Origin of the sequence: Cupriavidus consociatus (genome assembly GCF_017814975.1) — a bacterium.
GTDB classification, from domain to species: domain Bacteria; phylum Pseudomonadota; class Gammaproteobacteria; order Burkholderiales; family Burkholderiaceae; genus Cupriavidus; species Cupriavidus consociatus.
The window spans coordinates 1-54892 of record NZ_JAGIQA010000017.1; the positions used below are offsets into that span (position 1 = coordinate 1).

Here is a 54892-nt window from a genome sequence, read left to right on the forward strand (position 1 = left end):
CTTGGCGGCCTCGGCTCATCCCGCCATGATATCCGAGGCGATTAATTATTCAACCTATTTACGGGATGTTGTACTAGCACCCTCTGAGGTACGGTCTGGTGGTGCAGACCCTGTTGTCCGGGGCGCTTAAGATTGGCTGGCGACGCTTACCGTTTGCGCCGCGAAAGTCCATCTTAGTCGGTCACCCGGGACTGTTCAATGCAGAAGGAAGAGCCCCTGCATTATCCTCACATTGCCCTGCCAGCCGGCGCTCGCGCATCGCGGTGCAACATGGAGATGCGGCGGCAATGTCCGACCGGTTGGTCGGTATGCTATTCCCAGCCTGCTATTCCCTGCCGCGCGCGCAGAGCGCCGGCGGCCAGGACTCTTGACAGACCGCAGCTCAGCCATGCATACGACTCCCTCCATTGCCATCGGCAAACGACTCGCGCCGCCGCGCTTCCTGGTGTGTGGCGCCATCCTGATCGTCGCGACCGGCGCGGCCGCGGCGCTCGGCGCGCAGCTGCGCATCGCGCTGCTGATCGGCTTCGATCTTGCCGCACTGGTCTTCCTTGGCGCCGCACTTCCGCTGTTGCGCGCCGATGCCGCCGCGATGCGGCGCACCGCCGAACTCAACGACGCCAACCGGCCAGCCTTGCTGGCCATCACCGTGCTGCTGTCGATGGTCATCCTGGTGGCGATCGGCACGCTGGTGGCTCGCCCCGGGACGCCGCACTGGCCCGGCGTCGCGCTGATCGTCGCTACGCTGGTCCTGTCCTGGCTCTTCGCCAATACTGTCTTCACGCTGCACTATGCGCATCTCTTCTACCTGCAGTCACCCACCGGCGACCGGCGCGGGCTCGAGGTGCCCGGCGTGAGGGAACCCGGTTACTGGGACTTCCTGTATTTCAGTTTCACGCTGGGCATGACCTTCCAGACGTCGGACATCACCATCCACGGCGCGCATATGCGCAGGGTGGTGCTGGCGCACTGCATCGCTGCGTTCCTGTTCAACATGGGGATCCTGGCGTTCACCGTGAACGCCCTCGGCGGCTTGTAGCACGGGTCGGCCGACCTTCATCTGTCTGACATATACGCCCGCCAGAATCCGTGACGTCATTCAAGCCACGGAGTCGTCATGACCCACACAATTGAAGTCCGCGGGCTTTCCAAATCGTTCCGTGCGGACCGCAAGGCGCTTGACGAAGTCACGCTGAGCGTTGCCCCCGGCGAAATGGTTGCACTGCTGGGTGCCTCGGGATCGGGCAAGTCGACGCTGCTGCGCCATATGGCCGGCTTCGTCACCGCCGATGCGGGCGAGATCCTGGTCAACGGCCGCGCGGTCCAGCGCAATGGCCGCCTGGCCCGCAACGTGCGCCAGGTGCGCGGCGAGATCGGCTTCGTCTTCCAGCAGTTCAACCTGGTGGGCCGGTTGCCGGTGATCACCAATGTGCTGGTCGGCATGCTGGCCCGCATCCCGAAATGGCGCAGCCTGTTCCGCATCTTCAAGGCCGATGAACTGCACGCCGGCCTCGATGCACTCGCCCAGGTTGGTATAGACGACTATGCGTTTCAACGCGCGTCGACACTGTCCGGCGGACAGCAGCAGCGCGCGGCGATCGCGCGCACGCTGGTGCAGAACGCGCGCGTGATCCTGGCCGACGAACCGATCGCCTCGCTCGACCCGGAATCGTCGCGCCGCGTGATGTCGCTGCTCACGCAGATCAACCGCACGCGCAAGGTGGCGGTAGTGGTATCGCTGCACCAGGTGGACGTGGCCATGCGCTACTGCCCGCGCGTGGTGGCGCTGCGCCACGGCAAGGTGGTCTACGACGGCCCGTCGGCGGCGCTGACCTCGGCCATGCTGCGCGACCTGTACGGCACCGAGGCCGACGAGCTGCTGCACGACGGCGCAACGGATGCGGACGAACCCGCCGCGGCAATGCCCGCGCCGGCGATGGTCACCATGAACCTGGCGGCGGCCTGAGCACCACCCTTACCTGCAGTCTTCCTCCCAAGCTTTCCCAATCGGAGTCGTCCATGCTTCGCAGAACCTTTGCCGCCGTCATCGCTTCCGGCCTCGTCGCCCTGCCGGCCCTGCCCGCATTTGCCCAGGACGCCAGGAGCCTGAACATCGGCTTTATCTCGACGGAATCGTCGTCGAACCTGAAGGCTGCCTGGCAGCCGCTGATCGACGATCTGAGCAAGACGCTGGGCGTCACGGTCAAGCCGTTCTTTGCCTCGGACTATGCCGGCATCATCGAAGGCATGCGCTTCAACAAAGTCCAGATCGCCTGGTTCGGCAACAAGTCCGCCATGGAAGCAGTGGACCGCGCCAGCGGCGAAGTGTTCGCCTCGGTCATCGACAAGGACGGCAACCCCGGCTACTGGTCGCTGCTGATCGTCAATAAGGACAGCGACCTGAAGAGCGTCGAGGACGTGATCAAGCGCGGCAAGGAGCTGAGCTACGGCGCCGGCGATCCCAATTCGACCTCGGGTACCGCGGTGCCGGGCTACTACCTTTGGACCGCCAACAAGGTCGATCCGAAGACGCTGTTCAAGGCCGTGCGCATCGGCAACCACGAAGCCAACCTGCTGTCGGTGCTGAACAAGCAGGTCGACGTGGCAGTGAACAACACCGAGAACATGGAGCGCTACCGCATCAACACGGGCAAGAACCCCTTTGACCAGGTGCGCGTGCTGTGGAAGTCGCCGCTGATCCCGGCCGATCCGATGGTCTACCGCAAGGACCTGTCGCCCGAGCTGAAGAAGAAGATCCAGACCTTCTTCGTCAACTACGGCAAGGGCGCCGACGCCGCACGCGAGAAGCAGGTGCTGGCCGCGCTGACCTACCAGGGCTTCCGCCCCTCCACCGATGCGCAGCTGGTGCCGATCCGCCAGATCGAGCTGGCCCGCGAGAAAGCCAAGATTGAGACCGACACCACGCTGGCCGCTGCCGACAAGGACAAGCGCCTGGCCGACGTCTCGCGCCGCCTGGCCGAGCTGGACAAGGCCGCCGCGGCCACCGCCGCGCAGTAAGCTGCGCCTGGCACGGGGCCGGCCTGTCGCCGGCCCCGTGCCGTTTCCTCACTCCCTGCTTCAAACCGGATTTGCCCATGACCGCCACTGCCACGCCCGGCCTGCCCCCGCCGTCTCAAAACCCCGACAGGCCGCCGCGCACGTCCCTTGCCACGATGCTGACCTGGGCGGTGGTGCTGGCCTTGCTCGGCCTGTCCTGGCAAGGCGCCGACATGCGCCCGCTGGACCTGCTGCGCGATTCCGACAACATGGCGAAATTCGCCGCCGAATTCTTCCCGCCTGATTTCCGCGACTGGCGTCACTACCTGGACGAGATGCTCGTCACCGTGCAGATCGCGCTGTGGGGTACCGCCATGGCGGTCGCGATGGCGGTGCCGCTGGGGTTGCTGTGCTCGGCCAATATCGTGCCGGCGTGGATCTACCAGCCGGCGCGCCGCGTCATGGACGCCTGCCGGGCCATCAATGAGATGGTGTTCGCGATGCTGTTCATCGTTGCCGTCGGGCTGGGGCCCTTCGCTGGCGTGCTGGCAATCTGGATCCACACTACCGGCGTGCTGGCCAAGCTGTTTGCCGAAGCGGTCGAGGCGATCGACCCGCGGCCGGTTGAAGGCGTGCGCGCCACCGGCGCCGGCCCGGTCGAAGAGATCGTCTACGGCGTGATTCCGCAGGTGCTGCCGCTGTGGCTGTCGTTTGCGCTGTACCGCTTCGAGTCGAACGTGCGCTCGGCATCGGTGGTGGGCATCGTCGGCGCCGGTGGCATCGGCTCCGTGCTGTGGGAAATCATACGAAGCTTCCAGTATGGGCAGACCTGTGCGGTGATGCTCATCATCATTCTGTTTGTGTCGGCCATCGACATTATTTCCGCGCAGATCCGCAAGGTGCTGGTGTGAGCGACATGCTGACGATCGAACGCATCGAAGCCCTCTTCGCCAGCCATGGCACCGAATGGTATGGCGGCGAGTCCATCAGCCAGACCGCCCATGCGCTGCAGTGCGCGCAATTGGCCGAACAGGCCGGCGAGCCCGATGCGCTGGTCGTGGCGGCCCTGCTGCACGACATCGGCCACCTGATGCTGGCCGAAAGCACCACCACCGACATGCGCCACCAGGAGGCCGCCGCCGACGCGCTCGCCGCGCTGTTCGGCGAGGATGTCACCGAGCCCGTGCGGCTGCACGTCGCTGCCAAGCGCTACCTGTGCGCGGTCGACCGCTCCTACTTCGACACACTGTCGCCCGCTTCGGTGCAGAGCCTCGCGTTGCAGGGCGGGCCCTATGAGGCAGCCCGCGCAGAGGCGTTTGCCGCCAGCGCCCATGCCGACGCCGCGGTGCGCCTGCGCGGGTACGACGACCTGGCCAAGGTGGTCGACATGGCCACGCCGCCGCTGGCACACTATCTCGCTATCGCCGCGCGCTGCGCGCGCGCTCCTTTGTGAATGGCATGAACGGATCGCAGGAAACGGCCGAAGCCGTGCTGGCGCTACGCGAGGTGCGTGGTTCCGACGCCGAATTGCGGCACCTGTCGGCGCTGCTTGCCGCCATGGATGATGAGCCGCCGCTGTCGCTGGAAACGATGCGCGAGCGGTATGCGACCATGCGGCGCTATCCGGACTATCGTTGCTACATGATGGTGGATGCTGACGGGATACCGCTTGGTACCTTCAGCCTGCTGGTGTTTCCTGTGATGGTGCACGACGGGCGGCCTGAGGCCATCGTCGAAGCCGTCGTGGTGGCGCCGCACGCGCGCGGCATGGGTGTGGGCAAGGCGATGATGCGGGAGGCCATGCGGCTGGCCCGGGAGGCTGGGGCTGGAAAGCTGGCGCTGTCGTCAAATGCGCGGCGGTTACAGGCGCACCGGTTTTATCGGGGGTTGGGTTTTGTTGAGCATGGGGTTAGTTTTAGTGTTGGGCTTTGAACGCGGCTGTCGCGGCTTGTGACATGCTGTCGGCCGTTGACGCGCGGCTGTCGCGGCTTGTGACATGCTGTCGGCCGTTGACGCGCGGCTGTCGCACTGGTGACATGCTGTCGGCCGTTGACGCGCGGCTGTCGCACTGGTGACATGCTGTCGGCCGTTGAATCGCCTGGTTCCGCCCTCCTGGGCGGGTCACTTTTTGGCCGAGCGCCAAAAAGTAACCAAAAAGCGCGTCGCCTGAGCGGCTGGCTATCAAGTTGGCGGTGTGGGTGGTTCGGGCGGTGGTGATTTCCGTTCGATGTGGCTAGTGGTTCGAAGCTGCTACGCCAGGTGAGTTTGGGATAGTGCTACGTCAACCCACTGTTGGACGATCCCCGTGCAGGGCGTAGGCCGCCTGCCGCTGGCGTCCCCGCTGGATCGCCTTCGGCTGCGCTGCGCGCCGGCAGTATCTGGGATTTAGGGCTCGGGCACGGAGTGCGTCGCTGCGCTCGCTCGGCGCGGCCGTGGATGACGCCGGACCAGAAAACGCTGGCCAGAATGTGGTGGCCAGCTCTGCCACGTTAGGACCGGCGCAGCGCCGGGGAATTGCCTGGCTTTACTTCGTGGAGGCCCCGCCAAGGCCCCCGACCTGAGATGCTGCCGGCGCGCAGCGCAGCCGTAGGCGTCCCTACGTTGCCGCCGGAAGCAGGGGCCACCCACAGCTCTGGGCTCGTTCAATCACCGCTGCGATCCCGAACCACCGTGGCGCACTACGGCGGCAGGCAGTCCTGCTCTGCAACGAAGCGAAGCCCCGTACGAAAGCCGCGGAACACTACGATAAGAGTGGCCGCCCGCAGGGCAGTAAACGTGCTTTTTGGTTACTTTTTGCCGCTCGGGCAAAAGGTGACCCGCCCAGCAGGGCGGAACCAGGCGGTTCAACGGCCGACAGCATGACATCAATACTGAACACAGCGCTTCAACAGCCGACAGCATGTCACCAGCAGCGACAACCGCGGCAAACGCTCGGCTACACGTCCCCCACCCCCACCACCCGCGCCAAAGCATCCGCCGACGCCCGCAACGCCCCACTGTTATCAATCTCCACCAGCATGCAGCCATCCGGAACATCAAACACCTGCCCCGCACGCACCAGCCGCCGCGCGATCGCCTCATCTGACTCACGCCCACGCTGACGCAGGCGCGCCGCCAGCACCTCTGGCTTGACCCGTACATGGATAGCGCAAAGCTTCGGATAGCGCGCCACCGCCTGCGGCAGGTACTCCCGCGACCCATTGACGATCACCGTCAATCCTGCAGCCAGCCACTGCTCGATCTCGACCCCAATCCCATAGTGCAGCCCATGGCTGTGCCAGTTCAGCGCCAGGCATCCAAGCGCCTGGCGGCGCTGGAACTCATCGGGACTAAGGGCCACCGATGCTTCATTGGCGTCGGCCTCGCGCGTGATATAGCGATGCGCCACCACGACGCGATCGCCGGGACCCAACCGCTCGCGCAGCGCGCGCAGCAGCGAATCCTTGCCGCTGCCGGACGGCCCCATTACGTAGAACAGCCCACTGCCGTCAGTCTTGATTCCCGTACTCATGCGTCCAGGTACGCCGCACCGGCGCCATCGTTGATACTGCCATCGAAGCCATAGTGGCGACCGACGATAAAGTCGTCGCCAGCCTGCGGCTGCACGAACACGCTGATGCCGTCGACACGCAGCGGCGCTTCCAGCAGCTTGCCGCTATCCGCCGACAGCCGTGCCAGCGCGGCCGCCTCGCTGACAGCATCGAGCATGCCGGTCAGCGTGATGTGAAAAACAAAGGTCTCGAACACGTACGGATAGCCCCACGCATCGAGCATCTGGCGCTGTGCCGCGCTCAGCTGCTCCGCCCTGCGTCGTGCCAGTTCCGCCGGGGCCGGCGGCGCCCGGAAGCGCTCGAATGCCACCACGCTGGCATCGGCCAGCGCCTGCATCGGCGGTGACGCTTCGGCCAGGCACCATGCGACAAAGCCCCGCAGCGAGCGCAACGCCAGCGGCGCGTCGAACGCTTCGCGGCCACGCGCGAAAGCACGAGCGGCGGCGTCGAGCTGCGCGCCGTCGGCGCTCTCGGCAAGCCGGAACGGCGGCTTCAGCGTGGCATGCAGGCCATAGTGGGCCGGCGCCCGCACCCAATCGGAGGGCGGCGCGGTGGACTCGGACGGCACCGGCACGGCCGCGCCGGTCTCGGCATTGCGGCCAAGCCACTGGTTGCCGAAGGTACGGAACGCCTCGCCCGGCGCAAGGTAGATCGCGTAACGGTGTGCAAGCATGGTCATGCCGCCAGTGTACCGGCATCGGCAAGATCGACCAGCGGCGGCATCGCCGCGGCATGCTTCAGTTCGCCATTGACGATGGTGGCGCAGACGCGCGGCACGCCGGGCTGCCGGTCATCGACGACGATAGCGTCGGCGCGCAGGCCCGCGGAGAGCGCGCCACGGTCGCGAAGCCCGGCAGCGCACGCAGGGTTGCGCGATACGAGCTGCCAGGCACCCTGCAAATCGAGCACGCCCAACTGCGCCAGGCGCAGCGCCGCCTGCAGCGGTGCCGGGTAGTAATAGTCGGAAGCGAGCACCGTGCACAGGCCGGCGGCCACCATCTCGGTCGCATTGGGCGCGCCGGTGTGGCTGGTGCCGCGCACCACGTTGGGTGCGCCGAACACGATGTCATCGCCCAGCTGGCGCGCCAGCGTGGCGGCGTCGATGGTCAGCGGAAACTCGGCGATACGGCAGCCGCGGCGGTGGTAGTGCTGGCGCGTGGCCACGTCCGGGTCGTCATGCGAAGCCACCGGCAGGCCGGCCGCGCGCGCGGCGGCGATCAGGCGCGCCATCGCCTCCGGCACCTCCTGCGCATTGGCACTGGCCGCACGCAGGCGCCGGCGGAAGGTCTCGACGTCGCACTCGGCGCGTTCGGCGTATTGCCGCAGCTTGCCTTCGTCGGCCATGCGGCGCGCCATCATCGGCAGGTGGTCGTTGATGGCGAGCAGGCCGACGCGCCCATCGGCGATCCAGGCCAGCGCGGTATCGACGCCGGCGAGGTGGAACGCCTCGAAGCGCAGATGCACCTTGTGCTCGGCGCCAAGCACGGGGCGCAGCTGCGCGAGCGCTTCGAACATGCGCAGCGCATACGCTTCTCCGCGCAGCCCGCCCTCCCACGACAGGGTCACGCCATGGAACTCGGTGGTGATGCCGTTTGCGAGCAGCTGGCGGTCCACGTCGAGCAGCGCACCCGCGTACGGAAAACTGACGCCCGGGCGCGGCATGACGGCGCGCTCGAAAGCGTCGCCATGGATATCGACGATGCCGGGCAGAACCAGCAGGTCGCCCGCGTCAAGCCATAAGCCGGATGCTGGGGCATGCTGGCCAACAGTGCCATCGCGCCAGCCAAGCGTAGCCGGCCCCAGGCCCGCTGCACCCAGCACGCGGCGCCCCGTGATGCCGCTCAGGTGCGGCGCTTGGGTAGGAAGGATCGTATGCATGGACGGGACGTTAGCGCCGGTACATGACACGCAGATGTCTAGACCAATGCGCGCGACCACCGTGCCACGTCAGTCGCTGTCCGCAACCGTCAGCTGCACCCAATCCCCGGCAAAGCGCGTCACGCTGTACTGCACCGGCGCGCCCTCGATATCGACATTGAGCGCCTCCACCTGCAGCACCGGGCGCGTCTTGGGCTGGTTCAGCAGGCGTGCCACCGGCGCGCTCGGCATCGCGGCGGTAATGCGCGACCACTTGCGGGTGTAGTCCGCGATGCCGAACTGCGCGAGCGCGCGCGACACCGACTGCTGCGCGCGCAACACCTCGTCGATGCCCGGAAAGCGCTTAGGATCGAAATAATGCTCGGCAACGTCGATGGTGCGGGCCTCGGCGCGTCCAAGCATCTGCACGTGCAGCACCGGCGCAGTGCGCGCCAGGCCCAGGTGGCGTGCGATCTCCGGCGCGCGCAGTTCCTGGCAGCCGATGATCTCCGTATGGCCGCGCATGCCCTGCGCCGCCAGGTTTCGCGAAAAGCGCGTGCGCCGCCCGATCGCGTAGTCGATCGCATGCTCCTGCACGAAGGTGCCGCGGCCCTGCTCGATGCGCACCAGTCCGCTCAGCTCCAGCTCGCCCATGGCGCGCCGGATGGTGTGCCGGTTCACGGCAAAGCGTGTCGCCAGCTCCGGCTCCGGCGGCAGCTGTTCGCCGGGCTGGTACAGCTTGTTGCGGATGTCATCCGCCAGCGCCTCGCCGATCTGGCGCCACACGGCCACGCCGGAACCCCGTTCTACTTCCCGATCAGACATCCTGCCCTCTTGTCATCAAGCGTTCATTGGTGCCATGCGATTGTGCCCGAGTTATGCCGGCATGGCAGGGAGCCCGACTAATGCCGGGCAGCGTCACGAAACGTTCATCTGCCTGTGGTCTAGTAGCGGCGTGTTCACGTTGTGACATCTAAACGTATAGACGTATAGGGGTAATGATGCAAAGCGAAACCGCCGGTCCGGCAATGACCGATGCGAACCCGGCCCGCGCTGCGTGGCTGCGGGTGTTGGCGATGGCGCCAGCCGAGGCCCTCGATGCTGCCTATGCCCGGCTGGGCCAGGCAGCGGCCCTGCCCGCGTGGCGGCTGCTGCGCAAGCCGGAGTCCGGCATGGCGATGGTGCGCGCGCGTGCCGGCGGCAGCGGAGCGCAGTTCAACCTCGGCGAAATCACGGTCACGCGCTGCGCGGTCGTGCTGGAAGACGGCGCTGCCGGCGGCACGGTAGGCGTCGCCTATGTGCAGGGCCGCAGCACGCAGCACGCGCAGCAGGCGGCAGTGCTGGACGCGCTGCTGCAGCGCCCGGCCTGGTACCAGCGCGTGCACGAAGCCGTGCTGGCGCCGCTGGCCGATGCCCATGCCGCACGCGCGGCCCGGCAGGCAGCTACCGCCGCGCAGACGCGCGTGGAGTTCTTCACCATGGTCCGGGGAGAGGACTGACATGATTTCCACCAAGACCTCCGCAACCCCGATGCCGTCCGCCGCCACTTCGCTGGTGCCGGGCTTCGACAACCCGGTCGACGACGCCCAGCAGGTGTTCCGCGCCACGCTGCAGGCCTTTGCCCATCCCGGACAAGTCCAGTCACTGCCCGCGACCACCGGCCTGCCCGACGGCCTGTCACCGGCGCTTGCCGCGCTGCTGCTGACGCTGGCCGATCCCGACACCCCGGTGTGGCTGCCCACGGGCGTTCCCGCCGCCGCGCGCGCTTTCCTGCGCTTCCATTGCGGCTGCCCGCTGATCGACGAGCTCGGCGCCGCCACCTTTGTGTGCGTACCCGCCGGCCACGCCATGCCGGCCCTGGCCGAATGCGCGCCGGGCGCGCCCGCCTTCCCGGACCGTTCGGCCACGCTGCTGGTGGAAGTCGCCTCGCTCGACGATGGCGACAGCTTCACGCTGCGCGGCCCCGGTATCGAACACACGCAGGCGCTGCGCGTGGCCGGCTTGCCGGCTGATTTCCGCGGCGCCTGGCGCGCCAACAACGCCGGCTTTCCGCTGGGCGTCGACCTGCTGCTCGCCAGCGGCGACCGGTTCTGCGCACTGACGCGCACCACGCAGATGGAGGCCTGACATGTATGTAGCCGTCAAAGGTGGCGAACGCGCCATCCTGAATTCCTACCAGATGCTCGACGCCTATCGCCGCGGCGACACGGCGCTGCCCGAGCTGACGCTGGCGCAGATCCGCGAGCAGATGCCGCTGGCCGTGTCGCGCGTGATGGCCGAGGGCTCGCTGTACGACCCGCACCTGGCCGCGCTGGCGCTGAAGCAGGCTGCCGGCGACCAGATCGAGGCAGTGTTCCTGCTGCGCGCGTACCGGACCACGCTGGCGCGTTTTGGCTATACCGTGCCGGTCGATACCGGCGCTATGCGCCTGCAGCGCCGGATTTCGTCGACTTTCAAGGACGTCCCCGGCGGACAGGTACTCGGGCCGACCTACGACTACACGCAGCGCCTGCTGGACTTTTCGCTCGAAGCCGGCCGCGATCCCGCACCGCTGCCGCCTTCGGCCGAGCCGCGGCCCGCCAGCATGCCGCGCGTGACCGGCCTGCTGGAAGCGGAACAGCTGGTCGAAGCCGACGAGATCCCCGCCGGCGACCCCGCCCCGCCCGACCTGACGCGCGAGCCGCTGACCTTTCCGGCCAGCCGCGCCGCGCGCCTGCAGAACCTGGCGCGCGCCGATGAAGGCTTCCTGCTGTCGATGGGCTATTCGACGCAGCGCGGCTATGGCAACTCGCACCCGTTCGCGGCGGAAATCCGCTTTGGCAGCGCCGAGGTCGAGGTGTTCGTCGAAGAACTCGGCTTCGCCGTGACGATTGGCGAAATCGAGCTGACCGAATGCCAGATGGTCAGCCAGTTCACCGGCAACGCCGACGAAGCACCGCGATTCACGCGTGGCTACGGCCTGGTATTCGGCTACAACGAGCGCAAGGCGATGTCGATGGCTCTGACCGACCGCGCCATGCGCGCCGCCGAACTGGGCGAGGCCGCCGACGCCCCGGCCAACGATATCGAATTCATGCTGTACCACAGCGACAACGTCGAGGCCTCCGGCTTCGTGCAGCACCTGAAGCTGCCGCACTACGTGGACTTCCAGGCCAACCTGGAATTGCTGCGCCGCCTGCGCGGCGAACAGGAAGGCACGAGCGCCGCCGCGCCAGCCCAGTCCACGCAACCCACACAACCCGAATCGCATCCGCAGCCCCAGCCGCAAGAGGAGACGCTGGCATGACCGCCGCGAACGCATCCCCCACCTCCCCCACCACGGGCATCGCCCGCGACGAGCACTACAACTTCGGTTACCTCGACGAATCGACCAAGCGCATGCTGCGCCGCGCCCTGCTCAAGGCCGTGGCGATCCCCGGCTACCAGGTCCCGTTCGGCAGCCGCGAAATGCCGCTGCCCTATGGCTGGGGCACGGGCGGCATCCAGGTCACCGCCGCCATCATCGGCAAGCCCGACATGCTCAAGGTGATCGACCAGGGTTCCGACGACACCACCAACGCCATCAACATCCGCCGCTTCTTCGGCCGCGTGACCGGCGTGCAGACCACCGAGCGCACTGCCGAGGCGTCCATCATCCAGACCCGCCACCGCATTCCGGAAACGCCGCTGCGCGCGGGCCAGACCATGGTGTTCCAGGTGCCGATCCCCGAGCCGCTGCGCTGGCTGGAGCCGAGCGAGACCGAGACCCGCACCATGCATGCGCTGTCCGAGTATGGCGCGATGCACGTGAAGCTCTATGAAGACATCGCCCATCACGGGCATATCGCCACCACCTACGACTATCCCGTGATCGTCAACCAGCGCTACATGATGCGGCCGTCGCCGATTCCCAAGTTCGACAACCCCAAGCTCGACCGCAGCCCCGCGCTGATGCTGTTCGGCGCCGGGCGCGAGAAGCGCGTCTATGCCGTGCCGCCGTACACCTCGGTAAAGAGCCTGGATTTCGCCGACCATCCCTTCACGGTCGAGAAATGGACCAGCTGCTGCGCGCAATGCGGCGCCACCGACAGCTACCTGGACGAGATCATCACCGACGATGCCGGCACGCGCATGTTCGTGTGCTCGGACACCGAGTACTGCGCCGATCGCCAGGCCGGACAAGCGGCCAAGCATGCCGCGGGAGGTGCGCAATGAGCACGACCCCGCTGCTGTCGGTGCGCCACCTGACGCGCACCTGGGACGGTCTGCATGGCTGCCATGACGTCAGCTTCGACCTCTATCCCGGCGAAGTGCTGTGCGTGGTCGGCGAATCCGGCTCGGGCAAGAGCACGCTGCTGCAGGCCTTGTCGATGCAGGCGCCGCCGCAGCGCGGCAGCGTCAGCTACGACATGCGCGAATCCGGCCTGACCGACCTGGCCACGCTGTCGAGCGCACGCATGCGGCTGCTGGCACGCACCGACTGGGGCTTCGTGCGCCAGCATGCCCGCGACGGCCTGCGCATGCAGGTCAGCGCCGGCGCCAATATCGCCGAGCGCCTGATGGCGGTGGGCGAGCGCCACTACGGCAACCTGCGCGAAGTCGCCGGAAGCTGGCTGGAAAAAATGGAGATCGACCTCGCGCGCCTTGACGACGTGCCCGGCACCTTCTCCGGAGGTATGCAGCAGCGCCTGCAGATCGCGCGCAACCTGGTCACGCATCCGCGGCTGATGTTCATGGACGAGCCCACCGCGTCGCTCGATGTCTCGGTGCAGGCGCGCCTGCTCGACCTGCTGCGCCGGCTGGTGTCCGATCTCGGCCTGGCCGCCGTGCTGGTCACGCACGACCTCGCCGTCGCGCGCCTGCTGGCGCACCGTACGCTGGTGATGCAGGGCGGCCGCGTGGTCGAGCAAGGCCTGACCGACCAGATCCTCGACGACCCGCAGCACCCCTACACGCAGCTGCTGGTCTCTTCCATCCTGCAAGGCTGACGACAATGCAAGCAGACAATGCACAGAAGCTGAAGAAGCTGGTTGAGGTGCGCGGCCTCGGCAAGATGTTTACGCTGCACAACCAGGGCGGCATCCGCCTGCCGGTGCTGAACGCGATCGATTTCGACGCCGCGCGCGGCGAATGCCTGGTGCTGTCGGGCCCTTCCGGCACCGGCAAGAGCACGCTGCTGCGCTGCCTCTACGGCAATTACCTGGCCATCGAAGGCAGCATCCGCCTGCGCGACACCAGCGCCGGCGGCGAGCCGTGGGTCGAGCTGAACAGCGCCCCCGAACAGCGCGTGCTGAAGCTGCGCTGCGACGTGATCGGCTATGTCAGCCAGTTCCTGCGCGCGATTCCGCGCGTGTCGGCGCTGGACGTGGTGGCCGATCCGCTGCAACAGCGCGGCACCAGCCATGAAGAAGCGCGCGCGCGCGCCGAGGTGCTGCTGGAGCGGCTCAACCTCCCGCGCCGGCTGTGGGAACTGCCACCAGCAACGTTCTCCGGCGGCGAGCAGCAGCGCGTCAACATCGCCCGCGGCCTGATCGGCGGGCACCCGATCCTGCTACTTGACGAGCCGACCGCCTCGCTCGATGCCGAGAACCGCGCGGTCGTGGTCGAACTGATCCGCGCAGCACTGGCCGACGGCCGCGCGCTGATCGGCATCTTCCATGACGAGGCGGTACGCGATGCCGTGGCCACGCGCCTGCTGCCGCTGCAGCCCGCCACTGCCCTCGCCCCCAACTGCCAGTAACTGTCCAGAACAACGGAGCCGGACATGACCGCAACCTACCTGACGCACGCCACCCTGGTATTGCCCGACAGCGTGCTGCACGACAGCGCGCTGCTGATCGAGGACGGCCATATCGCCGCCATCGAACCGTCTGCCGCGCCTGCAAGCGCCGACGTGCTCGACTTGCGCGGCCACACCGTGATGCCCGGGCTGGTCGACGTGCATTGCGATGCCATCGAGAAAGAGGTGGAACCGCGTGCCAACGTGCTGTTCCCACTGGATTTCGCCGTGGCGCAGGTCGACCGCCGCAACGCCGCGGCCGGCATCACCACGCCGTACCATGCGCTCTCCTTTGCCGGCAACCACTTCGGCGTGCGCAACGTCGACACCGCCGCCACCCTGGTGCGCACCGTGGCCGCGTTCCGCAGCCATAGCCTGGTCGACAACCGCATCCATTGCCGCTACGAAGTGACCGATGCCAGTGCCGTGCCGGTGCTGGAAATGCTGATGGCCGAGGGTGTGGTCGACCTGCTGTCGGTGATGGACCACTCGCCGGGCCAGGGTCAGTTCAAGACGCTGGACGCCTACCTCGCCTACATGATCGGCAACCATGGCATGACCCGGGAGGAAGCCGCCGACGCCGCCGACAAGAAAGCTGCCGCGCTGGACGGCGCGCATGAGCGCGTCAACCGGCTGGTGGCACAGGCGCATCGCCTCGGCATCCCCACGGCCAGTCATGACGACGATTCGCCGCAGCGCATCGCCGCCATGCAGGCGCTGGGCGTGCGCATGAGCGAGTTCCCGATCAACCTGGAAACCGCGCAAGCCGCGTGCGCACAGGCACTGCCGACCATCCTTGGCGCACCCAACGTGCTGCGCGGCAAGAGCCAGAGCGGCTCGATGCGCGCGATCGACGCCATCCACGCCGGCGTCGGCACCATCCTGTGCTCGGACTACCAGCCGTCAACGCTGATCGCCGCGGCCTATGCCGCCGCCCGGCATGCCGAACTGCCGCTGAACGAAGCACTGGCGCTGGTGACGGCAAACCCCGCGGAAGCCTGCCTGCTGCGCGACCGTGGCCGGCTGGCGCCCGGGCTGCGTGCCGACGTGATCGCCGTGGCCAGCGTGGCCGGGCAGCCAATGGTCACCCATACGTGGTCGGGGGGACGGATGGTGTTTGCAGCGGGGTACCGTGGCGGCCAGCCGGGAACTACGGATACATCCCGGCGGCAGGAAATGCATGCGCTGGCCTGACCTCTGCGCTTCGGCAATGCGCTTCATTGCCAACCCACGCATCAGGTTCTCGGGCGTAGATGTCATTCTGAAGAGGCTCTACTAACGCGACATTTGATCGTACCTGGGCAAATTCAGAATCTTCCCGACAGACACGCAGACAGGAGCGCAAAGTGAATTCGTACGGCGGACGCTGATATTTCTCCGCTGCCGCGGGAAATGTAGGACCCTAAGGCAACGTATCCTCAGGCAACACGCTCAACCCCGACGCGCTGGTCGACATGGTCCTGCGCTGGCTCCTGAGCACGCCGTTCTCGTCAAACTCAAGCAGCACTGTCGAAGAGCGGATGGAGCCGCCGGCGAACAGCGGTCCGATGAACGGGATAAAGCTCTCGGGATGCGGCCGGGAACTCGCGAAGGAATAGACCAGGATGGTCGATCCGTTGCTGAGCGTCGTCTGCGAGGTGGGCTGGCCCAGTTGCGCGGTGACGTCGTCGAGCGTGGTGAAATCGAGCAGGAAGTTCTCCAGGTGCTCCTGCCGCACGTTGACGCCCGTCGAAACGCAGCCAGCCAGCATCGCGCTGGCTGCGACAAGGGCGTGAACACGTTTCATGTCGTCACCGCCGTACCGTTGTGCGTGGCGGGGAGCGTGTGCAGGGCCGTGCTGCCAGCGTAGCCCCGCATTGCGTCCGGCATGCCCTTTTCAAGCATAGACGCTCCAGGCGGGGTTGGTCTGTGTCCGGTTGACCCAGCGCCGCGGGTGTCTCCGGCGCCATTCCAGATCCCCTTACTGTCGTACACTAGGCACTGGCGCGGCGCGGGACCTGGCGATTCCATGTTCGTAGTGCCCGCCTTGACTCTGCTCAAGCCTTTATTTGCCGAGCGCTAGCAAACTGTCATCCATGACTTTTCCTACCTCGCCATCCGACACGTCCCGTGCCGCCAATGCTGGTAAAGCCAGCGCCCCGCTGGCCCATCGCCCGCTGCCCTTGCCGCGCGGCCGTCTTGCATGGATCACCGGCATCATCAGCTGGAGCCTGCTGATTGCCAGCACCCTGTTCTGGTGCCTGTTGCTGTTCCCGCTGGCGCTGCTGAAGCTGGTGCTGCCGTTCGCCGCAGTCCGCCGGCGCATCGATCCGGTGCTCAACGGCATTGCCACGGGGTGGATCTCCTGGAATACCGGCTGGTTCGCGCGCATCCAGCAGGCGCCGTGGGATATCCAGGGCAATACCGGGCTGCGCTATGCGGACTGGTACCTGGTCAACTGCAACCATCAGTCGTGGGCCGATATCTTTGTGCTGCAGCGCTCGCTGAACCGCCGCATCCCTTTGCTGAAGTTCTTCCTGAAGCAGCAGCTGATCTATGTGCCGGTGATCGGGCTGGCGTGGTGGGCGCTGGACTTTCCGTTCATGAAGCGCCATGGCAAGACAGAACTGCGCCGCAATCCGGCGCTGCGGCGCCAGGACCAGGAAACGGCACGGCGCGCGTGCGAGAAGTTCTCGCTGGTACCGACCAGCGTGATGGTCTTTGCCGAGGGCACGCGCTTCAGCGAGGCCAAGCGCGCCGCGCAGGCGTCGCCGTATCGTCACCTGCTCAAGCCCAAGGCAGGCGGCCTGGCGGTGGCACTGAATGCAATGGGAACCCGCTTTCGCTCGATGATCGACGTGACCATCGCCTATCCCGACGGCGTGCCCAGCTTCTGGGACCTGGCTTGCGGCCGCGCCGGCATGGTGGTGGTGCGCATGCACCAGTTGGCGGTGCCACCGGCGTTCTGCGAGGCCGACTACGCCACCAACAAGGCGTTCCGCACTGAATTCCACCACTGGCTGGCGCATCAGTGGCAATCCAAGGACGACGAGATCGAGGCCTTGACCACCCGGCGCGCCGACTGACCGCGCGCATCGGCGGTTGCCCTGCTAGCCCGGCAACCGCTCCACCGCCCGCTTGCCCTGGCTGACCGCCGCCGTCACCGACGGGCTGCCGGCATTGTCGCTGTTGGCAATGCTGATGTTGCCGACCCCTGCCAGGTTGGGCCAGGCGGCGTCGGCAGCGACGTTCTCGCCGGCCACGCTGTCCGGCATATAGCTGTAGCCGTGCGCCCAGCGGTTCACCGTGATGCCGCGGATCACCTTGCTGGCGCTGAAGCCGGCCTGCCCCAGCATCCGGTCCAGCTGCGCGCGGATGTCGCGCTCGAGCGCATCGAACGGGGTCCCCAGCAGGAAGGCACGGCCAGCGCGGAAGCGGTCGCGGACGCGCATGCCGCTGTCGGGCACGGTTGGCACATAAAGCATGTGCAGCACCGCCGGGTCGGACGGGCGAGTTCCCGCGGGCGGCTCCAGCCATAGGTCGGTGTACGTCATCGCCGGCGCGTGAATGCGCCGCGCGCGCAGCGCGGCGAACGCCTGCCAGTGATCGAGCGCCACCTTGGTGTAAACCAGCGGAGCCTTGGCCTCGTCGCGCAGCACTGCCTTCTGTGCCGCCGGCAACGACGGCAGCAGGTACGGGATCATCATGTTGTAGCCGGCCAGCACCACATGGCGCGCTTCGACACGGTGCAGGTTGCCGCTCCAGCCGTAGGTCACGCGCGTGATGTTGCCATCAGGCTCGATCGCGATCGCGGTGCTGTTCAGACGCAGGCACACCGGCGCGCCGTCGCGGTCCAGCCGGCTGTAGTCGAAGGCGGCGGCGGCCACGTCGGCCGGGGTGGCAATCGACGCCACGCCGGGAATCAGGCTATGTACCAGCAGCCGCGCCAGCGAGGCGTTGCCGTCCGGGAACCACAGGCGCGAGGCCGGAGACTTGCCCAGCCGGGTATTCGGCGCCGGCGCGGGCATGTTGGCGCCCGCGGGCAGCCCGATCGCGATCGCATCGGCAACCGATATGCCGTCGGCATCGAGCGCATAGGCATCGTTGCTGCGGCTGCGCAGGAAACGCAGCGCCGGCAGCCCGAGGCCGGCCTTGTCGCGCAGGAAGGCAGCGTAGCGCATGGTGCGCAGCGCCGCGGCGCGTGCGGCGCTGTCAAGCCCGGGCAGGTAGTCGGTGGTGCCGGCCGCCAGGCGGGCCAGCGCGGCGCGGTCCGCGGCGGGTAGCGGCGCCTGCTCGAGGAAGCGCTGCAGGCCCGCGGCGTCGGGACCCTGTGGGCGCAGGCCATTGCGCGCATCGGCCAGATCGCCGAACGGATCGCCGCCGATCCACTGGTCGCGGCCAAAATGCTCCGCATCGAAGAACACGGCACGCCCCATGCCCAGCGCGGCATAAGGGTCGGACGGCGGCGCGGCCGGCGCACGCGCGGGATCGAGGCCGATGCCGGCCAGCAGCTCGCGCATGGCAGCGTCGCTGGCAGCGCCGGGCGGCATCTCGGCGCTGCCCCCATAGGTGACCAGCCGCTGGCCGCGGACGGTGAATTCGTTGCGCTTGGCATGACCGCCGAAGTCGTCGTGATTGTCGAGGATCAGGATGCGCCGGGCGGCGCCGAAACGGCGCCGGTAGAACCACGCCGCAGCCAGGCCGCTCAGGCCGCCGCCGACCACGACCAGGTCGAAGGCCTCGCGCGCCAGCACCACGGGATATTTGGCGCCCTCGCGCGCCAGGCCGTGGGCCAGCGTATACGTGCCGGCATGGTTGCCGCGCAGCCCGGTCAGGGCCGGCGGATAGCCGGCGCTTGCCGCCCCGCCCTGCTGCGCATGCAGCCATTGCACCGGTGCCAGCCCGGCGGCAATGGTCAGCGCGGTGCCGTTGAGGAAGTCTCTGCGCGTGATCGTCATTGGATGCTCATCGGAAAGCGGTGCGTGCCGGAGCGCCTGGCTTCAGCGCTGTGCCGCCAGCGCCTTGCGCCGCGTGGCCACGTCGGCTTCGGTCACCGCACCGGCGCGGTTGCCCCAGCCGCGGCGGATGAAAGTCAGCACGCTGGCCAGTTCCTGGTCGTCCAGCGCCCAGCCATAGCCGGGCATGTGGTAGTCGGTGGCGGCGGTACCGACGCGCGCGGTCACGGCGCCGTCGAGCAGCAGGTTGACCAGCGACGCCGGATCGGGATCGGCCACGGTCGGGTTGCCTGCGAGCGGCGGGAACACGCGCGCGAAGCCCTTGCCGTCGGTGCCATGGCACGGCATGCAGTACACCGCGTACTGGCGTGCGCCCGGCAGGTCGAAGCGGCCCTGGTGCAGTTGCTGCGCGGTGGCAGGATCGGGGCGGAACGGCTTGCCCTCGCCGCGCGCGCCAGGCAGCGACTTGAGGTAGGCCGCCACGGCATCGAGGTCGCCCGGACTCATGTATTGCGTGGCGGTGGAAATGACGGTGGACATTGGCCCGAACGAGGTCGCGTGCCCGTTGCGCCCGGTGCGCAGGAACTCGGCTATGTCCGCGCGCGACCATGCTCCCAGGCCGGTGACCTGGTCGCCGGTCAGGTTGGTCGCGGACCAGCCTTCCACGCTGGCGCCTGACAGGAAATGGCGGCTGCGCTCGTCCAGGCCTTTCTCGGCAAACAACCGGCCGCGAGGCGTGTGGCACGCTCCGCAGTGGGCCACCGCCTGCACCAGGTAGGCGCCGCGGTTCCACGCATCGCCGCGCGCAGGCTCGGTGCGAACCGGGTCATCGTCGAGAAACAGCAAGTTCCACACCGATAGCAGCGAGCGCATGCCATACGGAAAGCGCAGCTGCGGCGGCGGGTTGCGCTGCGCCACGGGTGCAACCTCCGTGCGCAGGTAGGCATACAGTGCGGCCACGTCGTCGGCACGCATGCGGGCGTAGGACGGGTATGGCATGGCCGGATACAGGCGCTTGCCGTCGCGCGCCACGCCCTGGCGCAGTGCGCGGTCAAATTCGGCCAACGTGTAGGCGCCGATGCCGGTGGCAGCGTCGGGGGTGATATTGGTCGAGTGGAGCGTGCCGACGGCGGTGCGCATCGGCAACCCGCCGGCAAATGGCTTGCCGCCTTCGCGCGTATGGCATGCGGCGCAGTTGGCGATGCGCGCGAGGTAGCGGCCGCGGTCGACCTGCCGCGCTTCTGTGGCGCCTGCAGCCAGTGCCGGACGCGCAGCCGGGCAGGCAACCAGCAGTGCCAGGGAAAGCCACAGCCAGGGCAGCCATTGCGCGGGCAGCAAAGCGGCGGCGCAATGCCGCCCGGTCGGGCGAGACATGGGGTCGATCAGCTTGTTGTTGTGATGAGAATGTAACGCGATGCCACTGCTCAGGCTATCGTCATCGCCGGCACCGTGCTTGCCGCTGCGGACGCGCTCGACACGGCCCAGTTGGCGGCCAGCACCAGGCAGACAACCAGTCCGGCGGCCACGGCCACGCCGGTCAGGATCAGCGGCACGGGGCGCAGGTTCTCCAGGTCGCGCTGATGTTCCTGGCCCTTGCGCAGGCCAAAGAAGCCCCACAGCACGGTCCGCAGCAGCCTCAACGGATTCATTGTCTCTCCTTGCACGAAAGCCTTTGGCGACGACAAGCGATTATGGCCGCCAGCCGCCAGGCATAACAGCATCAGATACCCGGAAAATTTACGTATCAGTTTCCGGCCTGGGGGCGATAATGGCGCGACGCACCCCGCCCCCGACAGCGCCCCATGAAACGGTACGAAGCCCTCGCCGAAACCCTGGCCGCCGATATCCGCAACGGCAGCCTGCCACCCGGCACCCGCCTGCCATCGATCCGCAAGACCGTGGCGCAATACGGCGTCAGCCCATCCACCGCGTTCCAGGCCTACTACCGGCTGGAAGAGCGCGGCCTGGTGCGGGCGCGCGAGCGTTCGGGCTATTACGTGGCGGGGCCGGCCCGGCGCGACTTGCCGCAGCCGCAGGCGCGGCCTTCACGGCAGGTGTCGACCCAGGTCGACATCTCCAAGCTGGTGTTCGCGGTGCTGGAAGGCGCGCGCGACCGCAAGCTGGTGCAGTTCGGCTCGGCCTTTCCGTCGCCGGAACTGTTCCCCTGGGAGCGGCTCGGCAAGTCGCTGGCGCGCGCCGGCCGTGCGCTTGACCCGTGGCATTCGGTGAACGACCTGCCGCCCGGCAACGCGGCGCTGCGGCGGCAGATCGCGCTGCGCTACCTCGGCGCGGGCGCGCCGCAGCCGGCCGAGGACCTGGTCGTCACCAACGGCGCGCTGGAGGCGCTGAACCTGTGCCTGATGGCCGTGACCCAGCCGGGCGACGTGGTCGCGATCGAGTCGCCGGGCTTCTATGCCGCGCTGCAGGCGCTGGAACGGCTGCGCCTCAAGGCGCTGGAGATCCCGGTCGATCCGGCGGAGGGCATCGACCTGGCCGCGCTCGACAACGCGCTGTCGCGGCACCCGGTCAAGGCCTGCTGGTTCATGACGCAGTTCCAGAATCCGCTCGGCGCCAGCATGTCGGAGGACAAGAAGAAGGCGCTGGTGGCCCTGCTTGCACGTCATCAGGTGCCGCTGATCGAAGACGATGTCTATGGCGAGCTTTATTTCGGCAACCGCTGCCCGCTGCCGGCCAAGGCCTTCGATACGCATGGGTTGGTGATGCATTGCAGTTCGTTCTCGAAGACGCTGTCGCCGGGCTTCCGCATCGGCTGGGTGGCGCCAGGCCGCTTCGGCGAGGCGATCCAGCGGCTCAAGCTGATGACCACGCTGTCGGCCGGCGTGCCCACGCAGGTGGCGCTGGCCGAGTACCTGCAGCACGGCGGCTATGACAAGCACCTGCGCCGCCTGCGCCATGTGCTGGAGATGCAGCAGGGCCAGATGCTCGATGCCATCGGACGGCATTTCCCGGAGGGCGTGCGCGTATCACGGCCGGATGGCGGATATTTCCTGTGGGTCGAGTTCACGCCCGGATTCGATGCGCTGGCGCTGCACCATGCCGCGCTGGAGGCCGGCATCGGACTGGCGCCGGGGCCGATCTTCTCGGCGCGGCAGGGCTACCGGAACTGCATCCGGCTCAACTATGGGCATTTGTGGAACGACGAGGCCGACGCGGCGGTCGCCACGCTCGGCCGGCTGATCGCGCAACTGACGGCCTGAGCGCCCTGAGCGGTCTCAGCGCGCGTCGCGGTGGCGGCGCAGCGCCCATTCCAGCGTCTCGAACGCCGCCTGCACGGCGAGCGCGAGCACCGCGGCCGGGATCGCCCCGGCCAGCAGCAGCGTGGTGTCGTTGAGCGCGAGCCCGGTGGCGATGCGCTCGCCAAAGCCGCCAGCGCCGACGAAAGCCGCGATCGTGGCCGTTCCCACGCTGATGATGGCGGCGGTCTTGACGCCGGCCAGCAGCACCGGCAGCGCCAGAGGCAGCTCCACGTAGCGCAGTACCTGGCCGCCGCGCAGCCCGAGCGCGCGGGCCGCGTCACGCATGCCCGGCGGCACCTGTTCCAGTCCGGTGGCGGTGTTGCGCACGATCGGCAACAACGCATACAGGAATAGCGCCACCAGCGCGGGCCACACACCGATGCGGCCCAGCAGCGGGATCAGCATCGCCAGCAAGGCCAGCGAAGGCACGGTCTGCAGCACGCTGACGGCGCCCAGCACCACCTGGCCGGTGCGCCGGCGGCGCGCGGCAAGGATGCCCAGCGGCACGCCCGCCAGCGTGGCAGCGCCGACGGCGCCGGCCACCAGGCCGACATGGCGCCGCGCCAGCCGGTTGGTGTCGGGACCAAGCAGCGCGCCGAGCAGGCGGCGATCGCTTGCGCCTGCCGCAGCGGCCGAGGACGCCGGCGCTGCGACCGGTTCGTTGCCGGGGTTCGCGCCGTGCGCCAGGAACTCTCGCGCGACCAGATCGAACGGCTTGCGGTCGATCTCCGCCGCGGCGTTCATCGCCACCATGTCGGCCGCGCTGATGCGGCCCGACAAGCGCTGCAGCGCCTGCCACGCCTGCGGGAAGCGCTGCGGCACGTCCAGCCGGTACACCACCACGGCGTCATAGCGCGGGAAATAGCGGCGGTCGTCTTCGAGCACGCGCAGCCGGTACTTGAGAATCTTGGCGTCGGTGGAATAGATGTCGATCGCATCCACCTGCCCCGCTGCCAGTGCCTCATAGGCAACGCCGTGGTCCAGCCCGACCGGCTGCTGCGGCAGGCGATAGCGGCTGGCAAGACCGGGCCATCCGTCCGCCCGGCCGAGGAACTCATGCGACAGGCCCAGCCGCAGCCGCGGCTGCGCGGCCAGGTCGCTGAGCCGGCGCAGGTGGGGCGGCCGGGTGTCGGAGACGGCCAGTGCATAGGTGTTTTCGAAACCGAGCGGGATCGTGGCTCCCAGCCCCAGCGGGGCCAGCGCCCGCTGGATGGCGTCCAGTCCTGCGCCGGGTTGCAGCTTCAGGATCTCGGCGGCGAGCGTGCCGGTGTAGTCCGGATAAAGGTCGATGCTGCCCGCCTTGAGCGCCTCGAACACGATCGCGGTATTGCCCAGCCCTTGCTGGTGCTGAGCGGTGCCCGGCGGGCCGGCGGCCTGCGTCAGCAGTTCGCCAAGGATATAGGACTCGGTAAAGCGCTTGGAGCCGACGCGCAAAGGATCGGCGGCCTGCGCGGGCTGCGCCCCAAAGAGTGCCGTCGCGAGCACCCAAAGCGCCACGCGCCACCGCGTGGTTTTCTCATGGATCTGCCGATCGCCACGGAGCCAGCCAAACACGTCCGTCCTTTTAATGGGCCGGTGTGCGTCCGGCATCTCTACATCATAGCCGCGGCATAGCCTTATCCCGAAATAGTATTTGCCATCTGCATGATGAACACGTCAGAATCCAGATTAGACATACATCGCGAACACCCACCTCCAATGGAAATCCGGCAACTGGAAGCCTTCGCCGCCGTCGTGACCACCGGCAGCGTCACCGCCGCGGGCCGCCTGCTCGGCCGCTCGCAGCCGGCCATCACGCGCCTGATCCAGGAACTGGAGGCCGAACTCGGCTTTGCGCTGTTCACCCGCAGCGGTCCGCGCGTCAGTCCGACGGAACAGGGCTTCCTGCTTTACGACGAGGTCGAGCAGACGCTGGCCGGCATGCAGCAGATCCGCAACCGCGCCGCGGCACTGGCACGCGGCGACGGCCGGCCATTGCGCATCGCCGCCACGCCGGCACTGGCCGCCGGCCTGCTGCCGTCCGCGCTGGCGCTGGCGTTCGAGCGCGGCGTGTGCGCGCCGGAACGCGTGGCCGTGCAAGGCGTATCGCCGGAACAGGTCGTGCATGCCGTGCTGACCGGCGCCGCCGACATCGGGCTGAACAGCCTGCCGCTGGAGCACCGCGGCGTGACCGTGCACTGGATCGGCCAGTCGGCATGCGTGGCGGCGGTGCGCGGCGACGATCCGCTCGCGGCGCAAGCAGCGATTTCATTGCAGGATTGCCGCGCACGCCGCATCGTCACCATGCAGAACCCCTACCGGCTGCGCCGCCGCGTGGACCGGGCGCTGGCCAGTGCGGGCGTGCCTGCGGCCGGCGTGATTGACACCAACACCTCGATCAACGCGCTGACGCTGGTCCGCGCCGGCCTCGGCATTGCGCTGCTGGAGCCCGTGACCGCGCGCGGGCTGCCGCTGACCGACATCGCGGTGCGCCCGATCGACGCGGATATCCCGTTCTACTTCGGCGTCATCACGCCGCAGGCGCGCCCGGCCAGCACCGCCGTGCTGGCCCTGGTGCAGGCGGTGGCCGACGCCGCCGCGGCGCTGCTGCCGGACCTGCTGCTGCGCGACCCGGCCGAGCACGGCGCGCTGCTGCAATCGCTGTACGGCGACAGCGGCGCTGGCACCGACCTGTTTCCAACGGACACCGATCTTCCCAGCCATGACTGACCCCAACACGCCCACCCCCGCCGGCCTGCCCGCCCTCGAGGCGCGCCTGCGCCAGGACCTGTCCTGGCTGGAACTGCCCGCCAAGCCGTGGACCATGCCGCGTACCCATGACGGCCATGATGTGCTCGACGTCGCCGTGATCGGCGGCGGCATGGCCGGCCTGGCGGCCAGCGCCACGCTGGCGCACCTTGGCATCCGCGTGCGCGCCTTTGACCGCGCGCCGGCGGGTTTCGAAGGCCCATGGGCCACCACGGCGCGCATGGAAACGCTGCGTTCGCCCAAGCAGCTGACCGGGCCCGCGCTGGGGCTGGCGGCGCTGACCTTCCGCGCCTGGTTCGAGGCGCAGTTCGGTGAGGCCGCGTGGCAGGCACTGGACAAGATCCCACGCCTGCAATGGATGGACTACCTGCGCTGGTATCGACAGGTGCTTGACCTCGACATCCGCAACGAGCACCGTGTCGAACAGATCGTGCCGCGCGCCGATGGCCTGGTGTCGCTGGCGATGCGATCTCCCGAAGGGCCGCTGACTGTCCTCGCACGCCGCGTGGTGCTGGCGACCGGGCGCGACGGCCTCGGCGGCGCCTACGTACCGCCGTTGGCGGAGGCGCTGCCGCGCCACCTGTGGGCGCACTCGTCCGACGAGATGGATTACGCCAACCTGCGCGGCAAGCGCGTGGGCGTGGTCGGCGCCGGCGCGTCGGCGATGGACAGCGCCGCCACCGCGCTCGAAGCCGGCGCGGCCAGCGTCGAGCTGCTGGTGCGACGCCAGGACATCCCGCGCGTCAACAAGAGCAAGGGCGCCGGCAATCCGGGGCTGACCCACGGCCACTATGGCCTCCCCGATGCCTGGAAATGGCGGCTGCGAAATTACATCAACACCGAGCAGGTGCCGCCGCCGCGCGGCAGCACGCTGCGGGTGTCGCGCCACGCCAATGCGCATTTCAATCTGGGCGCGGCGCTGGAATCGGTCGAAGTGCGTGGCGATGTGCTGCACATCGGCACGCCGCGCGGCACGTACGAACTCGATTTCCTGATCTTCTCGACGGGCTTCCGCATCGACCTGGAAACCCGTGCGGAATTTGCCACCTTCGCCCCGCATATCCGCTACTGGCGCGACCGCTATGTGCCGCCGGCAGGCCAGGAAGACCGCGAGCTGTCCGACTCGCCGGACCTGGGCGAAGCGTTCGAATTCCAGGAAAAGACCCAGGGCGCGTGCCCTGGCCTGTCGCGCATCCACTGCTTCTGCTACCCGGCGGCGCTGTCCCACGGCACCATTTCCGGCGATATCCCGGCGATCAGCGACGGCGCGCGCCGGCTCGGCCAGGGCATCGCCGCGCTGCTGTACCAGGAAGACGTCGAACTGCACTACGCCGCGCTGCAGGCCTTTGCCGAACCCGAGGTCTTCGGCGACGAATGGAGCCCGGCGCTGCCGCCGGCACATCGCGCCGCGCAGGCCTGACCGTAATCACATGAACCGATACCCGAACCAACAGAGTCCGATGACCCAGACCCCCACCCCCGCGGTCGACCTGATCGACCAGCTCACCGGCCTGGCGCCGGGCAGCGCCACGCATGCGCTGCGCCACCAGCGCCACAAGGTCGTGGCTGCCACCCAGGGCAGCCATGACGCCCTGTTCGACCCGGCCCTGCCCGGCCTGTCGCTCGAAGAACGCTTGCTGGTCGCGCTGTACGCGGCGCGCCTGACGCCGTCCGCGGCACTGGCGGCGCACTACCGCGCGCGGCTGGAACAACTTGGCGCCGATGCAGCGCACGTGCGCGCCGCAGCCGAAGGCCAGCTTCAGGACATCACCGAGCCGCGCCTGCGCGCGATGCTGGTATTCACCCGCACACTGATCGAAAAGCCTGTCGAAGGCGACAAGGCCGCGTTGCAGGCGCTGCCCGCAGCGGGACTGAGCACACCCGCCGTGGTCACGCTGGCGCAGCTGATTGCCTTCCTGTCGTACCAGGTTCGGCTGGTAGCCGGCCTGGACGCCTTGAAAGCATTGAACGACACCGCAGGAGCCCAGGCATGAGCGAGATCATCCAATCCCACGGCTTTACCAATGAAGTGCTGGACTGGAAGGCCTGGCTCGATATCGTCGAACTGGACCAGGCCACGCCCGAGCAAATCGCCGTGCTCGAGGAAAGCCATCCCAAGGCCAAGGTGCAGGACTATTACCGCTTCCTGGTGCACCAGCCGGAGATCCTGCGCCAGCGCTCCACTGCCTTCAATGCCATCATGTACGCGCCCGGCGGCATGCCGCGCGCCGAGCGCGAGCTGGCAACCACGGTGGTGTCGCGCATCAATGGCTGCGTGTACTGCGCCTCGGTGCATGCGCAGCGCTTCGAGCAGCTGGCCAAGCGCAACGACGTGATCAGGGAAGTGTTCGAGGATCCGCGCACTGCCGGCACTACCGAGCGGGAAAAGGCGATCGCGCAGTTCTCGATCGCGCTGACGGAGCGGCCGGCGGAGGTGACCGCGGCACAGCTCAAACCGCTGCGCGATGCTGGGGTGACGGATGCGGAGATCCTCGACCTGATCCACTCGGTCGCGATCTTTGCGTGGGCAAACCGGTTGATGTTGAATCTTGGGGAGCCGGTGTTTCCGGATCAGGCTGAGGGCTGAGGCGCTGGCGCCTTGTCGCCGGCATCGTAATGCACCGCCAGCCACACCGTAGGCTGCGCCGCATCGGTCCACGCCACGCGATGCCGGCAATGCGCGGGCAGGTGTAGCCATTCCCCCGGCTGCATCACCCGCAATGCCGGTTCGCCTTCCACTTCCAGCGCAGCACTGCCGCTGACCAGCAGCACCCACTCGGCTTGCGCGCTGTCGTACCAGAACCCTGCCGGACTGGCCTGCCCGTTGGAGACGATCCGCTCGACCGCCAGGCCAGGCCGTGCCAGCAGCGGCTGGGACACTTCCTCCGCCTGGTTCACCGGCACATCGGCCAGCAAGCTTCCATGCTCGAGCGCCATCACCGTCTCCACAGGTTATCGTTGACTCAGTCCGCCGGCCCCGGCGCCAGTACGTCGCGCGCGCCGTTGCGGCCCATCGGCGATACCAGCCCGGCGACTTCCATCTGCTCGATCAGGCGCGCGGCACGGTTGTAGCCAATGCGCAGCTGGCGCTGCACTGCCGAGATCGAGGCGCGCCGGCTGGTCAGCACGAAGGACGCGGCTTCATCGTACAGCGGGTCGGCTTCGCCATCGCCGCCGCCTTCGCCGAACAGGTCTGCGCTGCCGGCTTCGGCCGGGTCGCCGGCCAGGATGGCTTCGTCGTAATCCGGCTCGCCGAACTGCTTCCAGTGCTCCACCACGCGGTGCACTTCCTCGTCGGCGACGAAGGCGCCATGCACGCGCTGCGGGTAGCCGGTGCCCGGCGGCAGGAACAGCATGTCACCCTGGCCGAGCAGGCTCTCGGCGCCCATCTGGTCGAGGATGGTGCGCGAATCGATCTTGGACGAAACCTGGAACGCGACACGCGTCGGGATATTGGCCTTGATCAGCCCGGTGATCACGTCGACCGACGGGCGCTGCGTCGCCAGGATCAGGTGGATGCCGGCGGCGCGGGCCTTCTGGGCCAGGCGCGCGATCAGTTCTTCGATCTTCTTGCCGGCAACCATCATCAGGTCGGCCAGCTCGTCGATCACCACCACGATCATCGGCAGCCGCGACAGCGGCTCGGGCGCATCCGGCGTCAGCGAGAACGGGTTGGGCACCTTGCGCTCCGCAGCCTCGGCGGCGCGGATCTTCTGGTTGTAGCCGGCCAGGTTGCGCACGCCCAGCGCCGACATCAGCTTGTAGCGCTTTTCCATCTCGCCGACGCACCAGTTGAGCGCGTGCGCGGCCTGCTTCATGTCCGTGACCACCGGCGACAGCAGGTGCGGGATGCCCTCATAGACCGAGAGCTCGAGCATCTTGGGGTCGATCATGATCAGGCGCACATCTTCCGGCGTGGCCTTGTACAGCATTGACAAGATCATTGCGTTGACCGCGACTGACTTGCCCGAGCCGGTGGTGCCTGCCACCAGCAGGTGCGGTGCGCGCGCCAGGTCGGTGACCACCGGGTTGCCGGTGATGTCCTTGCCCATCGCCAGCACCAGGCGCGAATGGTGCGCCTGGAACGAGGCGGCCTGGACGATCTCGGACAGCCGGATCATCTGCCGGCGCGCATTGGGCAGCTCCAGGCCCATGCAGGTCTTGCCCGGGATGGTCTCGACCACGCGGATCGAGGTCACGCCGAGCGCGCGGGCCAGGTCCTTCATCAGGCCCACGACCTGTGCGCCGCGCACGCCCATGGCGGGCTCTACCTCGAAGCGCGTGATGACCGGGCCGGCATCGGCGCCGACCACGGCGACGGGCACCTTGAACTCGGCCAGGCGCTGCGCAATCAGTTCACCGGTTTCGCGCAGGCGCTCTTCCGACACCTGTTCGCCGCTGTCGAGCTGATTCTCCAGCAGGTCGGCGGGCGGCAGTCGGTAGTCGACCGGCGGGCGGGGCGCGGGCGGTACGGGAACCGGCGCGGGTGGGGGCGCGGGCTGGCTCGTGGCCAGCGGCACCGTGCGGCCGACTACGGCGGGGAGCACGATGCGGGGCTTGGCCACTGGCGCGGCGATCGCGGGCGGTACCGGCTCGGGTACCACGGTAGCTTCCGCAGGTTCTGCTGCCGCCTCGACCGCAGCCGCGGCCGCCGCTACTTCTTCTTCCGGCTGGATGGCTTCAGTTGACTCGATTGTTTCGACAGTCTCAACCGCTTCAACGACCTGAGGCAACTCAACGGCCTCAGCGGTTTCAACGACTTCAGCGGTTTCAACGACTTCAGCGGTTGCAACGACCTCGGCGGTTGCAACGGCCTTAGCGGCATCAAAGGCCTCAGCGACTTCCGTCTCAACAGCAGGTTCTGCAACGGTTTCGCCAACCAGACCGTTGCCGTCCATCAGCGTTTCCGGGTCCCGGTCGGCGGCAGGGTGGGCCGAATCCGGTGCAGCCTCCCTCCCCTCCTCCATCGCCGTGATAGCGACTGCCTGTGCCACGGCACCGACATCGCGAGTGTCGTCAGATGGCACTGCGCCCGCTGGCTGGCTTTCCAGCTGTGTTTCGTCTGCCTGGATCAGGCGGTCTGCACCGGCCTTCGGCGCAGCATCGATTTGGGCCGCAGCAGCCGTCGCGTCGGCGAGGTCGGCCACCGCCGGCGCTATTGCGGAGAATTCAGGGACTTCGGCGACTTCCTGGACGGACACAGGCTGCTCGCCAGCCTTGCCCGCCAGCGCCTGCAACTCGGCCAACAGGTCCAGCGCTTCCTGCCGGATTGCTGCCAACGTGACGGCGTCGATGTCCGCGGCAATGTCCTTGTCGATAGACGGCGGCAGCGCGGCCAGTTCCTCTGCCGCGTCTACCGGCGCCGCGGTGTCGGGCTCGATCAAAACCGCGTCAGCTGCGACGGGCGTGTCGGCCTCGGCCACCGGCATGTCCGGCATGTCCGGCATGTCCGGCACCACCGGCTCGGCGATGGCAACCGCCGGTTCGATCGCTGCCTGGACAATGCTGGCCGCAGCAGCAGGCGCATCCGCGCAGGCAGGCGCGAGTGCCACCGACGGCGCCGTTGGCGCTGATGCTGCCGCCTTGGCCTGCGACTCCGGCAATGTCGTGATCGACGAGCGCACCAGTGGCTGAGGTTGCCGGAACGGGCTGCTGACCACGGTCGCGCGCGGGGCTTGCGATGGACGGGCAGCCGCCGCTGCCGGTGCCGGTGCCGGTGCCGGTGCCGGTGCCAGTGCCGGTGCCGGTGCCGGTGCCGCAGGCTTGCGCGGCGCCGTCGCCGGCGCGGGCCGTGGCGCCGGCGACGCCTGCGCAACGGCCTGGGCCGCGCCCGCCGCAGCGGAGGTTCCCGCCGCGCGCACGGTCTTGCCTGCCGCCGGCGCATCGGCAGCATGCAGCCAGAGTTCGCCCGGCTGGGGCGGCGATTCACGGGTACGCCGCGGCGGCTGCCAGGCGGGCTGGCGCCGCGCCGAAACCGCTTCGAAACTGCGGTGGCGCTGGGGCGGCGGGCTCCAGCTGCCCTGGGCGCCGGTGGCCGCCTCACGGCGCTCGGCTTCGCGCGGCGCCGGCGGCGTGAAGGTATTGGCAAACGGATTGGTGTAGGCAGGCGCCGGCTCGTCGGCCGGGGCATCAGGGGCCGCCGCGCGGCGCGGCTTGCGAGCGAACAGGCTGCGCCAGGTTTCGCCGAACACCATCGGTGCCGCCAGCGCCAGCACGCCCAGCATCAGCAGCAAGGCACCGGTCCAGCCGAACAGGTTGCCGAACATGCCAGCAAGCGCGCGTCCCGCGGAACCGCCCGCGGTGGACTCCGGGTCGGCCCCGCCGGTGAGCGCCTCAAGGCTGGCGCTGGCACACAGCACGGCCAGCGTTCCGAGCCAGGTACGCAGCGAGCCCGGCCCGGCCAGCCGGCGATCGCCGGCAAGCCAGCGCCCGGCCAGCCGCCAGACCAGCGGCAGCACCCAGAAAGTCGAGAATCCGAACCAGCCCAAACCCATTATCGACATGCCATGTTCAAAACTACGGGCAGCGATTGTAGCGGGTATGACAGCGGGTCATTGAACCGGAAAGCGCAAATATTCGTAACGCAGCGCGTTTCACAGGCTTTTATCGCCGTTTTCGCTGCGTCATGGCGACAGATCGGCTGCGCCGCCCGGCGCGGTCGCCCCACCGCTGGCCGGCGCGCAGATGCCGCGCTACCATGCCCGGATGCGCTCGCCGCGCCCTCCCCTCCCATGCCGATCCGTTACGCTACCCTGCGCATCCTCGTTGTCGAAGACCATCCGTTCCAGCGGCTCGCGGCCGAGGGACTGCTGCGGCAATTGGGGGTGCAGACCGTGGTGTCGGCGCAGAGCGGCATGCAGGCCGCCGAGTTGCTCGGGCGCCAGCCGTTCGATGCCGTGCTGTGCGACATCGAGATGCCCGGCGGCAATGGCCCGGAACTGATCGCCCAATTGCATCGCCGCGGCGAGCAGGCGTTTGCCGCGGCACCGCCGGTCTGGGTCTGGGTGACCGCGCTGGCCGAAGACATCCTGGAATCGAACCGGAGCCTGGCGCATGACGCGGGCATTGCGCGCGTGCTTGCCTTGCGCAAGCCGCTCTCGCGCGATGCCGTGGAAGAGGTACTGGCCGCCGCGCTGGCGCCCGGCCCGGAAGTCGACGCACAGATGCCCCCCTGCTTGCCCGACGATGCCGAGCTGACCGCCGCGGCGCGCTCCGGAGACGGCCTGCTGATGATGCTGCAGCCGCAGCACGATCTTGCCAGCGGCCGGCTGGCAGGCGCCGAAGCGCTGGTGCGCTGGCGCCATCCGGTCCACGGACTGCTGCGGCCTGATGCCTTTATCCCGCGCCTGGAAGCACTGGATGCCGCCGACACGGTGTTTGCATTCGTTGTGCGCCAATGCCTGGCGGCGCAGCAGCAGCTGCAATCCGCTGGCATCGACATCGCGCTGGGCATCAACGCCTCGGCGCAGACCCTGTGCCGGCCGGGCGTGCTGGAACAGCTCGATACGCTGGTAACGGCCAGCGGCGTGTCGCCGCGCGCATTGACGGTGGAACTGACCGAAGGCTATCCCGTGCCCGACACGGTGGCGCTGTCGGTCGCGCTGAACCGGCTGCGGCTGATGGGCTACGGGGTGGCGATCGACGATTTCGGCATCGGCATCGCCACACTCAAGCTGTTGGCGGACCTGCCCTTCACCCAGCTCAAGCTGGATCGCTATTTCGTGGCGCAGATCGACGGCCACGGCCAGCGCGAAGCCATTTGCCGCCACATGATCGCCATGGCGCGCGACCTGGGGCTGGAATGCGTGGCCGAAGGGGTGGAAACGGAATCGCAGCGGGCAGCACTGCGCGCGCTGCGCTGTCCGCTCGGCCAGGGCTACCTGTGGTCGGCGCCCAAGCCCATTGACGCCTTTATCGCCGGGGCGATCGAGCGCGCCCCGCGCCCCGGCTAGCGCAGGTCATTGCCCCGCGCGAAACGGGTACTTGGCAAAGATCTGCCCCACGACCTTGTCGATGCGCTGCTGCGCATCGGCCTTGCCGCCGGTATCCACGCTGCCCACCGCCACGCCTTCCCACACCAGCTTCTTCTCGCGGGCATCGACCAGGTCGATATTGAGCGTGCCTTCGGTGTAGGTATAGACGTCGTTGTAGAAGCCGTAGCCGGGCCAGGGCGCATAGAGGCCGCCCCGATAGCCGTAATAGCCCATCATCGGCGCCGGCGCCGGGCTGACCTGGACCTTTTCCTGCAACCGCGCGTTGAAATTGACCAGCAGGTCCGGCGACTGCTGCGCGTAGCGGTAGCCGCGCGCGGTCATCTCGCGCTGAACCGCACCCTTCAGGTACTGGGTGGTCAGGCTCTCGTATCCCTGCCGGTCGGTACCCAGATGCTCGACGAAGCCGAAGCTGCGGTAGGCGCTGAAGTTGGCCGAGCGGTTGTAGTCGGTCTTGATGTCGGGAGCGCTGGCGCAGCCTGCCACGGTCAGCGCCACCGCTACCAGCGGAAAGGACAGCCGGAAGGATTTCACGTTACGTCTCCAGAGGCCGCAGTCACGCGTCCGCGCGGCAACCTTGCCATCCACGGCACCGGAACGCCACGGTGCCGCGCGGCGCCGAACCCGCCGGAAGCTAGTTGAGCTTTCCGTTGATGCCGCCCACGCTGAACCTGCCGGCGCCCAGCAACGCCACCGCCAGCGCAGCCCCAAGGAACATGCCTTGCAGTTCCAGCGCCCACCCGCCGGTATCGGCCAGCATCCCGAACTGCTTGCTATGCACCAAGAACATCGCGAACAGCATGTTGACGGCGACGACGATCGCCGCCAGCCGGCTCCACAAGCCGATGATCAGCAGGATCGGCGCCACCAGCTCGCCGATATAGACACCATAGGCGACCCAGGCCGGCAACCCCGCATCCGCGACCACCTTCGACACGAAACCGATGCCGGATGCGCCGGTCACCTTGGCGATGCCGTGCATCAGGATCAGTACGCCAAGCACGATGCGCAGCAGCGCCTTGCCCAAATCCTGGGAACCCTGAGAGCCACCCATGGCCATTCTCCTTGCCGAGTTGTTCGGGAACGGTCCGGCTCCCATGCGCCTTTACCCTCACGCGCAGGTGCCGCCCCTGTACCTTAGTGCGAGCCGGCGTGAAGGTAAAGCCGCAATTGTCAGACTTACCGGCGGCGCGCCGATGCCCGCGGCGGCCACCATCCGCGCCGCGTCCGGGCCTCTCGCCGATCGCGCCACACCTACCCTGGCGGGTCGGGCGCTAGACCACCCTGTGCATGGCCGGCTGCCTCGGCTCGACCATGCCGACCTTGCGCGCGCACTCGGGCAGGATCTCGCCCAGGAAATCGAGAAAGCGCCGGGTCGCCGGCGTGACGCCCTTGCGCGACGGGAATACCGCGTGCAGCGTGCCGACCGGCATCTCGTACTGGGGCAGCAGCAGTTCAAGCTGGCCGCTGTCGATGGCATCGCGGCAATACATGCGAGGCAGCATGGCCACGCCCACGCCGGCGATCGCGGCCTCGCGCAGCAGCGCGAATTCATCGGTGACCAGGCGCGGATCGTAGCCAATCTGGATGGTTTCGCCGGGCTTGCAGCGCAGCGTCCAGACATGCTTGCCGTCATGCGGGTGCTGGCCCACGCCAGGCATGCCGTCGAGCGCCTGCGGCGAGCGCGGCCGGCCGATGCTGTCGAGCAGCCCGGGACTCGCCACCAGCATCAACTGGCTCTCGCCGAAGGTGCGCACGGCCAGGCTCGAGTCTTCCATCACCTCGCGCACTCGCAGCGCCAGGTCGAAGCCTTCCGCAATCACGTCGACACGCCGGTTGGTCGCCTCCAGTTCGATCCGCACCGCAGGGTTGGCCCGCATGAAATGCCCGATGGCCGGGGCCAGCAGGATCTGCGCGATCGCCACCGGGCAGCTGACGCGCAACGTGCCGCCGGGTTGCTCGCGCGCCTGCTCGATCACTTCACGCGCGGCCTGGGCCTCGTTGAGCATGGCCCGGCAACGGTCGTAGAACGACTCGCCAAGCGGCGTCACGCGCACCTGCCGCGTAGTCCGACGCAGCAGTTGCACGCCCAGGTCGCGTTCCAGCTGGGCGATGCGCCGGCTCAGGCGCGACTTGGGAACGCCGGTGGCGCGGCTGGCCGCCGAGAAGCTGCCGTGTTCCACCACCTGCGCGAACAGGGACAGGTCGTTGAGGTCTTGCATGACGGTTGGGTGTGGTGTTGCATCGATAGAACAATGATTTGCATTTTGCCTCACTACCGATACCAATAGCCAGCCAGTATCTTTCCTCCATCGCAACCGCCCCTTCGTGGAGAAAGACATGAACATCCTGCAGATCGATTCCAGCGTCCTCGGCGACAACTCCGTTTCCCGCAACCTGACCGCCAGCGTGGTGGCCGATCTGGTCGCGGCCAACCCTGAGGCCAAGGTCACCGTGCGCGACCTGGACCAGGATGCGCCGGCGCACCTGTCGGGCAACCTGCTGCCGGTGCTGGGCGGTCCCAAGGATGGCCTGAACGCCGTGCAGCAAGCCGATCTGGAGCGCACCGAGCAGTTCCTGGCCGAATTTCTCGCCGCCGACGTGCTGGTGCTGGGCGTGCCGCAGTACAACTTCGGCATCCCGAGCCAGCTCAAGGCCTGGATCGATCGCATCGCGCAGGCTGGCCGCACCTTCAAGTACACCGAGAACGGCCCGGTCGGCCTGGCCGGCGGCAAGCGCGTGATCGTGGTGTCGTCGCGCGGCGGCGTGCGCCAGGATGCGAATGCGCTGGACCTGCACGAAGTCACCGTAGACGTGGTGCTGCGCTTCCTCGGCATCACCGATATCACCTACGTGCGCGCCCACGGCCTGGCCATGGGTCCGCAGTTCCGCGAAGCCGGGCTGGCCAACGCCCGCACCGAAATCGCGGCGCTGAACGACGCCACCCCGCTGGCCGCCTGATGCCTGGCTGGAATGGCTGACTGAAGGCTGACTGAAGGCTGACTGAAGGCTGACTGAAGCCAGCGGGCCGCGGCGCGCCGTGTAGGACGGCGCCGGCTCGCCCCGGCAACGGATCGGGTCTATGATGGATCGGGGCGCTACGGCGCCCCGCGTGCCATTGGCGGCACGCTGGCGCAGGCAGCTAGGACGCGCCGGCAGGCCGCCCGCAGTCATCGATCGATCCATTCCGGGAGCCCGCATGACTTCAGCCCTGTTGCCCGCCGCCGCCCTCCATCCCCCGCACGAACCCGCCCTGCTTTCGCAGTATCGCCACGTCCGCGCCAGCACCGAGACGCTGGTGGCCGACCTGTCCGATGCCGATGCCACCGTGCAGTCGATGGACGACGCCAGTCCGGCGAAATGGCACCTGGCGCACACCACCTGGTTCTTCGAGGAATTCGTGCTGGCCGCGCGCATCCCCGACTACGAGCCGGTGGATCCGGACTACCGCTACCTGTTCAACTCCTATTACGAGGCAGTCGGCCCGCGCCATCCGCGCCCGCGGCGCGGCCTGCTGACGCGCCCGTCGCTGGACGAGGTGCTGGCCTACCGCGAGGCCGTGGACGAGTCGATGATGGCGCTGCTCGGCAGCGCCCAGACCGACGCCGAGGCAGCGCTGATCATGCTCGGCCTGCAGCACGAGCAGCAGCACCAGGAACTGTTGCTGACCGACATCCTGCACCTGTTCGCGCAGAATCCGCTGCGGCCGGCCTTTGCGCCGGAATTGCCCGAGCCGGTGATCGCGGACCCGCGCCCGGCGCCCGACTGGATCGGCTTTGACGGCGGCGTGGTCGAGATCGGCCATCGCGGCGACAGCTTTGCCTTTGACTGCGAGGCGCCGCGCCACAAGGTCTACCTGCAGCCGTTCACGCTATGCTCTCACCCGGTCACGAACCGCCAGTGGTTCGAGTTCATCGACGACGGTGGCTACCAGACCGCCGGCCTGTGGCTGTCCGACGGCTGGCGCTGGGTCGGCGAGCAAGGCATCCAGGCGCCGCTGTACTGGGAAGCGCGCGAAGGCACGTGGTGGCAGATGACGCTGCGCGGCATGCATCCGGTCGATCCGGACAGTCCCGTCACGCATATCAGCTTCTACGAGGCCGACGCCTTTGCGCGCTGGGCCGAGCGCCGCCTGCCTACCGAAGCCGAGTGGGAACATGCCGCGCGCAGCCTGCCGGCGACGGGGAATTTTGTCGAAGGCCGCGCGCTGCGGCCGCTGCCGGACCGGCAGAACACGTCGGGCGTGCTGCGCCAGATGTTCGGCGATGTCTGGGAATGGACCGGCAGCGCTTTCCTGCCTTACCCCGGCTTCCGCCCGAACGCGGGCGCGGTGGGCGAGTACAACGGCAAGTTCATGAGCAGCCAGATGGTGTTGCGCGGCGGGTCGTGCGTCACGCCCGAATCGCATATCCGGGCAACTTACCGCAACTTCTTTTATCCGCACCAGCGCTGGCAGTTCACGGGCGTGCGGCTGGCGGACGACGCCTAGACGCTGCGCCGAATGTCGGCGCGGTGTCAGCGCGGCGCCAGCCAGCGCCAGGCCAGCCACGCCAGCAAGCCCCACATCAGCACGATGACCACGGCGGCCGCGCGATTGCGCGGCCGTTGCGCATGGGAGGCCTGCCAGGCCTCGGCGCGGCCGCGGCATTCCTCGCTGACCGCGGCCGGAATCATCCGCAAGGCGAGCCAGATGCCCAGCGGCACCAGCACGACATCGTCGAGGTAGCCCAGCACCGGGATGAAATCGGGAATCAGGTCGATCGGGCTGAAGGCATAGCCGACCACCAGCACCGCCAGCAGCCGTGCGCCCCGCGGCGTGCCGGGGTGGCGGCTGCAGAACCACAGCGTCACCAGGCTGGCCTTGAGCCGCCGTGCCCACTGGCGCAGGCGGCCAGGCGCGGCCGGGGCGGGCTGTGCATCCATGTTGGCCCCTTACCAGCCCTTGGTCTGGGGCGCAGCCGGCGCGGTGGCGGGACGCTGGCCGCCCGGCGTTCCAGTAGGCGCCTTCAGCGGCGGAGCCGGCACGATCGGCGTCTGCGGATACATCTTCTGCCAGCGCGACTTCAGGCCATTGGCGATCTCGGCCTGGTTGTAGCGCTCGGCAAAGTCGATCACGGTCATGCCCTGCTGGTTCTTCAGGCGCATGTCGGCGCCTTCGTCCAGCAGCAGCTTGACGGTCTCGATATGGCCGGCGCGCGCGGCCATCATCAGCGGCGTGGTGCCGTTGGGCGACTCCGCGTCGATATACGCGGCATGGTCGACCAGGTACTTGACCACGTTGTTATGGCCATTGGTGGCGGCGTAGTGCAGCGGGGTCCAGCCCGTCTTGTTGATCTCGGCCTCCATCTCGTCAACCATCAGCTTGACCATGTCGAGCTGGCCCTGCAGCGCCGCCATCATCAGCGGGGTCTCCCCGGCGGGATTGGCCTTGTCGAAATCGATGTCCTTGGCACGGATCAGCACCGTTGCCACCTTGAGCGATTTCTCGCGCAGCGCCAGCACCAGCGCCGGGTTGCCGCGGCTGTCGACGATATTGGGATCGACGCCCTTGGCCAGCAGCTTCTTGACGGTATTGGCGTCGTCGAACTCGACCGCCTTGCGCATGTCGTCGGCCGGCGCGGCCTGCGCCAATGTGGCCGCTGCCAGCACAACGGCGCCGGCAGCGCGGCGGACAAACTTCAGGTCAAACATGAGCATTCCTGTCGATATGCTTGAATAAATTGAAAAAGTTTTCCGTGGTCTGCTCTGCCACCTGCGTCACCGGCACCCCCCTCAGTTGCGCAATGAACTCGCCAACGTGGCGCACCCAGGCCGGCTCGTTGGTCTTGCCGCGGTACGGCACGGGTGCCAGGTAGGGTGAGTCGGTCTCGATCAGCATGCGGTCGAGCGGCACCTTGCGCGCGGTCTCCTGCAGATCTGCGGCGCTCTTGAAGGTGACGATGCCGGAAAACGAGATATGGAAGCCCTGGTCCAGCGCCTGCCGGGCGACGTCCCAGGTCTCGGTAAAGCAGTGCATCACGCCGCCCGCTTCGCCCGCGTTCTCTTCATGCATCAGCCGCAGCGTGTCGTCGGCGGACGAACGGGTATGGATGATCAGCGGCTTGCCGGTCTGGCGCGCGGCACGGATATGGTTGCGGAAGCGTTCACGCTGCCATTCCATGTCGGCGATGCTGCGGCCGTTCAGGCGGTAGTAGTCCAGTCCGGTCTCGCCGGTGCCGACCACGCGCGGGTGCGCCGACAACTCGACCAGACGCTCGACGGATGGGTCCTCCCCCTCTTCATAGTCGGGATGCACGCCGACCGAGGCATACAGGTTGGGATGCTGCTCGGCCAGCGCCAGCACGCGCGGGAAGTCCTCCAGCGTCACCGAGATGCACAGCGCATGCGTGACCTGGTTGACGCGCATGTTTTCCAGCAGTTCGGGCAGGCGCGCGGCCAGCTCGGGGAAATCGATATGACAATGGGAATCGACAAACATGGGAAATCTCTTGTGCTCGGCTCTAAGCTTCGGCCGTTCAGGCCTGCTGCCCGCCATCCACGCGGAGGCCGAGGATGATCAGGTCGCGCTCGACGCCGTCCAGCACCGCCACGCGCGGCAGGTCGCCCCAGCGGGTAAAGCCCATCGCGGCGAACAGGCCCAGGCTGGGGGCATTGTGGCCAAAGATAAAGCCGAGCAGCGTATTCACGCCGACTGCGGGCGCATGGTCGATCGCCTGCTGCAGCAGGTACCGGCCCAGCCCCTGCCCCCGTCGCTCGGCGTCCAGGTAGATCGAGACCTCGGCGGTGCCGCCATAGGCCGGGCGGCCATAGAAATCCGAGAAGCTCATCCATCCGGCCATCCGGCCGTCGGTGTCTTCGCAAACCCATAACGGGCGGCGCCCCGGCTGGTGCGCATCGAACCAGGCCTGGCGCGAGGCCACGGAGACGGGCTCGGTGTCGGCGGTGACCATGCGCGACGGCACGGTGCTGTTATAGATAGCCACGATGCCCGGCAGGTCGCTGGGCTCGGCAATGCGCAGGGAAAAACGGGAAGAATTCATTAACAATCAATAGATTGCGAAACCATCTTCGCAATTTTCATAAGGTTTGCGTAGGGCGCCCGGACTCCAGCAGCTTGCCCAGGATTTCCTCCACCACGCGGCGCAGGTTGCGCCCGTTGTCGTCGTCGGGAAAGTGTACGCCGACGCCGGGGGTCTTCATCGGCGTGCCCGCCGGGGTGATCCAGGCCACCTGGCCCGCGATCTGGTACTTCTGCGGCCGGTCCAGCAAGGACAGCACCAGGAACACCTGCTCGCCCAGCCGGAACGGCCGGTTCGACGGCACGAAAATGCCGCCGCGTGCCAGGAATGGCATATAGGCCGCGTACAGCCCGGCCTGATCCTTGATCGACAACGACAGCACATTGGGACGCGATGCCGCCCCGCTGCCGGTCGGCGCGCCCAGCGGAGGGGGCGGTGGCGCCCCGGTTACCGCAGTGTTCATGGTTGACCCCCTGAATGACGATGCTGCTTGTTGTTATGGCTTTGTGCTGCAACGGCGCTGCTTTATCGGAACAGCTGCCGGTACTCCAGAAATACCGCCTCCATCACCAGCCGAGCCGCCAGCGGATGGTTCTCGCTGCGGCGATGCGCGGTCAGCCGCGTCGCATAGGCCTGCAGCCGGTGCGCGTCGGTGGCCCCGGCGCAGCGCGCCAGCGCGGCGCGCTCCTTCGGGAAGTAGCGCGGCGCGGTGCCGCCGGCGGCATCCAGCCGCAGCTTCAGCAGATCGTACGTCCAGCGCTGCAGGATGCCAAGCACGGCGGGCACGGGCAGCTTCTGCAGTTGTTCGGCGACTGCGGAGGCGTCGAACGCGGCACCCGCTCCCAGCTGGCTGACCAGCAGGCGTTGCAGCGGCTGCTCCTCGGCCTCGGCCGCGTGCAGCGCGGTCAGCGGCGAACCACCGGCCTGCGCCAGCTGGGCCTCGGCATCGGCAACCCCCTGGCCTTGCAGCCACGCGAGCGCGGCCTCCGGCGTGGGGCGTTGCGCCGAGAACTGGCGGCAGCGCGACAGGATGGTCGGCAGGATACGGTCCAGCCGGTCGGTCACCAGCAGGAATACGGTCGAAGGGGGCGGTTCCTCCAGCGTCTTCAGCAGCGCGTTGGCGCCCTCGGTCTGCAACGCATCGAGCGGATACACGACCACCACGCGCAGGCCCGCGCGATGCGTGCCGACGCCAACCGCCTCGATCAGCGCGCGCACCTGCTCCATGCGGATAATCTTGCTCGGCGTCTTTTTCTTGCCGCCCTCGTCGGTATCGGGCTCGCCCGAGGTGTCCAGCGCCTCGGGGCGCACCACGGTGAAATCGGGGTGATTGCCCTGGCTGAACCAGTGGCACGCGGCACACTGGCCGCAGGGCTGGCCGTCGGGCAGCGGCGCCTCGCACAGCAGGCCTTGGGCGAAATGCAGCGCCAGGTCGCGCTTGCCAATGCCTTGCTGGCCATGGATCAGCAAGGCATGCGGAAGCCGTTCGCGCAGGATGCCGAGCCGTTGCCAGTCTTCCTTCTGCCAGGGATAGAGCATGTGAATCAGGGGGTTAGCCGCGGTGTTTGATGCGCCCGCTTAGTCGAATCGGATTTTTACGGACCTGGCAGCGATGCGCAGGCGGGTCGTCATCATGCGCATATAGTGCTGCCAGATCAAAGGGTTGCGATTATCTGCCCGAGTTCTTCCCGAATTGTGTCGATGCTGCGCGTGGCATCGATCACGCGGAAGCGCTCCGGTGCTGCCGCGGCCCGGCGCAGGTATTCGTCGCGGGTGCGCTGGAAGAACGCACGCGATTCGGCTTCGAACTTGTCCGGCGCACGCGCCCCGGCCAGCCGCTCGCTGGCGGTTTCCAACGGCACGTCGAACAGCAGCGTCAGGTCCGGCTGCAGGCCGTCCTGCACCCAGTCTTCCAGCACTTCGAGCCGCTGCGTCGGCAGGCCCCTGCCCCCGCCCTGGTAGGCAAAGGTGGCATCCGTAAAGCGGTCGGAGATCACCCATTCGCCGCGCGCCAGCGCGGGGGCGATGACCTCGGCGATGTGCTCGCGGCGCGCCGCGAACATCAGCAGCGCCTCGGTCTCGAGGTGCATTTTCCGGTGCAGCAGCAACTGGCGCAGGTCTTCGCCCAGCGGCGTGCCGCCCGGCTCGCGGGTGGTGACCACGGCGGAAATGCCTGGGCGCGCGCGCAGCCGCGCCGCCACCCATTCGATATGGGTGCTCTTGCCGGCGCCGTCGATGCCTTCGAAGGTGATGAATTTTCCGCGCATGGAATGCCTATTTGCCGCGCTGGTACTTGTCGACCGCGCGGTTGTGTTCGGGTAGCGAGTTGGAGAAATGGCTGCTGCCGTCGCCGCGGGCGACGAAATACAGCGCATCGGACGGTGCCGGCGCGGTGGCCGCCGCCAGCGAGGCCAGGCCCGGCAGCGCGATCGGCGTGGGCGGCAGGCCGGTGCGGGTGTACGTATTGTACGGGGTGTCAGCCTGCAGGTCGCGCTTGCGCAGGTCGCCGTCGAAGGCCTGGCCCAGCCCGTAGATCACGGTCGGGTCGGTCTGCAGCATCATGTTCTTGCGCAGGCGGTTGATAAACACCGCGGCGATCATCGGGCGTTCCGTGGCCTGCCCGGTTTCTTTCTCCACGATCGATGCCATCACCAGGGCCTCGTACGGGGACTTGTACGGCAGGTCGGGCGCGCGTGCATTCCAGGCTTCGTTGAGGCGGCGCTGCATGGCGCGATAGGCGTGCTTGTACAGGTCGATGTCGCTGCTGCCGCGCGCAAACAGGTAGGTGTCCGGGAAGAACAGCCCCTCCGGCGAAGCCTCTGCGGCGCCGATCGCCTTCATCAGCTCCGCGTCGGACATGTCGCGCGTATCGTGGCGCAGCGCCGGGCTGGCATCGACCGCCGCGCGCATCTTGCGGAATTCCCAGCCCTCGATCACGGTGACCACGTAGTGTGTGACTTCACCGCGCACCAGCTTGCCCAACACCGACAGCGGCGTGGCGCCGGTCTCGAATTCATAGCCGCCGGCCTTTAGGTCTGGCCCGTGGCCGGTCAGGCGCACCAGCAGCGTGAACAGCCGCGGGTCCATGCCGACGCCGCCGCGCTGGATCTGGCGGCCGACGCTGGCCACGCCGGAATTGGGCTTGATCACCACTTCGACCGGCGAACGGTTCAGCGCCAGCGGGTGATTGGCCCACCACGCAAAGCCGCCGGCTGCCGCCAGCGCGAGTACCAGGACCGCCAGGCCCAGGCGAAGGAAAAAACGTTTCATGTATCAGGGTCGGGGCGAGACTGCGGCGCCCCGGCCGAAAATCTCGTAGCCCCATATAATAACCGGCAGCCTCGCACCGACCATGCGCGGCGGCTCCGGCGCCTCTTGCGCGCCCGGCCGCGCGCGCCGCCATCAGTGCCTTTCCAACCCGGTTTGTCCCCGACGATCGCCACGATTTCGCAATGCCAGTGATGAATGCCCACGCCCCGGAACTCGCCGCCAGCCTTGAATCCTTGCAGGCCGGCGGAATCGTCTGTGCCCCCGCCGGGCTCGGATTGATCCGCGTGGCCGGCGACGATGCCGCCAGCTTCCTGCACACCCAGCTCACCAATGCGGTCGAGGACCTGGAGCCGGGCGCCGCGCGCCTGGCAGGCTACTGCTCGCCCAAGGGGCGCCTGCTTGCCTCCTTCCTGATGTGGCGTGATGCCGCAGGCATCGTGCTGCAGCTGTCCGCCGATATCCAGGCCGCGGTGCAGAAGCGGCTGTCGATGTTCGTGCTGCGCTCCAAGGCCAAGCTGGGCGATATCACGCCCGCCAGCGCCATCTTCGGTGTTGCCGGTGCCGGTGCCGCCGACGCATTGGCCGCCGCGAACCTGCCGGCGCCGCAAGCGGACTTTGCCGTGGCCGAGGCCGACGGCATCACCGTGATCCGCCTGCCGGGTGCCGCCGGGCACCCACGCTGGCAACTGGTGCTGCCCGCCGAGCGCGCCGAGGCCGTGCGCGCGGCGCTGGCCGGCAAGCTGCGGGACGCGCCGGCGGTGCTGTGGGACTGGCTGGAAGTGCAGTCCGGCCTGCCCCGCATCGTTGCCGCGACGCAGGAGCAGTTCGTGCCGCAGATGATCAATTTCGAGCTGGTCGGCGGCGTGAATTTCCGCAAGGGCTGCTACCCGGGCCAGGAAATCGTCGCGCGCAGCCAATACCGCGGCACGCTCAAGCGCCGCATGTGGCTGGTGCAGGGCGAAGGCGAGGTGCCGGCGCCCGCGGCGGAGATCTACCGGCCCGAAGACCCCGGCCAGCCATGCGGCATGATCGTCAACGCCGCGCCCGCGCCGCAGGGCGGCTGGGCGGGGCTGGCCGAGCTGAAGATCGATGCCGCCGCCAGCGCGCTGCGGCTGGGCAGCGCCGAAGGCCCGGCGCTGGCGACGGCCACCCTGCCCTACGACGTGCCGCTGGGTGAAGCCGCCCAGGCGGCGGGCTGACTTTCAGAAGCGGGACCTTGCCATGAGCGACCACCTGTTCGTCTATTTCCGCGTGCCCGAGGCCGTTGCCGCCGAAGCGCTGCCGCTCTGGCACCGCTGGATGGAGACGGTTGCCGAGGCGACCGGAATTGGTGGTACGCTGATGCGCAGGCCCGAGACCCGAGCCGGCGTGCAGACCTGGATGGAAAGCTACGCCGACATCCCGCCCGCCTTCGATGTCACGCTGGCCGGCCTGTGGCGCCAGAGCGGGCTGGACCAGTGGGTGGACGGCGAGCGGCAGGCCGAACACTTTATCGACCTGGACGTGCTGTAGCGTCCCGGTAACTGCCGAAACGCGAAGTACGCCGGAATCCCCGCGCCCCCAAGCGCCCCCGGCGGCAAAGGAAGTCGAACGATGTGCCTGATCCTGGTTGCCTGGCAATCCCACCCGGACTATGCCCTGGTCGTCGCCGGCAACCGCGATGAATTCTATGTCCGCCCCGCGGCGGCCGTGCACTGGTGGCAGGATGCGCCGCAGGTGCTGGCCGGACGCGACCTGGCGGAAGTCATCGGCGAGCCCGGCACCTGGATGGGCGTCAACGCCGACGGGCGTTTTGCCGCACTGACCAATTACCGCGCCCCTTCCGAGAAACGCACCGACGCGCGCTCGCGCGGCGAGCTGGTGGCCGGCTTCCTGCGCGGCCATGACGCGCCGTTCGATTATCTCGACGGGCTGGCCGGCCAGGACGGCTGCTACAACGGCTTCAACCTGCTTGCCTGTGACCTGCGCGAACTCTGGTGGTACAGCAACCGCTCGGCCACGCGCCAGCCACAGAAGCTTCGACCGGGCCTGTACGGGTTGTCCAATGCGCTGCTCGACACCCCCTGGCCCAAGGTGCGCAGCCGCGTTGGCGCGCTTGCCGAGGTGCTGGCGGCCGACAGCGGGCGGGCCGGTGCCAGCGCCGAGCCCTACCTGCAGATGCTGGCTGACGAGCGCCAGGCGGCGGATTTCGAGCTGCCCTCCACCGGCGTCGCGCCGGAGTGGGAGAAGCTGCTGTCGTCGGCATTCATCCGCTCGGCGTCATACGGCACCCGCGCCAGCACGGTGCTGCGCGTGCGTCACGATGGACGCTTCGACCTGAGCGAACGCAGCTTCGACGCCACCGGCCGCATCGGCGAGGTGTCCTACCACGGCAAGCTGAACCTGCCGCGCGACACCCGCATCGTGCAGGCGCCGCGGTAACAGCGGCGGCGGACGCTCAGCCCGCCAGCCGCTTGCGCATCTCGATATGGGGGATGCCGGCTTCCTCGAATTCCTCCCCTGACCGGGCAAACCCGGCGCGCAGATAGAACGGCGCGGCGTGGGTCTGGGCATTCAGCACCAGTTCCGGATAGCCCAGTTGCACGGCCTTCTCCATCAGCGCCTGCAGCACCTGCGCGCCGACACCGGTGCCGCGCGCCGCCTTGAGCACGGCCATGCGGCCGATATGGCCGTCGGGTAACAGCCGGCCGGTGGCCACCGGCGTGCCATCCTCGGGCAGCGCCAGCGCGTGCCAGCTGGGCTCGTCCCATTCGTCCCATTCCAGTTCCACCGGCACGTTCTGCTCTTCGACGAACACGGTGTAGCGGATGGCGCGGGCACGTTCGCGCGCTTCGGACCAGGGGCAGATCAGGACGGTGACTGGCATGTGGTTGGTGGTTGAGGTCTGGCTTGAGTATCAACAATCCCGGACGGGCGCCCATGATACGCCAGCCCCGGGCAGGCGGCGAAGCACCAAAGTGGAGCATTGGCAACGGGAAACGCACCACACTAGGGTTTGCCCGGGGTCGGCATCGTCCTGGCAAATTTGTATGATGACCTGATTACCGAATAACCCGGGGAATCCGTATGTTCCAGAAAGTCCCTGCCCGTGCGCTGACCGACAACGTCGCCGAACAACTGCTGGACAAGATCCAGAACGGCGCCTTTGCCCGCGGCGACAAGCTGCCCACCGAGGCGGTGCTGTCCGAAGAGTTCGGCGTCAGCCGCACCGTGGTGCGCGAGGCGATTTCCCGGCTGAAGTACGAAGGCGTGGTCGAGTCGCGCCAGGGCAGCGGCGTGTTCGTGACGCTGCAGGCCGGCATCCGGCCGCTGCGCATCGACTACACCGACACCGGCACGCTGGAATCGGTGCTGCAGATCGTCGAGCTGCGCCGCGCGATCGAGGCCGAGGTGGCCGCGCAGGCCGCCCGCCGCCGCACCGATGCGTCGATGGCCGCCATCGATGCCGCGCTGGCCCGCATCGACGAGGAAGTCGGTCAAGGCGGCGACGGCGTGGCCGCGGACGTGGCCTTCCATCGCGCCATCGCCGGCGCCACCGGCAACCCCTACTTCCTGAAAACGCTGGAATTCCTCAGCCAGTACCTGGAAACGGCCACCCGCGTGACCCGGACCAACGAGGCGCGCCGCGCCGACTTCTCGCGCCAGGTGCGCGAGGAACACCAGGCCATCGTCGCAGCGATCCGCGCCGGCGACCCGCTGGCCGCGCGCAATGCCGCGCAGAACCACATGTACAACGCCGCCCGCCGGCTGGCCCAGCTGGGCGCCGACGAGGATGCCGATGGTAGCGGCGCCGCCGGCGATGAAGCCGCCGGCACGCGGGGCGCGTCGAACTGACGCCGTCCGCACCCTTCAAGCCTTTCCCGTATCAGATTCAGGAGTCCCTCTATGTCCAGGAATATCGGCGTCATCGGCCTTGGTGCCATGGGCTTTGGTGTCGCGCAGTCGCTGCTGCGTGCCGGTTTCAACGTGCACGCCTGCGACCTGCGCCCCGAAGTGCTGCAGCGCTTTGCCGATGCAGGCGGCGTGCCGTGCGCGTCGCCCGCCGAACTGGGCAGCCGCTGCGACGTGGTGCTGACGCTGGTCGTCAACGCGCAGCAGACCGAGGCCGTGCTGTTCGGCGCCAAGGGCGCAGTGGCCGAAATGCAGCCGGGCAAGCTGGTGATTGCCAGCGCCACGGTGCCGCCGGGCTTTGCCGAATCGCTGGGCCGCCGCCTCGCTGAACAGGGCCTGCTGATGCTGGACGCGCCGGTCTCCGGCGGGGCCGCGCGCGCCGCCAGCGGCGAAATGACCATGATGACCTCGGGCCCCGCCGAAGCCTACGCACTGGCCGAGGACGTGCTGGCCGCCATCGCCGGCAAGGTATACCGCCTGGGCGCCGCACATGGCGCGGGCTCGAAGGTCAAGATCATCAACCAGCTGCTGGCCGGCGTGCATATCGCCGCCGCGGCCGAGGCGATGGCGCTCGGCATGCGCGAAGGCGTGGACCCGGACGCGCTCTATGACGTGATCACGCACAGTGCCGGCAACTCGTGGATGTTCGAGAACCGCGTGCCCCATATCCTGAAGGGCGACTACACCCCGCTGTCGGCGGTCGATATCTTCGTCAAGGACCTGGGCATGGTGCTCGACACCGCGCGCACCAGCAAATTCCCGCTGCCGCTGTCGGCCGCCGCGCACCAGATGTTCATGATGGCTTCCACCGCCGGCCATGGCGGCGAGGACGATTCGGCCGTGATCAAGATCTTCCCGGGCATCGAACTGCCGGGCAAGGCCGAATAAGGAGCCCAGACGATGACCGCGCTCCTGGGCTGTATCGCCGACGACTTTACCGGTGCCACCGACCTCGCCAACACGCTGGTGCGCAATGGCATGCGCACCGTGCAGACCATCGGCGTGCCCGAATCCATGGCCGATATCGGCGCGGCCGACGCACTGGTGGTCGCACTGAAATCGCGCACCATTCCCGCCGCCGAGGCCGTGGCGCAGTCGCTGGCCGCGCTGCAATGGCTGCGCGCGCAGGGCTGCCGCCAGTTCGTGTTCAAGTACTGCTCGACCTTCGATTCGACCGATGCCGGCAATATCGGTCCGGTCGCCGAAGCACTGCTGGCCGCGCTGGACAGCGATTTCACCATCGCCTGCCCCGCCTTCCCCGAGAACGGCCGCACCATCTTCCGCGGCCACCTGTTCGTGGGCGACGCGCTGCTGAATGAGTCGGGCATGGAGCACCATCCGCTGACGCCAATGACCGATGCCAGCCTGGTGCGCGTGCTGCAACGCCAGAGCCAGGGCAAGGTCGGCCTGCTGCGCTACGACGCCGTGGCGCGCGGTGCGCAGGCCACGGCCGACCGCATCGCGGCGCTGCGCCACGACGGCGTGCGGCTGGCGATTGCCGATGCGGTATCTGACGCCGACCTGTTCACGCTGGGCGAAGCCTGCGCCGGCCTGCCGCTGATCACCGGCGGCTCCGGCATCGCGCTGGGCCTCCCCGAGAATTTCCGCCGCGCCGGCCTGCTGCCGCAGCGTGGCGATGCCGACGCGGTCCCTGCCGTCGACGGCCCGGGCGTGGTGCTGGCAGGCAGCGCCTCGCGCGCGACCAACGGGCAAGTGGCCCGCTGGCTGGAGCAAGGCCGCCCGGCGCTGCGCATCGACCCGCTGGCGCTGGCGCGCGGCGAAGCCGTGGCCGAAGCCGCGCTGGACTTCGCCGCCTCGCACGACCAGCCGGTGCTGGTCTACGCCACTTCCAGCCCCGACGAAGTCAAGGCCGTGCAGGCCGAACTGGGTGTGGAGCGCGCCGGCCATTTGGTCGAGCAATGCCTCGCCACCGTCGCCGCCGGCCTGCTCGCACGTGGCACGCGCCGCTTTGTCGTTGCCGGAGGCGAGACTTCCGGCGCCGTGGTGCAGGCGCTGAACGTGCGAGCGCTGCGCATTGGCACGCAGATCGCCCCCGGCGTGCCGGCCACGGTCACGCTCGGCGCCACGCCGCTGGCACTGGCGCTCAAGTCGGGCAACTTCGGCGGCCCGGATTTCTTTGACGAGGCGCTGCGCCAGCTGGGAGGCCAGTGATGAGCACCGAAAGCAAGCTGCGCGAAGAGATCTGCCGCATCGGCGCCAGCCTCTACCAGCGCGGCTATACCGTCGGCTCGGCCGGCAATATCAGCGCGCGGCTGGACGATGGCTGGCTGATCACCCCGACCGATGCGTGCCTGGGCATGATGGATCCCGCCGCGGTTGCCAAGGTGGCCACGGACGGCACCTGGGTGTCGGGCGACAAGCCGTCCAAGACGCTCACGCTGCATCGCGCGATCTACGACAACAACCCCGGGGCGCACGCCGTGGTGCACACGCACTCGACGCACCTCGTGGCCCTGACGCTGGCCGGTGTCTGGCAACCGGACGACGTACTGCCGCCGCTCACGCCGTACTACGTGATGAAGGTCGGCCATATCCCGCTGATTCCCTATCACCGGCCCGGCGATCCCGCGGTCGCCGCGCGCGTGGCCACGCTGGCCGCGCAAGTGCGCGGCGTGCTGCTGGAGCGCCTCGGGCCGGTGGTATGGGAGTCCAGCGTCTCGCGCGCCGCGTTCGCGCTGGAAGAACTGGAGGAGACCGCCAAGCTATGGATGATGATGAAGGACACGCCGGGTTTCGCCGCCCGCGCGGCACTGCCCGACGGCGCACTGGCTGAGTTGCGCGACGCCTTCCAGGCGCGCTGGTAGCACTGCCACCCGTTTTTTCCGACTGACCACGGCCATACGGATTCAACCGGCGCGGTTGCCTTGCGGCCACCGTGCGGGGCACGCGCATGCCTGCGCTTTGCGTGGCCGCCACGATTACTAGACCAGACTGACTCTACCCGGAGACCACCGATGCCATCCAACCAACCGGCGGCCAGCGTGCCCGCCTTCGACACCCTGGGCGGCAACGCCCGGCTCGACACCGACACCCAGATCGAGAAACGCGCCTACAACAAGGTGTTCTGGCGCATCATGCCGTTCCTGATGCTGTGCTACGTGGTCGCCTACCTCGACCGCGTCAACGTGGGTTTCGCCAAGCTGCAGATGGGCCAGGACCTGGCCTTTTCCGAGACCGTGTTCGGCCTCGGCGCCGGCCTGTTCTTTATCGGCTACTTCCTGTTCGAGGTGCCCAGCAACCTGCTGATGCACAAGATCGGCGCGCGCATCTGGATCGCGCGCATCATGATCACCTGGGGCATCATCTCGGCGCTGTTCGTGTTCGTGCAGACGCCGACCCAGTTCTACGTGATGCGCTTCCTGCTCGGCCTGGCCGAGGCGGGCTTCTATCCCGGCGTGATCCTGTACCTGACCTACTGGTACCCGGCCAACCGCCGCGCCAAGATGATCGCGCTGTTCATGTCGGGCATCCCGGTCGCCGGCATGTTCGGCAACCCGCTGTCGGGCTGGATCATGGATGCCTTCAATGGCACGCATGGCATGAGCGGCTGGCAATGGATGTTCCTGCTGGAAGCCCTGCCCGCGCTGGTGATCGGCGTGGTGACGATCTTTGTGCTGCGCGATGGCATCGACAAGGCACCGTGGCTCAGCGCCGATGAAAAGCGCGTGCTCAAGCGCAATGTCGAGGAAGACCAGCAGAAGGCAGGCGCCGCCGCCGGTCAGGCCCACGGCCACTCACTGGGCGCTGTGTTCAGCGACCGCCGCGTGTGGTGGATGTGCCTGATCTACTTCTGCTTCGTCACCGGCCAGTATGCGCTGACCTTCTGGATGCCCACGCTGGTCAAGGCCAGCGGCGTCACCGGCAACCTGAAGATCGGCCTGCTGTCGGCAATCCCGTTTATCTGCGCCATCGTCGTCATGAACATCCTCGGCCACAGCGCCGATGCGCGCCAGGAACGCCGCTGGCACCTGATCGTGCCGGCGCTGATGGGTGCGGCGGGCTTTGCCATTGCCGCCTCGTTCACCAACAATACGACCGTGTCCATCGCCGCGCTGTCGCTGGCTGCCGCCGGGGTGCTGACCTGCGCGCCGCTGTTCTGGTCGCTGCCCACCGCATTCCTGTCCGGCATCGCCGCCGCCTCCGGCATCGCCGTCGTGAACTCGGTCGGCAACCTCGCCGGTTTCGTCTCGCCGTACATGGTCGGCGCGCTCAAGGACCTGACGCACAGCACGCAGCTGCCGATGTACGTGCTGTCCGCGATCCTGGTGGTCGGCGCCGTGCTGGTGTGGCTGACGCCGGCTAAACTGGTCAATCGCTGAAATCCGGCCGGCCCGGTCGCGCTGACTGCGACCGGGCCGGCTTCGTCCTACGCCCTGGAGTTCCCATGCCGCGCTTCGCCGCAAATCTCTCGATGATGTACAACGAGCACGCTTTCCTGGATCGCTTCGCCGCCGCCGCGGCGGACGGCTTCCAGGCGGTGGAGTACCTGTTCCCGTACGAGCACCCCGCCGCCGAGCTGCGCGCGCGCCTGGACGCGAACGGTCTCACGCAGGCGCTGTTCAACGCCCCGCCGGGCGACTGGGCAGCCGGTGAGCGCGGGCTGGCGTCGCTGCCGGGACGCGAGGCGGAATTCCGCGACGCCGTCGGTCGCGCGCTGGAATACGCCAGCGTGATCGGCAATGACCGCGTGCACGTGATGGCAGGCCTGGTGCCAGCCGATGCCGACAGCGCGCGCTACCGTGCCACCTACCTGGAAAACGTCGCGTTCGCCGCGAAAGCCGCCGCCGCGCAGGGCGTGACCATCGTGCTGGAGCCGATCAACACGCGCGACATGCCGGGCTATTTCCTGAACCGCCAGGACGACGCGCAGGCGATCTGCAAGGAAGTCGGCGCGGCCAACCTGAAGGTGCAGTTCGATTGCTACCACTGCCAGATTGTCGAAGGCGATATCGCGATGAAGCTCAGGCGCGACATGCCCGGCATCGGCCATATCCAGATTGCCGGCGTGCCCGAGCGCCATGAGCCGGACCTGGGCGAGCTGAACTACCCGTACCTGTTCGACCTGATCGACACGCTCGGCTACCAGGGCTGGATCGGCTGCGAATACCGCCCGCGCGCCGGCACGTCCGAAGGGCTGGGCTGGCTCAAGCCCTACCTCGGCCGCTGATCCAACAACCATTACCGATCTCTTGCCATGAACGTACTGATTACCGGCGGCGCCGGCTTCCTCGGCCTGCAACTCGCCCGCCTGCTGCTGCAACGCGGCACCCTGAACCTGGATGGCCAGGCCATCGCCTTCGACCGCCTGACGCTGCTCGACGTGGTCGCGCCGCAAGGGCTGGACGATGCGCGCGTGCGCGTGGTGACCGGCGACCTGTCCGACCCGGCAGTGCTGCGCCAGGCCATCGACCAGGATACCGGCGCGGTGTTCCACCTCGCCGCCGTCGTGAGCGGCCAGGCCGAGGCGGATTTCGAGCTGGGCATGCGCGTCAACCTTGACGCCTCGCGCGCGTTGCTCGAAACCTGCCGCGAGCTGGGCCACAAGCCGCGCGTGCTGTTCACCAGCTCGGTCGCGGTCTATGGCGGCGAGCTGCCGCCGGTGGTGCAGGACGACACCGCGCTGAATCCGCAATCGTCGTACGGCGTGCAGAAGGCGATCGGCGAACTGCTGCTGTCGGACTACAGCCGCCGCGGCTTCGTCGACGGCCGCGTGCTGCGCCTGCCGACCATCAGCGTGCGCCCGGGCAAGCCCAACGCGGCGGCCTCGTCGTTCGCCAGCGGCATCATCCGCGAGCCGCTGGCGGGCGTGGCGGCAAACTGCCCCGTGGCGCCGGATACGAAGCTGTGGCTGCTGTCGCCGCGCGCGGCGGTGGCGGCGCTGGTCAACGGCATCGAGCTGGCCGGCGAACGACTGGGCAACCGCCGCGTGGTCAACCTGCCGGGACTGTCGGTGACAGCGGCGGGCATGGTCGACGCACTACGCCGCGTGGCCGGCGATGCGGTGGCGGATCGCGTGACGTGGGAACGTGAAGGGCGCGTCGAGAAAATCGTCGGCACGTGGCCGGCGGCGTGGAATGCCGAGCGGGCGCTGTCGCTGGGGTTCGAGAGCGATGCCAGCTTTGATGCGGTGATCCGGGCTTATATGGAGGATGCGGGGGTGGGGAAGTAAGCTGACGCCGCGGCAAACTAGTCGTACGCAGCGGGAGCTTGCCATCACCCCCTGCAATCGCACCCCTCTCCCGCGAAGTGGGAGAGGGGTGGGGGTGAGGGCCGGAGCTTCCACGACGTCAAGCGCGTCGGTATGCCAGCGCCTGCCCTCACCCCCTGCCCCTCTCCCGCGAGCGGGAGAGGGGAGCAAACAAGCGGGATATGAAACCTCGTCGGGGCGGGCTACCCCGCCGGCTTCACCACCTCATACCCCTCGATAATCTCCCGCACCACCCCCGGGATCGCCGCCGACTTCTGCGTCGCCGGATCCGCGCACACATAGACGATTTCACCGGTGATCAGGTGCTCGTCGCCCCGGTACATCTCCACCCGGAACAACATGCTGGACCGCCCCAGCCGTGCCATGCGCCCGCGCAGTTCCAGCTCATCGTCAAAGCGCGCCGATGCGTGATACTCCAGCGTGGACTTGACCACGAAGATATCGACACCGTGCGCGTGCAGCACGTCCTCCGGATAGCGGATCCCGAGCGCACGCCAGTACTCGGTCACGCAGATATCGCAATACGTCAGGTAGTGCGCATTGAAGACGATCGACTGCGGGTCGACTTCGGACCAGCGTACGCGCAGCGGGATGGTATGGCGGAACGCCTCTTTGGCCATTGACGTGGTCTCCTTGGTTGTTTTTCGGCGCGATGCAAAACATCAGGCCGCCGTCCCGCCGGCACAGGGCCGGCAGGCGCGGGCGGCCTGATTGAACGCAACCGGCGCTGGCTTACTGCGGCTTGGCCAGGCCCAGCTTCTCGATGATCGCCTTTTCCTTCTTGACGGTTTCGGCGGCGAACTGCGCGTACTGCTGGCTGTTCATGTAGAACGGCTCCATGTCGAACTTGGCCAGCGATTCGCGGTAGTTGGGCATTTCCATCGCCTTCTTGAAGGCGTCATGCAGCTTCTGCACGATCTTCGGATCCGTGCCCTTGGGCGCGACCAGGCCGAACGGCGAGGTCTGCACGATGCCCATGCCCAGTTCCTTCAGCGTCGGCACATTGGGGAAGCGCGCCGAGCGCTTTTCGCCCCAGGTCGACAGCAGGCGCAGCTTGCCCTGCTCCACGTACGGCGCCCAGGCCGGCGTGTCCGCCACCGACATCACGTGGCCGCCCAGCAGCGCCTGCATCGACTCGGCATTGCCCTTGTATGGGATGTGCGAGAACTGCACGCCCTGCTTCAGCGCCAGCTCTTCCATGGTCAGGTGCAGTGTGGTCATGCTGCCCGGCGAGCCGTAGGTCAGCTTGCCGGGATTGGCCTTGGCGTAGGCGACGTACTCCTGCATGGTCTTGATCGGCGAATCGGCCGGCACCACCAGGCCGAACGAATAGCCGGCCAGGTTGATGATGTAGCTCAGGTCCTTGACCGGATCCCAGTTGATCTTGGTG

The 54892-nt window shown here is 68.0% G+C and carries 57 protein-coding genes (1 of these 57 cut by a window edge); 32 read left to right on the top strand and 25 right to left on the bottom strand.

The window, feature by feature from the left end; translation table 11 throughout:
- Positions 1-388: 388 nt before the first annotated feature.
- The 6 genes from J8I82_RS22405 to J8I82_RS22430 all read left to right on the top strand — a co-directional run bounded on the left by J8I82_RS22405 (position 389) and on the right by J8I82_RS22430 (position 4929).
- Positions 389-1039 carry a DUF1345 domain-containing protein gene (locus J8I82_RS22405; protein ID WP_209761077.1) on the top strand — a complete coding sequence of 217 codons (651 nt, stop codon included), beginning with the start codon at positions 389-391 and terminating at the stop codon, positions 1037-1039.
- A 78-nt stretch (positions 1040-1117) separates the two neighbouring features.
- Positions 1118-1966 carry a phosphonate ABC transporter ATP-binding protein gene (gene phnC, locus J8I82_RS22410; RefSeq protein ID WP_209761078.1) on the top strand — a complete coding sequence of 283 codons (849 nt, stop codon included), beginning with the start codon at positions 1118-1120 and terminating at the stop codon, positions 1964-1966.
- Between the two features lie 53 nt (positions 1967-2019).
- The gene (gene phnD / locus J8I82_RS22415) at positions 2020-3018 is read left to right on the top strand and encodes a phosphonate ABC transporter substrate-binding protein (protein ID WP_209761079.1); all 999 of its coding nucleotides are present in this window, start codon (positions 2020-2022) and stop codon (positions 3016-3018) included.
- Positions 3019-3095: 77 nt separating this feature from the next.
- Positions 3096-3908 (top strand): phosphonate ABC transporter, permease protein PhnE, encoded by an 813-nt coding sequence (phnE, locus tag J8I82_RS22420; RefSeq protein WP_209761080.1) that lies wholly within the window; start codon positions 3096-3098, stop codon positions 3906-3908.
- 5 nt (positions 3909-3913) lie between these two features.
- Positions 3914-4450 carry a phosphonate degradation HD-domain oxygenase gene (locus J8I82_RS22425; RefSeq protein ID WP_209761081.1) on the top strand — a complete coding sequence of 179 codons (537 nt, stop codon included), beginning with the start codon at positions 3914-3916 and terminating at the stop codon, positions 4448-4450.
- A gap of 5 nt (positions 4451-4455) precedes the next feature.
- Complete coding sequence (locus J8I82_RS22430; protein WP_209761082.1) at positions 4456-4929, top strand: GNAT family N-acetyltransferase; 474 nt, start codon at positions 4456-4458, stop codon at positions 4927-4929.
- 1003 nt (positions 4930-5932) lie between these two features.
- Here J8I82_RS22430 and phnN read toward each other — a convergent pair.
- From phnN to phnF, 4 genes are all read right to left on the bottom strand, one after another.
- Entirely contained in the window at positions 5933-6508 is a 576-nt protein-coding gene (gene phnN, locus J8I82_RS22435) for a phosphonate metabolism protein/1,5-bisphosphokinase (PRPP-forming) PhnN (protein ID WP_209761083.1), read from the bottom strand.
- Positions 6505-7227 carry a DUF1045 domain-containing protein gene (locus J8I82_RS22440; RefSeq protein ID WP_209761084.1) on the bottom strand — a complete coding sequence of 241 codons (723 nt, stop codon included), beginning with the start codon at positions 7225-7227 and terminating at the stop codon, positions 6505-6507. Before J8I82_RS22440 ends, phnN begins: the two co-directional genes overlap by 4 nt.
- Positions 7224-8426: an alpha-D-ribose 1-methylphosphonate 5-triphosphate diphosphatase gene (locus J8I82_RS22445; protein ID WP_209761085.1), complete on the bottom strand. Its 1203-nt coding sequence runs from the start codon at positions 8424-8426 to the stop codon at positions 7224-7226. The genes J8I82_RS22440 and J8I82_RS22445 overlap by 4 nt, the downstream gene beginning before the upstream one ends.
- A gap of 69 nt (positions 8427-8495) precedes the next feature.
- Positions 8496-9230, bottom strand: a complete 735-nt coding sequence (phnF, locus tag J8I82_RS22450) for a phosphonate metabolism transcriptional regulator PhnF (RefSeq protein ID WP_209761086.1) — start codon at positions 9228-9230, stop codon at positions 8496-8498.
- A 173-nt stretch (positions 9231-9403) separates the two neighbouring features.
- Between phnF and phnG the strand changes: the two genes are divergently transcribed.
- Genes phnG through J8I82_RS22485 form a run of 7 tightly spaced genes read left to right on the top strand, consistent with a single transcriptional unit; the run spans position 9404 to position 15357 of the window.
- Entirely contained in the window at positions 9404-9904 is a 501-nt protein-coding gene (gene phnG, locus J8I82_RS22455) for a phosphonate C-P lyase system protein PhnG (RefSeq protein WP_209761087.1), read from the top strand.
- Between the two features lies 1 nt (position 9905).
- The gene (gene phnH, locus J8I82_RS22460; protein ID WP_209761088.1) at positions 9906-10532 is read left to right on the top strand and encodes a phosphonate C-P lyase system protein PhnH; all 627 of its coding nucleotides are present in this window, start codon (positions 9906-9908) and stop codon (positions 10530-10532) included.
- A 1-nt stretch (position 10533) separates the two neighbouring features.
- Complete coding sequence (locus J8I82_RS22465) at positions 10534-11691, top strand: carbon-phosphorus lyase complex subunit (RefSeq protein WP_209761089.1); 1158 nt, start codon at positions 10534-10536, stop codon at positions 11689-11691.
- Positions 11688-12599, top strand: a complete 912-nt coding sequence (locus tag J8I82_RS22470; RefSeq protein WP_209761090.1) for an alpha-D-ribose 1-methylphosphonate 5-phosphate C-P-lyase PhnJ — start codon at positions 11688-11690, stop codon at positions 12597-12599. Before J8I82_RS22465 ends, J8I82_RS22470 begins: the two co-directional genes overlap by 4 nt.
- Positions 12596-13372, top strand: coding sequence for a phosphonate C-P lyase system protein PhnK (gene phnK, locus J8I82_RS22475; RefSeq protein WP_209761091.1), 777 nt, complete (start codon positions 12596-12598; stop codon positions 13370-13372). The genes J8I82_RS22470 and phnK overlap by 4 nt, the downstream gene beginning before the upstream one ends.
- A 5-nt stretch (positions 13373-13377) precedes the next feature.
- Entirely contained in the window at positions 13378-14124 is a 747-nt protein-coding gene (gene phnL / locus J8I82_RS22480; protein WP_209761092.1) for a phosphonate C-P lyase system protein PhnL, read from the top strand.
- A 24-nt stretch (positions 14125-14148) separates the two neighbouring features.
- Complete coding sequence (locus tag J8I82_RS22485; protein WP_209761093.1) at positions 14149-15357, top strand: alpha-D-ribose 1-methylphosphonate 5-triphosphate diphosphatase; 1209 nt, start codon at positions 14149-14151, stop codon at positions 15355-15357.
- Between the two features lie 208 nt (positions 15358-15565).
- Here J8I82_RS22485 and J8I82_RS22490 read toward each other — a convergent pair whose 3' ends face one another.
- Positions 15566-15949 (bottom strand): META domain-containing protein, encoded by a 384-nt coding sequence (locus J8I82_RS22490; protein WP_209761094.1) that lies wholly within the window; start codon positions 15947-15949, stop codon positions 15566-15568.
- A 376-nt stretch (positions 15950-16325) separates the two neighbouring features.
- On the opposite strand from J8I82_RS22490, the gene yihG reads away from it, so the two are divergent.
- Positions 16326-17228, top strand: a complete 903-nt coding sequence (gene yihG, locus J8I82_RS22495; RefSeq protein ID WP_245180016.1) for a 1-acylglycerol-3-phosphate O-acyltransferase, YihG family — start codon at positions 16326-16328, stop codon at positions 17226-17228.
- Between the two features lie 24 nt (positions 17229-17252).
- On the opposite strand, the gene J8I82_RS22500 is transcribed toward yihG, so the two are convergent.
- Genes J8I82_RS22500 through J8I82_RS22510 form a run of 3 tightly spaced genes read right to left on the bottom strand, consistent with a single transcriptional unit; the run spans position 17253 to position 20746 of the window.
- Complete coding sequence (locus tag J8I82_RS22500) at positions 17253-19100, bottom strand: NAD(P)/FAD-dependent oxidoreductase (protein ID WP_209761096.1); 1848 nt, start codon at positions 19098-19100, stop codon at positions 17253-17255.
- Between the two features lie 42 nt (positions 19101-19142).
- Positions 19143-20471, bottom strand: coding sequence for a c-type cytochrome (locus J8I82_RS22505; protein WP_209761097.1), 1329 nt, complete (start codon positions 20469-20471; stop codon positions 19143-19145).
- Positions 20472-20521: 50 nt separating this feature from the next.
- Complete coding sequence (locus J8I82_RS22510; protein ID WP_209761098.1) at positions 20522-20746, bottom strand: DUF2970 domain-containing protein; 225 nt, start codon at positions 20744-20746, stop codon at positions 20522-20524.
- A 153-nt stretch (positions 20747-20899) separates the two neighbouring features.
- Here J8I82_RS22510 and J8I82_RS22515 point away from each other — a divergent pair, with 153 nt between their 5' ends.
- Positions 20900-22315 (top strand): aminotransferase-like domain-containing protein, encoded by a 1416-nt coding sequence (locus J8I82_RS22515; protein WP_209761099.1) that lies wholly within the window; start codon positions 20900-20902, stop codon positions 22313-22315.
- Between the two features lie 15 nt (positions 22316-22330).
- Here J8I82_RS22515 and J8I82_RS22520 read toward each other — a convergent pair whose 3' ends face one another.
- Complete coding sequence (locus tag J8I82_RS22520) at positions 22331-23839, bottom strand: glycine betaine ABC transporter substrate-binding protein (protein ID WP_284183132.1); 1509 nt, start codon at positions 23837-23839, stop codon at positions 22331-22333.
- Positions 23840-24052: 213 nt separating this feature from the next.
- Between J8I82_RS22520 and J8I82_RS22525 the strand changes: the two genes are divergently transcribed.
- From J8I82_RS22525 to J8I82_RS22540, 4 genes are read left to right on the top strand one after another with little or no spacing between them, the layout of a single operon-like run.
- Positions 24053-25063 carry a LysR family transcriptional regulator gene (locus tag J8I82_RS22525; RefSeq protein WP_209761101.1) on the top strand — a complete coding sequence of 337 codons (1011 nt, stop codon included), beginning with the start codon at positions 24053-24055 and terminating at the stop codon, positions 25061-25063.
- Positions 25056-26522, top strand: coding sequence for an FAD-dependent oxidoreductase (locus J8I82_RS22530; RefSeq protein WP_209761102.1), 1467 nt, complete (start codon positions 25056-25058; stop codon positions 26520-26522). Before J8I82_RS22525 ends, J8I82_RS22530 begins: the two co-directional genes overlap by 8 nt.
- Positions 26523-26562: 40 nt before the next feature.
- Positions 26563-27096: a CMD domain protein gene (locus J8I82_RS22535; RefSeq protein WP_209761103.1), complete on the top strand. Its 534-nt coding sequence runs from the start codon at positions 26563-26565 to the stop codon at positions 27094-27096.
- On the top strand, positions 27093-27689 hold the full coding sequence (locus J8I82_RS22540) for a peroxidase-related enzyme (protein WP_209761104.1): 597 nt from the start codon (positions 27093-27095) through the stop codon (positions 27687-27689). The genes J8I82_RS22535 and J8I82_RS22540 overlap by 4 nt, the downstream gene beginning before the upstream one ends.
- Here the strand turns inward: J8I82_RS22540 and J8I82_RS22545 are convergent.
- Positions 27674-28039, bottom strand: coding sequence for a cupin domain-containing protein (locus J8I82_RS22545; RefSeq protein ID WP_209761105.1), 366 nt, complete (start codon positions 28037-28039; stop codon positions 27674-27676). The genes J8I82_RS22540 and J8I82_RS22545 overlap by 16 nt on opposite strands.
- Before the next feature lie 26 nt (positions 28040-28065).
- Positions 28066-31596 (bottom strand): FtsK/SpoIIIE family DNA translocase, encoded by a 3531-nt coding sequence (locus J8I82_RS22550; protein WP_209761201.1) that lies wholly within the window; start codon positions 31594-31596, stop codon positions 28066-28068.
- Between the two features lie 237 nt (positions 31597-31833).
- On the opposite strand from J8I82_RS22550, the gene J8I82_RS22555 reads away from it, so the two are divergent.
- Positions 31834-33054 (top strand): EAL domain-containing response regulator, encoded by a 1221-nt coding sequence (locus J8I82_RS22555; RefSeq protein ID WP_209761106.1) that lies wholly within the window; start codon positions 31834-31836, stop codon positions 33052-33054.
- Between the two features lie 6 nt (positions 33055-33060).
- On the opposite strand, the gene J8I82_RS22560 is transcribed toward J8I82_RS22555, so the two are convergent.
- The 3 genes from J8I82_RS22560 to J8I82_RS22570 all read right to left on the bottom strand — a co-directional run bounded on the left by J8I82_RS22560 (position 33061) and on the right by J8I82_RS22570 (position 35315).
- Positions 33061-33627, bottom strand: coding sequence for a DUF4136 domain-containing protein (locus tag J8I82_RS22560; RefSeq protein ID WP_209761107.1), 567 nt, complete (start codon positions 33625-33627; stop codon positions 33061-33063).
- 100 nt (positions 33628-33727) lie between these two features.
- Positions 33728-34147 carry a DoxX family protein gene (locus J8I82_RS22565; RefSeq protein WP_209761108.1) on the bottom strand — a complete coding sequence of 140 codons (420 nt, stop codon included), beginning with the start codon at positions 34145-34147 and terminating at the stop codon, positions 33728-33730.
- Between the two features lie 220 nt (positions 34148-34367).
- On the bottom strand, positions 34368-35315 hold the full coding sequence (locus J8I82_RS22570; RefSeq protein WP_209761109.1) for a LysR family transcriptional regulator: 948 nt from the start codon (positions 35313-35315) through the stop codon (positions 34368-34370).
- 118 nt (positions 35316-35433) lie between these two features.
- Here J8I82_RS22570 and J8I82_RS22575 point away from each other — a divergent pair, with 118 nt between their 5' ends.
- The gene (locus J8I82_RS22575; protein ID WP_209761110.1) at positions 35434-36054 is read left to right on the top strand and encodes an FMN-dependent NADH-azoreductase; all 621 of its coding nucleotides are present in this window, start codon (positions 35434-35436) and stop codon (positions 36052-36054) included.
- A 238-nt stretch (positions 36055-36292) separates the two neighbouring features.
- On the top strand, positions 36293-37582 hold the full coding sequence (egtB, locus tag J8I82_RS22580) for an ergothioneine biosynthesis protein EgtB (protein WP_209761111.1): 1290 nt from the start codon (positions 36293-36295) through the stop codon (positions 37580-37582).
- 26 nt (positions 37583-37608) lie between these two features.
- On the opposite strand, the gene J8I82_RS22585 is transcribed toward egtB, so the two are convergent.
- The 8 genes from J8I82_RS22585 to mltG all read right to left on the bottom strand — a co-directional run bounded on the left by J8I82_RS22585 (position 37609) and on the right by mltG (position 43382).
- Positions 37609-38016, bottom strand: coding sequence for a YkvA family protein (locus J8I82_RS22585; protein ID WP_209761112.1), 408 nt, complete (start codon positions 38014-38016; stop codon positions 37609-37611).
- A 9-nt stretch (positions 38017-38025) separates the two neighbouring features.
- Positions 38026-38784 carry an ankyrin repeat domain-containing protein gene (locus tag J8I82_RS22590; RefSeq protein WP_209761113.1) on the bottom strand — a complete coding sequence of 253 codons (759 nt, stop codon included), beginning with the start codon at positions 38782-38784 and terminating at the stop codon, positions 38026-38028.
- Positions 38777-39571 carry a TatD family hydrolase gene (locus J8I82_RS22595; RefSeq protein ID WP_209761114.1) on the bottom strand — a complete coding sequence of 265 codons (795 nt, stop codon included), beginning with the start codon at positions 39569-39571 and terminating at the stop codon, positions 38777-38779. Before J8I82_RS22595 ends, J8I82_RS22590 begins: the two co-directional genes overlap by 8 nt.
- 37 nt (positions 39572-39608) lie before the next feature.
- On the bottom strand, positions 39609-40133 hold the full coding sequence (locus J8I82_RS22600; RefSeq protein WP_209761115.1) for a GNAT family N-acetyltransferase: 525 nt from the start codon (positions 40131-40133) through the stop codon (positions 39609-39611).
- A 37-nt stretch (positions 40134-40170) separates the two neighbouring features.
- Entirely contained in the window at positions 40171-40575 is a 405-nt protein-coding gene (locus tag J8I82_RS22605; RefSeq protein WP_209761116.1) for a PilZ domain-containing protein, read from the bottom strand.
- 62 nt (positions 40576-40637) lie between these two features.
- A complete protein-coding gene (locus J8I82_RS22610; protein ID WP_209761117.1) occupies positions 40638-41651 on the bottom strand; it encodes a DNA polymerase III subunit delta' in 1014 nt (337 codons plus the stop codon).
- A gap of 116 nt (positions 41652-41767) precedes the next feature.
- Positions 41768-42379, bottom strand: coding sequence for a dTMP kinase (gene tmk, locus J8I82_RS22615; protein ID WP_209761118.1), 612 nt, complete (start codon positions 42377-42379; stop codon positions 41768-41770).
- 7 nt (positions 42380-42386) lie between these two features.
- Positions 42387-43382 (bottom strand): endolytic transglycosylase MltG, encoded by a 996-nt coding sequence (mltG, locus tag J8I82_RS22620; RefSeq protein WP_209761119.1) that lies wholly within the window; start codon positions 43380-43382, stop codon positions 42387-42389.
- 182 nt (positions 43383-43564) lie between these two features.
- Between mltG and ygfZ the strand changes: the two genes are divergently transcribed.
- The 3 genes from ygfZ (at position 43565) to J8I82_RS22635 (ending at position 45803) form a co-directional block, all read left to right on the top strand.
- On the top strand, positions 43565-44581 hold the full coding sequence (gene ygfZ, locus J8I82_RS22625) for a CAF17-like 4Fe-4S cluster assembly/insertion protein YgfZ (protein ID WP_209761120.1): 1017 nt from the start codon (positions 43565-43567) through the stop codon (positions 44579-44581).
- A 22-nt stretch (positions 44582-44603) separates the two neighbouring features.
- Positions 44604-44894: a DUF4936 family protein gene (locus J8I82_RS22630; protein ID WP_209761121.1), complete on the top strand. Its 291-nt coding sequence runs from the start codon at positions 44604-44606 to the stop codon at positions 44892-44894.
- Between the two features lie 81 nt (positions 44895-44975).
- A complete protein-coding gene (locus tag J8I82_RS22635; protein WP_209761122.1) occupies positions 44976-45803 on the top strand; it encodes an NRDE family protein in 828 nt (275 codons plus the stop codon).
- 16 nt (positions 45804-45819) lie between these two features.
- Here J8I82_RS22635 and J8I82_RS22640 read toward each other — a convergent pair whose 3' ends face one another.
- The gene (locus tag J8I82_RS22640; protein WP_209761123.1) at positions 45820-46248 is read right to left on the bottom strand and encodes a GNAT family N-acetyltransferase; all 429 of its coding nucleotides are present in this window, start codon (positions 46246-46248) and stop codon (positions 45820-45822) included.
- A gap of 200 nt (positions 46249-46448) precedes the next feature.
- On the opposite strand from J8I82_RS22640, the gene J8I82_RS22645 reads away from it, so the two are divergent.
- From J8I82_RS22645 to denD, 7 genes are all read left to right on the top strand, one after another.
- Positions 46449-47216, top strand: coding sequence for a FadR/GntR family transcriptional regulator (locus J8I82_RS22645; protein WP_245180006.1), 768 nt, complete (start codon positions 46449-46451; stop codon positions 47214-47216).
- Between the two features lie 51 nt (positions 47217-47267).
- Positions 47268-48161: an L-threonate dehydrogenase gene (ltnD, locus tag J8I82_RS22650; RefSeq protein WP_209761124.1), complete on the top strand. Its 894-nt coding sequence runs from the start codon at positions 47268-47270 to the stop codon at positions 48159-48161.
- A gap of 12 nt (positions 48162-48173) precedes the next feature.
- Positions 48174-49445, top strand: a complete 1272-nt coding sequence (otnK, locus tag J8I82_RS22655) for a 3-oxo-tetronate kinase (RefSeq protein ID WP_209761125.1) — start codon at positions 48174-48176, stop codon at positions 49443-49445.
- Positions 49445-50098 carry a 3-oxo-tetronate 4-phosphate decarboxylase gene (otnC, locus tag J8I82_RS22660; protein ID WP_209761126.1) on the top strand — a complete coding sequence of 218 codons (654 nt, stop codon included), beginning with the start codon at positions 49445-49447 and terminating at the stop codon, positions 50096-50098. Before otnK ends, otnC begins: the two co-directional genes overlap by 1 nt.
- A 150-nt stretch (positions 50099-50248) precedes the next feature.
- A complete protein-coding gene (locus J8I82_RS22665; protein WP_209761127.1) occupies positions 50249-51613 on the top strand; it encodes an MFS transporter in 1365 nt (454 codons plus the stop codon).
- 65 nt (positions 51614-51678) lie between these two features.
- The gene (gene otnI, locus J8I82_RS22670; RefSeq protein WP_209761128.1) at positions 51679-52461 is read left to right on the top strand and encodes a 2-oxo-tetronate isomerase; all 783 of its coding nucleotides are present in this window, start codon (positions 51679-51681) and stop codon (positions 52459-52461) included.
- 27 nt (positions 52462-52488) lie between these two features.
- Positions 52489-53463, top strand: coding sequence for a D-erythronate dehydrogenase (gene denD, locus J8I82_RS22675; RefSeq protein ID WP_209761129.1), 975 nt, complete (start codon positions 52489-52491; stop codon positions 53461-53463).
- Between the two features lie 221 nt (positions 53464-53684).
- Here the strand turns inward: denD and J8I82_RS22680 are convergent, their stop codons facing one another.
- A complete protein-coding gene (locus J8I82_RS22680) occupies positions 53685-54122 on the bottom strand; it encodes a YbgC/FadM family acyl-CoA thioesterase (protein WP_029048206.1) in 438 nt (145 codons plus the stop codon).
- A 112-nt stretch (positions 54123-54234) separates the two neighbouring features.
- Positions 54235-54892: the 3' portion of a tripartite tricarboxylate transporter substrate binding protein gene (locus tag J8I82_RS22685; RefSeq protein WP_209761130.1), read on the bottom strand. Its footprint extends 326 nt past the window's final position; only the last 658 of its 984 coding nucleotides appear in the window; its start codon lies beyond the right edge, outside the window; its stop codon occupies positions 54235-54237.

Excerpts from the sequence above, each read along its gene's own strand:
- J8I82_RS22535 (WP_209761103.1), top strand. The coding sequence starts at position 26,563 with ATGACCCAGACCCCCACCCCCGCGGTCGACCTGATCGACCAGCTCACC.
- egtB (WP_209761111.1), top strand. The coding sequence starts at position 36,293 with ATGACTTCAGCCCTGTTGCCCGCCGCCGCCCTCCATCCCCCGCACGAA.
- otnI (WP_209761128.1), top strand. The coding sequence starts at position 51,679 with ATGCCGCGCTTCGCCGCAAATCTCTCGATGATGTACAACGAGCACGCT.
- J8I82_RS22510 (WP_209761098.1), bottom strand. The coding sequence starts at position 20,746 with ATGAATCCGTTGAGGCTGCTGCGGACCGTGCTGTGGGGCTTCTTTGGC.
- ygfZ (WP_209761120.1), top strand. The coding sequence starts at position 43,565 with ATGCCAGTGATGAATGCCCACGCCCCGGAACTCGCCGCCAGCCTTGAA.
- J8I82_RS22570 (WP_209761109.1), bottom strand. The coding sequence starts at position 35,315 with ATGCAAGACCTCAACGACCTGTCCCTGTTCGCGCAGGTGGTGGAACAC.
- J8I82_RS22575 (WP_209761110.1), top strand. The coding sequence starts at position 35,434 with ATGAACATCCTGCAGATCGATTCCAGCGTCCTCGGCGACAACTCCGTT.
- J8I82_RS22425 (WP_209761081.1), top strand. The coding sequence starts at position 3,914 with ATGCTGACGATCGAACGCATCGAAGCCCTCTTCGCCAGCCATGGCACC.
- J8I82_RS22590 (WP_209761113.1), bottom strand. The coding sequence starts at position 38,784 with ATGTTTGACCTGAAGTTTGTCCGCCGCGCTGCCGGCGCCGTTGTGCTG.
- otnC (WP_209761126.1), top strand. The coding sequence starts at position 49,445 with ATGAGCACCGAAAGCAAGCTGCGCGAAGAGATCTGCCGCATCGGCGCC.
- phnL (WP_209761092.1), top strand. The coding sequence starts at position 13,378 with ATGCAAGCAGACAATGCACAGAAGCTGAAGAAGCTGGTTGAGGTGCGC.
- ltnD (WP_209761124.1), top strand. The coding sequence starts at position 47,268 with ATGTCCAGGAATATCGGCGTCATCGGCCTTGGTGCCATGGGCTTTGGT.
- denD (WP_209761129.1), top strand. The coding sequence starts at position 52,489 with ATGAACGTACTGATTACCGGCGGCGCCGGCTTCCTCGGCCTGCAACTC.
- J8I82_RS22550 (WP_209761201.1), bottom strand. The coding sequence starts at position 31,596 with ATGGGTTTGGGCTGGTTCGGATTCTCGACTTTCTGGGTGCTGCCGCTG.
- phnE (WP_209761080.1), top strand. The coding sequence starts at position 3,096 with ATGACCGCCACTGCCACGCCCGGCCTGCCCCCGCCGTCTCAAAACCCC.
- phnG (WP_209761087.1), top strand. The coding sequence starts at position 9,404 with ATGATGCAAAGCGAAACCGCCGGTCCGGCAATGACCGATGCGAACCCG.
- J8I82_RS22665 (WP_209761127.1), top strand. The coding sequence starts at position 50,249 with ATGCCATCCAACCAACCGGCGGCCAGCGTGCCCGCCTTCGACACCCTG.
- otnK (WP_209761125.1), top strand. The coding sequence starts at position 48,174 with ATGACCGCGCTCCTGGGCTGTATCGCCGACGACTTTACCGGTGCCACC.
- J8I82_RS22470 (WP_209761090.1), top strand. The coding sequence starts at position 11,688 with ATGACCGCCGCGAACGCATCCCCCACCTCCCCCACCACGGGCATCGCC.
- J8I82_RS22635 (WP_209761122.1), top strand. The coding sequence starts at position 44,976 with ATGTGCCTGATCCTGGTTGCCTGGCAATCCCACCCGGACTATGCCCTG.
- J8I82_RS22595 (WP_209761114.1), bottom strand. The coding sequence starts at position 39,571 with ATGTTTGTCGATTCCCATTGTCATATCGATTTCCCCGAGCTGGCCGCG.
- J8I82_RS22640 (WP_209761123.1), bottom strand. The coding sequence starts at position 46,248 with ATGCCAGTCACCGTCCTGATCTGCCCCTGGTCCGAAGCGCGCGAACGT.
- J8I82_RS22440 (WP_209761084.1), bottom strand. The coding sequence starts at position 7,227 with ATGACCATGCTTGCACACCGTTACGCGATCTACCTTGCGCCGGGCGAG.
- J8I82_RS22555 (WP_209761106.1), top strand. The coding sequence starts at position 31,834 with ATGCCGATCCGTTACGCTACCCTGCGCATCCTCGTTGTCGAAGACCAT.
- J8I82_RS22600 (WP_209761115.1), bottom strand. The coding sequence starts at position 40,133 with ATGAATTCTTCCCGTTTTTCCCTGCGCATTGCCGAGCCCAGCGACCTG.
- J8I82_RS22585 (WP_209761112.1), bottom strand. The coding sequence starts at position 38,016 with ATGGATGCACAGCCCGCCCCGGCCGCGCCTGGCCGCCTGCGCCAGTGG.
- J8I82_RS22530 (WP_209761102.1), top strand. The coding sequence starts at position 25,056 with ATGACTGACCCCAACACGCCCACCCCCGCCGGCCTGCCCGCCCTCGAG.
- J8I82_RS22565 (WP_209761108.1), bottom strand. The coding sequence starts at position 34,147 with ATGGGTGGCTCTCAGGGTTCCCAGGATTTGGGCAAGGCGCTGCTGCGC.
- J8I82_RS22485 (WP_209761093.1), top strand. The coding sequence starts at position 14,149 with ATGACCGCAACCTACCTGACGCACGCCACCCTGGTATTGCCCGACAGC.
- J8I82_RS22630 (WP_209761121.1), top strand. The coding sequence starts at position 44,604 with ATGAGCGACCACCTGTTCGTCTATTTCCGCGTGCCCGAGGCCGTTGCC.
- J8I82_RS22500 (WP_209761096.1), bottom strand. The coding sequence starts at position 19,100 with ATGACGATCACGCGCAGAGACTTCCTCAACGGCACCGCGCTGACCATT.
- J8I82_RS22465 (WP_209761089.1), top strand. The coding sequence starts at position 10,534 with ATGTATGTAGCCGTCAAAGGTGGCGAACGCGCCATCCTGAATTCCTAC.
- mltG (WP_209761119.1), bottom strand. The coding sequence starts at position 43,382 with ATGAAACGTTTTTTCCTTCGCCTGGGCCTGGCGGTCCTGGTACTCGCG.
- phnN (WP_209761083.1), bottom strand. The coding sequence starts at position 6,508 with ATGAGTACGGGAATCAAGACTGACGGCAGTGGGCTGTTCTACGTAATG.
- J8I82_RS22645 (WP_245180006.1), top strand. The coding sequence starts at position 46,449 with ATGTTCCAGAAAGTCCCTGCCCGTGCGCTGACCGACAACGTCGCCGAA.
- J8I82_RS22505 (WP_209761097.1), bottom strand. The coding sequence starts at position 20,471 with ATGTCTCGCCCGACCGGGCGGCATTGCGCCGCCGCTTTGCTGCCCGCG.
- J8I82_RS22610 (WP_209761117.1), bottom strand. The coding sequence starts at position 41,651 with ATGCTCTATCCCTGGCAGAAGGAAGACTGGCAACGGCTCGGCATCCTG.
- phnF (WP_209761086.1), bottom strand. The coding sequence starts at position 9,230 with ATGTCTGATCGGGAAGTAGAACGGGGTTCCGGCGTGGCCGTGTGGCGC.
- phnD (WP_209761079.1), top strand. The coding sequence starts at position 2,020 with ATGCTTCGCAGAACCTTTGCCGCCGTCATCGCTTCCGGCCTCGTCGCC.
- J8I82_RS22430 (WP_209761082.1), top strand. The coding sequence starts at position 4,456 with ATGAACGGATCGCAGGAAACGGCCGAAGCCGTGCTGGCGCTACGCGAG.
- tmk (WP_209761118.1), bottom strand. The coding sequence starts at position 42,379 with ATGCGCGGAAAATTCATCACCTTCGAAGGCATCGACGGCGCCGGCAAG.
- J8I82_RS22525 (WP_209761101.1), top strand. The coding sequence starts at position 24,053 with ATGGAAATCCGGCAACTGGAAGCCTTCGCCGCCGTCGTGACCACCGGC.
- J8I82_RS22605 (WP_209761116.1), bottom strand. The coding sequence starts at position 40,575 with ATGAACACTGCGGTAACCGGGGCGCCACCGCCCCCTCCGCTGGGCGCG.
- J8I82_RS22540 (WP_209761104.1), top strand. The coding sequence starts at position 27,093 with ATGAGCGAGATCATCCAATCCCACGGCTTTACCAATGAAGTGCTGGAC.
- phnC (WP_209761078.1), top strand. The coding sequence starts at position 1,118 with ATGACCCACACAATTGAAGTCCGCGGGCTTTCCAAATCGTTCCGTGCG.
- J8I82_RS22680 (WP_029048206.1), bottom strand. The coding sequence starts at position 54,122 with ATGGCCAAAGAGGCGTTCCGCCATACCATCCCGCTGCGCGTACGCTGG.
- J8I82_RS22545 (WP_209761105.1), bottom strand. The coding sequence starts at position 28,039 with ATGGCGCTCGAGCATGGAAGCTTGCTGGCCGATGTGCCGGTGAACCAG.
- J8I82_RS22515 (WP_209761099.1), top strand. The coding sequence starts at position 20,900 with ATGAAACGGTACGAAGCCCTCGCCGAAACCCTGGCCGCCGATATCCGC.
- J8I82_RS22405 (WP_209761077.1), top strand. The coding sequence starts at position 389 with ATGCATACGACTCCCTCCATTGCCATCGGCAAACGACTCGCGCCGCCG.
- J8I82_RS22445 (WP_209761085.1), bottom strand. The coding sequence starts at position 8,426 with ATGCATACGATCCTTCCTACCCAAGCGCCGCACCTGAGCGGCATCACG.
- J8I82_RS22490 (WP_209761094.1), bottom strand. The coding sequence starts at position 15,949 with ATGAAACGTGTTCACGCCCTTGTCGCAGCCAGCGCGATGCTGGCTGGC.
- phnK (WP_209761091.1), top strand. The coding sequence starts at position 12,596 with ATGAGCACGACCCCGCTGCTGTCGGTGCGCCACCTGACGCGCACCTGG.
- phnH (WP_209761088.1), top strand. The coding sequence starts at position 9,906 with ATGATTTCCACCAAGACCTCCGCAACCCCGATGCCGTCCGCCGCCACT.